This window comes from Herpetosiphon sp. (genome assembly GCF_003512625.1).
GTDB classification, from domain to species: Bacteria; Chloroflexota; Chloroflexia; order Chloroflexales; family Herpetosiphonaceae; genus Herpetosiphon; species Herpetosiphon aurantiacus.
Map to the genome: position 1 here is coordinate 1 of NZ_DOPT01000038.1, position 57,671 is coordinate 57,671.

The 57,671-nt window shown below is 48.5% G+C and carries 46 protein-coding genes (1 of these 46 running past the window's edge); 29 read left to right on the forward strand and 17 right to left on the reverse strand.

The features are described from left to right. Window positions 1–2,844: non-ribosomal peptide synthetase (locus DEF47_RS08880; protein WP_287045093.1), on the forward strand; the 2,844-nt coding region annotated here is incomplete at its 5' end. Window positions 2,845–2,903: 59 nt separating this feature from the next. Here DEF47_RS08880 and DEF47_RS08885 read toward each other — a convergent pair. The 9 genes from DEF47_RS08885 to DEF47_RS08925 form a co-directional block, all read right to left on the reverse strand. Then, window positions 2,904–4,562: an HAL/PAL/TAL family ammonia-lyase gene (locus DEF47_RS08885; RefSeq protein WP_012189431.1), complete on the reverse strand. Its 1,659-nt coding sequence runs from the start codon at window positions 4,560–4,562 to the stop codon at window positions 2,904–2,906. Window positions 4,563–4,646: 84 nt separating this feature from the next. Beyond that, a complete protein-coding gene (locus DEF47_RS08890) occupies window positions 4,647–6,134 on the reverse strand; it encodes a class I adenylate-forming enzyme family protein (protein WP_012189432.1) in 1,488 nt (495 codons plus the stop codon). A gap of 15 nt (window positions 6,135–6,149) precedes the next feature. Beyond that, entirely contained in the window at window positions 6,150–6,902 is a 753-nt protein-coding gene (locus tag DEF47_RS08895) for a thioesterase II family protein (RefSeq protein ID WP_012189433.1), read from the reverse strand. Between the two features lie 31 nt (window positions 6,903–6,933). Beyond that, complete coding sequence (locus tag DEF47_RS08900) at window positions 6,934–8,145, reverse strand: glycosyltransferase (RefSeq protein ID WP_012189434.1); 1,212 nt, start codon at window positions 8,143–8,145, stop codon at window positions 6,934–6,936. A 32-nt stretch (window positions 8,146–8,177) separates the two neighbouring features. Next, a complete protein-coding gene (locus tag DEF47_RS08905; RefSeq protein WP_012189435.1) occupies window positions 8,178–9,386 on the reverse strand; it encodes an aminotransferase-like domain-containing protein in 1,209 nt (402 codons plus the stop codon). Then, window positions 9,386–10,486 carry a 4-hydroxyphenylpyruvate dioxygenase gene (hppD, locus tag DEF47_RS08910; RefSeq protein WP_012189436.1) on the reverse strand — a complete coding sequence of 367 codons (1,101 nt, stop codon included), beginning with the start codon at window positions 10,484–10,486 and terminating at the stop codon, window positions 9,386–9,388. Before hppD ends, DEF47_RS08905 begins: the two co-directional genes overlap by 1 nt. 195 nt (window positions 10,487–10,681) lie before the next feature. Continuing rightward, on the reverse strand, window positions 10,682–11,923 hold the full coding sequence (locus DEF47_RS08915; RefSeq protein WP_012189437.1) for an ABC transporter permease: 1,242 nt from the start codon (window positions 11,921–11,923) through the stop codon (window positions 10,682–10,684). Window positions 11,924–11,927: 4 nt separating this feature from the next. Next, window positions 11,928–13,172: an ABC transporter permease gene (locus tag DEF47_RS08920; protein ID WP_012189438.1), complete on the reverse strand. Its 1,245-nt coding sequence runs from the start codon at window positions 13,170–13,172 to the stop codon at window positions 11,928–11,930. A gap of 50 nt (window positions 13,173–13,222) precedes the next feature. Beyond that, entirely contained in the window at window positions 13,223–14,176 is a 954-nt protein-coding gene (locus tag DEF47_RS08925) for an ABC transporter ATP-binding protein (protein WP_502697250.1), read from the reverse strand. 555 nt (window positions 14,177–14,731) lie between these two features. On the opposite strand from DEF47_RS08925, the gene DEF47_RS08930 reads away from it, so the two are divergent. Continuing rightward, a complete protein-coding gene (locus DEF47_RS08930) occupies window positions 14,732–15,130 on the forward strand; it encodes a hypothetical protein (protein ID WP_012189440.1) in 399 nt (132 codons plus the stop codon). Between the two features lie 37 nt (window positions 15,131–15,167). Here DEF47_RS08930 and DEF47_RS08935 read toward each other — a convergent pair whose 3' ends face one another. Together DEF47_RS08935 and DEF47_RS08940 are read right to left on the reverse strand one after the other, a co-directional pair. After that, complete coding sequence (locus DEF47_RS08935; RefSeq protein WP_012189441.1) at window positions 15,168–15,563, reverse strand: SET domain-containing protein; 396 nt, start codon at window positions 15,561–15,563, stop codon at window positions 15,168–15,170. A 48-nt stretch (window positions 15,564–15,611) separates the two neighbouring features. Further along, complete coding sequence (locus DEF47_RS08940; protein WP_012189442.1) at window positions 15,612–16,646, reverse strand: STAS domain-containing protein; 1,035 nt, start codon at window positions 16,644–16,646, stop codon at window positions 15,612–15,614. Window positions 16,647–16,900: 254 nt separating this feature from the next. Here DEF47_RS08940 and DEF47_RS08945 point away from each other — a divergent pair, with 254 nt between their 5' ends. The 8 genes from DEF47_RS08945 (at window position 16,901) to DEF47_RS08980 (ending at window position 28,516) form a co-directional block, all read left to right on the forward strand. Beyond that, window positions 16,901–19,504 carry a winged helix-turn-helix domain-containing protein gene (locus DEF47_RS08945; protein WP_012189443.1) on the forward strand — a complete coding sequence of 868 codons (2,604 nt, stop codon included), beginning with the start codon at window positions 16,901–16,903 and terminating at the stop codon, window positions 19,502–19,504. A 128-nt stretch (window positions 19,505–19,632) separates the two neighbouring features. Then, window positions 19,633–20,598 carry a DUF4386 domain-containing protein gene (locus DEF47_RS08950; RefSeq protein WP_012189444.1) on the forward strand — a complete coding sequence of 322 codons (966 nt, stop codon included), beginning with the start codon at window positions 19,633–19,635 and terminating at the stop codon, window positions 20,596–20,598. Between the two features lie 758 nt (window positions 20,599–21,356). After that, window positions 21,357–23,429 (forward strand): peptide ABC transporter substrate-binding protein, encoded by a 2,073-nt coding sequence (locus DEF47_RS08955; protein ID WP_012189445.1) that lies wholly within the window; start codon window positions 21,357–21,359, stop codon window positions 23,427–23,429. A 150-nt stretch (window positions 23,430–23,579) separates the two neighbouring features. Further along, on the forward strand, window positions 23,580–24,566 hold the full coding sequence (locus tag DEF47_RS08960) for an ABC transporter permease (RefSeq protein ID WP_012189446.1): 987 nt from the start codon (window positions 23,580–23,582) through the stop codon (window positions 24,564–24,566). Window positions 24,567–24,608: 42 nt separating this feature from the next. Next, entirely contained in the window at window positions 24,609–25,502 is an 894-nt protein-coding gene (locus DEF47_RS08965) for an ABC transporter permease (protein ID WP_012189447.1), read from the forward strand. Then, on the forward strand, window positions 25,502–26,545 hold the full coding sequence (locus DEF47_RS08970; RefSeq protein WP_012189448.1) for an ABC transporter ATP-binding protein: 1,044 nt from the start codon (window positions 25,502–25,504) through the stop codon (window positions 26,543–26,545). The genes DEF47_RS08965 and DEF47_RS08970 overlap by 1 nt, the downstream gene beginning before the upstream one ends. Further along, window positions 26,520–27,374, forward strand: a complete 855-nt coding sequence (locus DEF47_RS08975; protein WP_012189449.1) for an ATP-binding cassette domain-containing protein — start codon at window positions 26,520–26,522, stop codon at window positions 27,372–27,374. Before DEF47_RS08970 ends, DEF47_RS08975 begins: the two co-directional genes overlap by 26 nt. Window positions 27,375–27,436: 62 nt before the next feature. Next, the gene (locus DEF47_RS08980; protein ID WP_012189450.1) at window positions 27,437–28,516 is read left to right on the forward strand and encodes a glycoside hydrolase family 5 protein; all 1,080 of its coding nucleotides are present in this window, start codon (window positions 27,437–27,439) and stop codon (window positions 28,514–28,516) included. Window positions 28,517–28,560: 44 nt separating this feature from the next. Here the strand turns inward: DEF47_RS08980 and DEF47_RS08985 are convergent, their stop codons facing one another. Then, window positions 28,561–30,630, reverse strand: coding sequence for a substrate-binding domain-containing protein (locus tag DEF47_RS08985; protein WP_012189451.1), 2,070 nt, complete (start codon window positions 30,628–30,630; stop codon window positions 28,561–28,563). A 355-nt stretch (window positions 30,631–30,985) separates the two neighbouring features. On the opposite strand from DEF47_RS08985, the gene prfB reads away from it, so the two are divergent. From prfB to DEF47_RS09015, 6 genes are all read left to right on the forward strand, one after another. Further along, a protein-coding gene (gene prfB, locus DEF47_RS08990) for a peptide chain release factor 2 (protein ID WP_287045094.1) occupies window positions 30,986–32,099 on the forward strand; the annotation gives its coding sequence in 2 pieces (ribosomal slippage) (window positions 30,986–31,060 and window positions 31,062–32,099; 1,113 coding nt in all). Window positions 32,100–32,109: 10 nt separating this feature from the next. Then, the gene (locus DEF47_RS08995; RefSeq protein WP_012189453.1) at window positions 32,110–33,423 is read left to right on the forward strand and encodes a peptidase MA family metallohydrolase; all 1,314 of its coding nucleotides are present in this window, start codon (window positions 32,110–32,112) and stop codon (window positions 33,421–33,423) included. 118 nt (window positions 33,424–33,541) lie between these two features. Next, entirely contained in the window at window positions 33,542–34,084 is a 543-nt protein-coding gene (locus DEF47_RS09000; protein WP_012189454.1) for a carboxymuconolactone decarboxylase family protein, read from the forward strand. A gap of 25 nt (window positions 34,085–34,109) precedes the next feature. Beyond that, entirely contained in the window at window positions 34,110–35,015 is a 906-nt protein-coding gene (locus DEF47_RS09005; RefSeq protein ID WP_012189455.1) for an NAD(P)-dependent oxidoreductase, read from the forward strand. Window positions 35,016–35,060: 45 nt separating this feature from the next. Next, complete coding sequence (locus DEF47_RS09010; protein WP_012189456.1) at window positions 35,061–36,524, forward strand: sensor histidine kinase; 1,464 nt, start codon at window positions 35,061–35,063, stop codon at window positions 36,522–36,524. A gap of 133 nt (window positions 36,525–36,657) precedes the next feature. Further along, window positions 36,658–37,017 carry a response regulator gene (locus DEF47_RS09015; RefSeq protein WP_012189457.1) on the forward strand — a complete coding sequence of 120 codons (360 nt, stop codon included), beginning with the start codon at window positions 36,658–36,660 and terminating at the stop codon, window positions 37,015–37,017. Here DEF47_RS09015 and DEF47_RS09020 read toward each other — a convergent pair. Next, entirely contained in the window at window positions 37,014–37,508 is a 495-nt protein-coding gene (locus DEF47_RS09020; RefSeq protein WP_012189458.1) for a hypothetical protein, read from the reverse strand. The two genes, DEF47_RS09015 and DEF47_RS09020, sit on opposite strands and share 4 nt — an antisense overlap. A gap of 294 nt (window positions 37,509–37,802) precedes the next feature. On the opposite strand from DEF47_RS09020, the gene DEF47_RS09025 reads away from it, so the two are divergent. The 12 genes from DEF47_RS09025 (at window position 37,803) to DEF47_RS09080 (ending at window position 53,157) form a co-directional block, all read left to right on the forward strand. Further along, the gene (locus tag DEF47_RS09025; RefSeq protein ID WP_012189459.1) at window positions 37,803–38,372 is read left to right on the forward strand and encodes a rhodanese-like domain-containing protein; all 570 of its coding nucleotides are present in this window, start codon (window positions 37,803–37,805) and stop codon (window positions 38,370–38,372) included. 350 nt (window positions 38,373–38,722) lie between these two features. After that, the gene (locus DEF47_RS09030) at window positions 38,723–39,235 is read left to right on the forward strand and encodes an RNA polymerase sigma factor (protein ID WP_012189460.1); all 513 of its coding nucleotides are present in this window, start codon (window positions 38,723–38,725) and stop codon (window positions 39,233–39,235) included. After that, window positions 39,232–40,245, forward strand: coding sequence for an anti-sigma factor family protein (locus DEF47_RS09035; protein ID WP_012189461.1), 1,014 nt, complete (start codon window positions 39,232–39,234; stop codon window positions 40,243–40,245). The genes DEF47_RS09030 and DEF47_RS09035 overlap by 4 nt, the downstream gene beginning before the upstream one ends. Before the next feature lie 21 nt (window positions 40,246–40,266). Continuing rightward, the gene (locus DEF47_RS09040) at window positions 40,267–40,770 is read left to right on the forward strand and encodes a hypothetical protein (RefSeq protein ID WP_041304354.1); all 504 of its coding nucleotides are present in this window, start codon (window positions 40,267–40,269) and stop codon (window positions 40,768–40,770) included. Window positions 40,771–41,137: 367 nt separating this feature from the next. Further along, the gene (locus tag DEF47_RS09045) at window positions 41,138–42,721 is read left to right on the forward strand and encodes a Cas10/Cmr2 second palm domain-containing protein (RefSeq protein ID WP_012189463.1); all 1,584 of its coding nucleotides are present in this window, start codon (window positions 41,138–41,140) and stop codon (window positions 42,719–42,721) included. Beyond that, window positions 42,718–43,404 carry an RAMP superfamily CRISPR-associated protein gene (locus DEF47_RS09050; protein ID WP_012189464.1) on the forward strand — a complete coding sequence of 229 codons (687 nt, stop codon included), beginning with the start codon at window positions 42,718–42,720 and terminating at the stop codon, window positions 43,402–43,404. Before DEF47_RS09045 ends, DEF47_RS09050 begins: the two co-directional genes overlap by 4 nt. Next, a complete protein-coding gene (locus tag DEF47_RS09055) occupies window positions 43,401–44,981 on the forward strand; it encodes an RAMP superfamily CRISPR-associated protein (protein WP_012189465.1) in 1,581 nt (526 codons plus the stop codon). Before DEF47_RS09050 ends, DEF47_RS09055 begins: the two co-directional genes overlap by 4 nt. Then, window positions 44,978–46,519, forward strand: a complete 1,542-nt coding sequence (locus DEF47_RS09060) for an RAMP superfamily CRISPR-associated protein (RefSeq protein ID WP_012189466.1) — start codon at window positions 44,978–44,980, stop codon at window positions 46,517–46,519. The genes DEF47_RS09055 and DEF47_RS09060 overlap by 4 nt, the downstream gene beginning before the upstream one ends. Then, window positions 46,516–47,166 carry a type III-D CRISPR-associated protein Csx19 gene (csx19, locus tag DEF47_RS09065; RefSeq protein ID WP_012189467.1) on the forward strand — a complete coding sequence of 217 codons (651 nt, stop codon included), beginning with the start codon at window positions 46,516–46,518 and terminating at the stop codon, window positions 47,164–47,166. The genes DEF47_RS09060 and csx19 overlap by 4 nt, the downstream gene beginning before the upstream one ends. Next, a complete protein-coding gene (locus tag DEF47_RS09070) occupies window positions 47,163–49,322 on the forward strand; it encodes a TIGR03986 family type III CRISPR-associated RAMP protein (RefSeq protein ID WP_012189468.1) in 2,160 nt (719 codons plus the stop codon). The genes csx19 and DEF47_RS09070 overlap by 4 nt, the downstream gene beginning before the upstream one ends. 514 nt (window positions 49,323–49,836) lie before the next feature. Then, complete coding sequence (locus tag DEF47_RS09075; protein ID WP_012189469.1) at window positions 49,837–51,624, forward strand: reverse transcriptase/maturase family protein; 1,788 nt, start codon at window positions 49,837–49,839, stop codon at window positions 51,622–51,624. A gap of 279 nt (window positions 51,625–51,903) precedes the next feature. Then, window positions 51,904–53,157 (forward strand): TM1812 family CRISPR-associated protein, encoded by a 1,254-nt coding sequence (locus tag DEF47_RS09080; RefSeq protein ID WP_012189470.1) that lies wholly within the window; start codon window positions 51,904–51,906, stop codon window positions 53,155–53,157. A gap of 271 nt (window positions 53,158–53,428) precedes the next feature. Here the strand turns inward: DEF47_RS09080 and tpiA are convergent, their stop codons facing one another. From tpiA to DEF47_RS09100, 4 genes are read right to left on the reverse strand one after another with little or no spacing between them, the layout of a single operon-like run. Continuing rightward, window positions 53,429–54,181 carry a triose-phosphate isomerase gene (gene tpiA, locus DEF47_RS09085; protein WP_012189471.1) on the reverse strand — a complete coding sequence of 251 codons (753 nt, stop codon included), beginning with the start codon at window positions 54,179–54,181 and terminating at the stop codon, window positions 53,429–53,431. Window positions 54,182–54,199: 18 nt separating this feature from the next. Further along, a complete protein-coding gene (locus DEF47_RS09090) occupies window positions 54,200–54,844 on the reverse strand; it encodes a zinc metalloprotease (protein ID WP_012189472.1) in 645 nt (214 codons plus the stop codon). 5 nt (window positions 54,845–54,849) lie between these two features. Next, window positions 54,850–55,524, reverse strand: coding sequence for a protein-L-isoaspartate(D-aspartate) O-methyltransferase (locus DEF47_RS09095; protein WP_012189473.1), 675 nt, complete (start codon window positions 55,522–55,524; stop codon window positions 54,850–54,852). Then, window positions 55,521–56,324, reverse strand: a complete 804-nt coding sequence (locus DEF47_RS09100; RefSeq protein ID WP_012189474.1) for a TlyA family RNA methyltransferase — start codon at window positions 56,322–56,324, stop codon at window positions 55,521–55,523. The genes DEF47_RS09095 and DEF47_RS09100 overlap by 4 nt, the downstream gene beginning before the upstream one ends. A 413-nt stretch (window positions 56,325–56,737) precedes the next feature. Here DEF47_RS09100 and DEF47_RS09105 point away from each other — a divergent pair, with 413 nt between their 5' ends. Beyond that, window positions 56,738–57,671 carry the 5' end (the start) of a PKD domain-containing protein gene (locus DEF47_RS09105; protein WP_012189475.1) on the forward strand. 7,313 nt of this gene lie beyond the right edge of the window, so only the first 934 of its 8,247 coding nucleotides appear in the window; its start codon is at window positions 56,738–56,740; its stop codon lies beyond the right edge, outside the window.

Below are 57,671 nucleotides of genomic sequence, written 5' to 3' on the forward strand. Positions count from 1 at the left end.
GGTGCGATTCAGCTGGAACCCATACGCCTCGCCGGAACGATTGCCAAGTTTGATCTCTCGTTGGGCTTGGTGGAGACACCCCAAGGCTTGGTGGGGGGCTTTGAGTATAGTACGGCATTATTTGCGCCAGCGACGATGGAACGCTGGGCAAGCCATTGGCAGACCTTCCTCACGGCCCTTGCGGCGCAACCAACGTTGGCAATAGGGTATCTCCCATTGTTGACACCCATTGAGCGCACCGCAATTGTGCGCCGCCAAGCTCCAACACTGGCGGTGACTGGCCCTACAACTTTGGCTGAAGCCCTCACGCAACAAGCAGCTGCGACTCCGCAGGGGCTGGCGTTGTATGAAGACGGTATCGCCTGGTCATATGCCGAACTGGCCGCTGCCACAAATCGGTTAGCGTGGCACTTGCAGGATATGGGGATTGGCCCCGATATGGTGGTAGGGGTGTATCTTGACCGTTCGCCGCGCTTGATTGTAGCCCTTTTAGCAATCATCAAGGCTGGAGCCGCTTACTTACCCCTTGATCCGAATCATCCGCTGGAGCGCTTGATCTGGATGTTAGCGGATAGCCAAGCCAAACTGGTACTGACCGAACAGCTGCATGCAATTCAGCTTGCCGATCAGCCATGTCCAGTGCTCGATATTGAAACAGCGTGGTCTATAATCGAGGCCACACAGCCTGACAGTGCTCCTCCATTGCAGATTGTGGCTGAAAATTTGGCATATGTGATTTATACCTCGGGTTCGACGGGTGTTCCCAAAGGCGTGGCAATTCCTCATCAGACCGTATTGGCCTTGCTGGCCTCGATGCGCCACCAATTGCAACTTGGGCTTGGTGATAGAATTCTAGCCTTGAGCACGATGGCCTTTGATATTTCGGTGGTGGATGTCTTTTTGCCGCTGACAAGTGGGGCTACTATTGCCTTAATCTCTAGTGAGGTGGCTCGTGATCCTGTCTTGTTACGTAGAGTGTTAGAGGGTCAGGCGATTAACGTGTTACAGGCAACTCCTGCGACATGGCGTTTGCTGATTTCTGCGGGCTGGCAGGGCAACCCGACGCTGACGGCGATCGCTGGTGGTGAGGCGCTGAGTGTCGATTTAGCAGCAGCGATTCGTGCCCGTAGTAAGCAGTTGTGGAATATGTATGGGCCAACCGAAACGACGGTGTATGCAACCCGGGCCTTGATCGAGAATGATGATATTAGCCTTGGTTGGGGCTTAGATAATGTGCGGTTATATGTGCTCGATCAGGCTGGGCAAGTTGTGCCGTTGGGGGTTGCAGGCGAGTTATATATTGGGGGATCGGGGATTGCTCGTGGCTATCTTGAGCGACCGAGCCTGACAGCGGAGCGCTTTGTGCCTGACCCATTAAGTGGCGAAGCGGGCGCACGCCTCTATCGAACGGGAGATTTGGTGCGGCAACGGGCCGATGGACGGTTTGACTATGACGGTCGGATTGACCACCAAGTCAAGGTGCGTGGATTCCGGATTGAGCTAGGGGAAATCGAGCAGCGATTGATGGCATTGGCTGAAGTAAACGACGCGGTGGTGGTGGTGCGCGAGGATCAGCCAGGTGATCAACGCTTGGTAGCCTACGTGGTTGCTGCCCCGAACGCGCTGACCCTCAGTACGGTGCGCCAACGTTTGGCACAGCACCTGCCAGAATATATGCTGCCGAATCTGCTCATGGTGCTCGATGCCTTCCCGCTTTCGCCCAATGGCAAGGTTGATCGGCGGCGCTTACCTGTGCCGAGTTATCAGCACGAAGCGACACTCGCAGGACTGCCGCGCAATGCCTTGGAATTGCAGTTGGTCAATCTGTGGGAAAACGTTTTAGCGCTCCAACCGATTAGCATTAACCAAAACTTTTTTGAATTAGGTGGCCATTCGATGCTGGCTGTGCGTTTGATGGCAGAAATTCGGCGCGAACTTGGCTATCAAAGCCCACTCGCTGCCTTGTTTCAATATCCGACAGTTGCCGATTTAGCGCACTTTTTAGCTGAACATAATGGTGATTTGGCCTATTCGCCGCTGGTAACGCTCAAAGCTAGTGGCACGAAAGCCCCAATCTTCTTGGTGCATCCAATTGGTGGTAATGTCGGTTGTTATTTCAATTTGGTGCGCGAACTCGATGCTGAGCATCCCTGTTATGGCTTGCAAGCGGCGGGCTTAGATGCTCAAACCATTCCGGTCGCCGATATTCCAACCATTGCTAGCAACTATATTGCTGCAATTCAGGCGGTTCAGCCGCAGGGACCATATATTCTGGGTGGTTGGTCGTTTGGTGGCTTAGTTGCTTACGAAATGGCCCAGCAACTACAAGCGCAGCACCAAGACATTGCCCAAGTATTGCTGCTTGATAGTTATTTGATTGAGGCTGAGTATGTGCAGGCCGAGCCACATCCAAGCCAAATGCTAACTCAGTTTATCCGCGATATTATGGGGCTTGCTTTGGCAACCTTTGAACAAAACCTTGAGTCATCGGTTGAACAATCAATCGACGTGCAATTACAACAACTCCAACAACAACTTGCTGACCGTGGCCTCAGACTTGAGTTTGAGCAATTACAGGCGATGTTTAATGTCTTCAAAACCAATACCCAAGCGATGTATCGCTATCAGGTTCAGCCTTCAAATGCTAAGGTGATGTTGTTCCAATCGACCAATAGTCAATCAATTGAACAACGCTTTGGCGATTCAACTTCCGGTTGGAGCCGCTATACAGATGATCAATTGACCGTTTATAAATTGACTGGCGATCATTTTAGTATGATCCATGCTCCCTATGTTCATGAGCTGGCAGCCTATATCAATCAAGCATTGCACCAGCTCGATTAGCGATTAAATAATAATCCCCACATAGTTCATGGTTAATCAACTATGTGGGGATTGATTGTTTAACGGAACAAAATAATTGAGCGCAAGCCGCTCAGCGTTTGTTCAACGGCACTCACCAATGAGCCATCGTTGGCAATATCATGAGCTAAGGCACTAATATGCGCTTCGAGCACTTGTTCATCATCATTCCAGATATAAGGGCGTTCAGGCGAGGGCGGATGCTTGACGATTGAACGAACGGCGTGATAGATCTTTGCGGTAAGCGGCGAGAGCAATTCAGCAGCGTTGTAATGGCCTGCTAATTTGTGGGTACGCAAATCCACCGCTTGCACCCCAAACATCAGCGTAATCGCAATATATTGCTGAAGCGTTTGGATTGTTTGGCGGGCTAAGTTGGCCGAACCAAAGCCTTGGCTATTGATATTCTGGTTAAATTGCTCAGCATGAGTTGGAAAACGATCGGCCAACGAATTGCCCAAAAAGGTCAAGATTGGCATGATCGAGTTGGCGGTGAGCTGTAGCCCTTTCAACCCCATATTAACCTTACGCTGGATATTGCCAACCAACGAAGCTGGCAAACCATTATTGAACTGCGGTGAAACTAACAGCGCAATCTGCACATCCAGATGTTTGGCCATCAGCCCCATATAATAGCGCAGCTGATCCATCCCCACGCCAATATACTGACCCAAGAAATTGCCACCATGATAACTCGCGGCGCTAGCAGTGTCGATCAAAGGATTATCGTTGGCTGAGTTAATTTCGACCCGCAGATGATGCGAAATAAAGGCCATTCCATCGATGATTGGCCCCAAAAATTGCGGTAAACAGCGTAACGAATAGCGATCTTGAATCAAATCACCATCGCGATAATCGTGGCTACCATCAAGTTCATTGCGCGAAAGCTGCGAGCCTTGTAGCAATTCGAGCATATGGTCAGCGGCCCAAACTTGGCCAGTATGCGGTTTGTGGCGATGAATAAACGGGTGAAACGATTGATTCGTGCCTTGTAAGCCTTGAATCATTAAGGCGTGGGCTTCCAAGGCTAAGGCCAAGAGAATTCGCGCATCGTGAACGCAATTGGCGGCGATTCCGGTCATCACCGAAGTACCATTCATCATCGCCAAGCCTTCTTTGGGTTGCAAACGGAGGCGTGGCAGCCCTAAACGTTCAAGTGCACTGATACAATCAAGGGTCTCGCCGTTAAAATCAACCATAAAAGCTTGATCTGTGCCCAACAAAGCTCCAGTGATGCTAATTAATGGCACAAGATCACCGCTTGCCCCAATTGAGCCAAACTCACGCACATGTGGTGTAACATTGGCATTCAGAAACGTCACCATGCGTTGAATGATTTCCAGTCGAATACCCGATGCACCTCGCATATGCGAATTAGCTCGCAACAGCATCGCAGCGCGAACATCGGTAAATGGCAAGAGCTTGCCGGCCCCCGTTTTATGATACCAAATGGCATTATTTTGCAACTCGGCAGCTTCTTCAGGCGAGATAATTACGTTGGCCATGCCCCCAAAGCCAGTTGTTACCCCATAAACCGGCTGATGCTCCTTCACTGCCTGATTGATATAAGCACACGACGCTTCGATCTGGGCTAAAATCGCTGGATCGGTGGTTAGTTCAACCCGATCTTGATGCCGCGCAACCCGTACAACGTCATCAATGCCCAAGCCTTCGCCAGTTAAAATAAGGGTGGTGCTCACAAGTTTCTCCAGTGCATAAGATCAATGGATCGCGATGGTGATGTTAAGCCGAACCAATGCATAAACCCTACGCCGCATTCTTGGTTATGAATTACGTAATAGGCGCTTGAGGACTTTCCCTGTGGCATTTTTGGGAATCGACTCGACAAATTCGATGCTGCTGGGAATTTTAAAGCTCGCAATCTGTTTACGACAGAGCGCAAAAATCTCGCGTTCGCTTAACTGATGGCCAGATTTAATCACAACTTTGGCCATCACTCGCTCGCCAGTTACTTCATCGGCAATGCCATAGACGGCAACCTCGGCCACTGCCGGAAGCTGGTAGATCACTTGCTCAACTTCAGCCGGATACACCTTAATCCCCGCAACGTTGATCATATCCTTGAGCCGATCAACGATGTAGAAATAGCCTTCAGCATCGTACTTGCCAAGATCGCCAGTATGAAACCAACCATTGCGGATGGCCTGTTCGGTTGCGGTTGGGTTGTTCCAGTAGCCCAACATCACGTTTGGCCCGCGCACGATAATTTCCCCAACCTGCTCAGCTGCTAAATTTGCGCCAGTATCAACATCAACAATCCGCATTTCAACCGTATCAATTGGCATGCCGATTGAGCCAAATTTATAGCGAAAGCGATGGTTGTACGCCGCAAATGGTGAGGTTTCAGTCAGACCATAGCCTTCATGGATAAAACTCTTGAAGGTTGCATGCCAACGCCGAGCTATTTCAACCGGCATAATTGCTGCGCCTGAGAAGAAATAGCGAATTGAGCTGAGGGCAGCAGGCTCGGCTTTATTCAACAGTAAAACGTAAATCGTTGGTACACCAAAAAACATCGTCACCTGGTCGCGAGCAATTGATTGGATAATCTGCTCGTAATTAAAGCTGCGATGCAAAACCAAGGTCGCACAAGCGTTAATCGCACTATTAAGAATCGCATTTTGGCCAAAGCAGTGAAACAGCGGCACACACAGCAGCAGCCGATCCTCAGGCCGCATATCACAATAGAGATTTTTGGCATGCATATTTGAAATAACATTGCTATGCGATAAGGTCACGCCCTTGGGAAAGCCTGTGGTTCCCGAAGAATAGACAATTGCTGCTGGATCGTCACGCTCCATGGTTTGGGCCTGATATTCTGGGTTTGCATGCTCGATCAGATAGGCTAATGAGTTTGGTGTAGCTTCAGGACTCGCCACTAGTAGCTGGCGTAAATGGCTCAGTTGATCAGTCTGAACTTGGCCTGCTAGTTCAGGCGTTACCACAATTGCGGTTGCTTGGCTATCGTTCAAGATGAAGCTGACTTCAGCGCTTTGCAATTGGGTATTCAACGAAACCGCAATCGCCCCCAACTTGATGATGCCCAAATAGGCAAAGATAAACTGCGGAATATTGGGTAGCAATAGCGCCACTCGCTCGCCTTTGGTGATGCCCAGTTGGGCCAAACCATTGGCAACACGATTAGCAATCTGATTCAGTTCAGCATAGCTATACGTCGTTTGTTCAAAAATCAAGGCAGGTTTATCGGGGAAGCACAGGCATGCTCGTTCGAGATGCTGAGCAATGTTCATAAAGCCTCCAGGCAGTTAAAGCCGCACGAGAATTTGGTTGAGTTCGTGGCTTAAGGTTTTGAAAAACGCCGCTTGGGCTGTTTGTAAAAAGAAATGGCCGCCTGGAAACATGTGCATCTGAAACTCCGCTGTGGTGTGTTCCCGCCATGCGGCAATATCGTGGCGTTTGACCATTGGGTCTTGAAACCCACCAAAGGCCGAAATTGCCACATTCAGCGGTTGGGCTGGTTGAAATTGGTAGGTATCACAGATGGTGAAATCGGCGCGTAAAATTGGCAGCATGAGTTGCATTAATTCGTGTTGCTCAAGTACTTCCTTGGGTGTGCCATCAATTGTCCGCACTTTTTGCAGCAAATCAGGGTCGGAAAGTTGATGCGTTGTGGTATCGGCGGCAGCAAGGTGCGGAGCACGATGCCCAGAAACAAAGAGCTGTTGAGGCTGGCTTTGATAATGGGTCGCTAGCCAACGGGTTAGCTCAAAACTGAGCAACGCACCCATGCTATGGCCAAAAAATAGATACGGTTGAGCTAAATACGGCTGCATGGCCTCGGCGAGGGCCGCGATCAGTGGCTGACTTGCCACAAACAATGGCTCGCTGAAACGCATTCCTCGGCCTGGCAGTTCAACTGGCACGAGTTCAATGCTTGCGGGAAGATAGTTGGCCCATGATCGATAGGTCGCAGCAGTGCCACCTGCAAAAGGCAAACAAAAGAGACGAATTGCTGGCTGAGTTTGACGTTTTACCGAGATAAACCATGGGCTTGACATGGGTAATTATGCTCCTTGTTGATTGATCACGTTAGTGTGCACGTTGGGGTTGTTTTTCCGCCGCAAGCTTGGTTAACAGCGCAACCGCAGACTCAAGCTCGGGCAAAGCTCGAATTTCGGCCTGCAATTGTTGGGCGTTTTGGCGATAACTTGGATTATGTAGTAACTCGTGTACCGCTGTGCGAACCGCTGTTGGCGATAACTCAGGAATTGAATCGTCAAAAAACTGGTCGAATTGCTTAGGCCGTTTGATAATCCTGCCGATGCCAAGCTCTAGGCCGCGCAACGCACAGACTGGCTCATCAGCAGAGATCGGCAACATCAGCAAGGGCAGGCCACACTTAAATGCCGACATCATGGTGTGAAACGAGGTATGAGTGATAAACAGATCACAATATGGAAAAAGTAAATCTTGGGGAATAAATTGCTCTATGTGAATATGGGCTGGTTGTGGGCCAAACTGCGCTGGATCTTGGTTGCGACCAATGGTCAAAATAAGATTAATCGGCTCATCACGCAGGGCCGCTAAAATCGTTGGAAAGATATCGGCGGTACGATTAAAGACCGTGCCCATCGAGGCATACACCGTTGGCCGATCGCCTAACTGTGTGACCCAAGTCGGCAGTTGGTTGGCTGACTGTTTGATCATGGTTTGAGGCTGAATCGCATGCATTGTTGGAATGATTTGCTCTTGGCAGCGCAACGGACCACTGGCTAGATAGGCATAATGGTATAGCCGATCTAAGGCTGGGTAGGGTGCTAAGCCGTGGCTGCTGCGCAAAAATGCCAATTGATCGCCAATTAATGGCTCAAGCGTGGCAATTGGTAAAAAGAAACTAATGCTTAGCGTCGCATGGGGTATGCCCAAACACTCAGCTGCAATGTAACCGCCGAACTCAAAATCGTTGCGCACAATCAAATCAGGCTGCCACTCGTGACAAATTGCTAGCAAATCGGGAACCATGTATTGAGCCGCCAGATCGGCGAAGAGATCGCTAATAAACCAAGCGCTCAACTCTTCCAGCGACATTGTGCTTGTTTCGGGAAAATAGTGTTCAAGCTGCGATTGCAGCCAATCGAGGCCTGCCGCAAAGCAGCGAAACCCATGGGCTTCGATGGTTGGGCCAAATGCCGCAGCTGAAGCAAAAGCGAGGCTATGCCCAGCCTGTTGCAAGGCATGCGCCAACGGCAACATTGGGTTGAGATGACCAACCCCAGGATTGGTGGTGAATAGAACTCGCACAACGATCCTTTCGGGTTAGATTTGGGACATCCTCAGGCTTTGAGGGTTTGCATGATTGTGGCTAAACGCTCAATTCCCGCATTAATCTGGTCAATATCGGCATTCGAAAAATTCAGGCGAATTCCATTGGTACTCATCGATTTGCCCGCCACACCAAACACACTGCCTGGGATAAACGCCACCTTCGCTTGGTTGATCGCTCGGTCTAGGAGTTTAAAGGGATCAACTGTTGTAGGCAGTTCAACCCAAATAAACATGCCATGGCTAGGCTGATACCAACGGGTTTGGGACGGAAAATGCTGCTCCAACGCGCTAAACATTGTATCGCGGCGAGTTGTATATATTTGACATAATTGGTCGATATGCGTAGTTAATTGATGGGTTTGGGTATAGGCTGCGACTAAACGTTGGCTCAGCGTGGCTGTACCAATATCGCTCGCCTCTTTGACGATCGACAAGCGTTCGATTAACCACTCGGGTACGACTAACCAACCAACCCGCAACGATGGGGCTAGAATTTTCGAAAATGAGCCAATATATAAAACCCAGTCGTCACTTAAGGCTCGCATTGGGGCAATCGTATCAGCCTGATAGCTTAAAAAGCCATAAGCATCATCTTCAATAATGGGAATTTGATACTGTTGGGCTAGTTCAACGAGCTGCTGGCGTTGGGCGAGGCTCATGCTCACGCCAAGCGGGTTGTGTCCATCGCTGATCGCATAGATTAAGCTTGGGCGTTGGCCTGCAGCTAAATGAGCTTCGACTGCTGCTACATCCATACCAGTTTCAGGGTTGGTTGGCACGGTTAGCAACTTAGCTTGAAATGGATCAAGCACTTGCTGAAAGCCCGTATAAATACAATCTTCCAACAAAACGCTGCCGCCATCGGCCAAAAGCAAGCGTACCAACAGGTTCATGCCCTGTTGCGCACCATTGGTCAGAAAGATTTGCTCGGGCCGACAGCGTACCCCTCGTTGCGCCATCAATGAAACAATTGCCGTTTTGAGGGTGGTACTTGGCGGGCCATATTGCAACGCCAAAGGTTCGGCTTCGAGTAACGTGCTGGCCAATTGGCTAAATTGGTGGCGAGGAAACAGCTCTGGGGCGGGTAGCCCCAGAGCAAACGAAATAACCTCAGGATTGGCAGTTGCCGAAAGCATATCTTGCAGCGCCGAGGGTGTGATGGTCTTAGCCCAAGCAGCGAGTTCAAATTGGCTAGGAGTTGTTGCAATCGCAGCCATTAGAGATTTCCCCGCAAAGCTTGCTCGCGTTCGACGGCGGCAAAGAGTGCTTTGATGTTGCCACTGCCGAAGCCAATGGCATTTTTGCGCTGAATAATTTCAAAGAACATCGTTGGTCGGCTTTGCAGCGGCTTGGTGAAAATTTGCAGCAAATAGCCCGAGCTATCGCGATCTACCAAAATATGCAAATCGCGCAGCATCGCAATATCTTCATCAATTAAGCCAACCCGCTCTTGGAGATTTTCATAGTAGGTTGCGGGCGTGCGCACAAACTCGATTCCGTTGGCCCGCAGCGTCTGGATCGAGTGAATAATATCATCAGTGAGGATGGCCAAGTGCTGGGCTCCGGCTCCATGATGAAAGGTCAAGAATTCTTCAACTTGCGAACGCCGTTTGCCTTGAATCGGCTCTTGCATAGGGAATTTAATCGTGCCAGCGTGGTTCTGGACGACCCGCGAGTTCATGCCACTATATTCGGTAACAATATTTTCTTCGTGCGATTGATGGAAACCAAGCACATTGATGTAGAAATCGACCCATTCGGCCAAGCGACCTGGCTCTAGGCTAATCGCAACGTGATCGACGACTGAGAAGCCGCCATCAATTACGTGAGCCGGATTTTCGATTGGCTGAAATTGGGGGAAAGCATTATCAGCAAGATCGACTCGCTGGATCAATGAGTGGGTTGTATCACCATAGGTGCCAATGGTGGCCTTGATGATGCTTCCTTGGGGGCTTTCGATTGTCACTGGTTCTAAGATTGGGCGGGCACCACGTTTAACGGCGGCCTCGAAGGCGCTATGCACATTGGCAACCGTAAAGGCAATATCCTTAATACTATCGCCATGCAATTTTACGTGGTCGGCGATTGGGCTTTCAGGGTCGAGTGCTTCGGTGATGATCAGGCGAATCGCACCTTGTTGCAGCAAAATCGAGGCGCGATCGCGTACGCCTGTTTCGAGTCCAGCGTAGGCAATTGGTTTGAAGCCAAAGGCGGTGCGTAAAAAGTGGGCAGTCTGACGAGCATTTCCAACATAGAATTCAACGTAATCGAAATCGTCGAGTTGCGGCGTGGTGTCTAGTGATGTTGGGCTAGTCATAAGGTCATCTCCCTAGAAACGATGAAATGAGTGCCATAATTGGAAATGTGCCGATCGATCATCCGAACTATGCCAGCGCTTAGGATAGCGATAATCTGCCAAACCACCAACCTGATTGATTGAAGGGTTTCAGCAATACTTTGCTGAAACCCTTATCGAACGTTCATTTGGTGATCAATGCGCGTAGATTAAGCGTTATTCATAGCGAAAGCGCCAAATACCAATAATGAAAAACCCGACGGTAAAAGCCATCAGCACGCCAATTTCGAAGAGCACCGCTTCAAGGCCTAAACCGCGAGTGATGATATCGTTGAAGCCATCCATAGCCCATGCGCTTGGTAAAGCATGGCCAAGTTGTTGCATCCATTCAGGCACGATTTCGATTGGCCACCATGCTCCCCCTAGGGCGGCTAGCGCCATAACCACGATCGTGCTGACTGAGTTGAGTTGGGCATCAGTTTGCACAAGGGCTGCCAACATGATGCTCAGGCTGGTTGCATTCAGGGCAAATACTGGAATGAACACCAGCATAGCGATTGGTGAATTGCCCCAATCAACATTGAAAAGAAACGCGCCTGCTAACACCAAAATGCCAATTTGGATCAAACAGCCAATGTAGATGCCAAGCAATTTGCCAAAGAGAATGGTGCTTTTGCGCATTGGCATAACCATCAGGCGTTGCAAGGTTCCAATTGTGCGTTCTTGAATCAGTGATGAGCCACCGCCAATTGTGAAGAAGAAGGCAAACATAACCAACAACCCTGGTGAGGTTTGATTGAGGCCCCGTGGTACACCATCATCCGATTGTTGAAAGCTTGCTTGCTCGGCTTCAACCACCACCGGCGGATTGGTTTCCCAAGCGGTCAATGCTCGCTCAACCGCATCATCACGATAGGTTTGTTGGGCGGTTGTTGGATTATCGCTTGTTGCAAAAAGCCCCAATTCATCAGCAACATCGGCTGAAACATCGGCAGCATTTAGCGAATGGCTCAATTGACCGAGCGCAGTATCAACTGATTGTTCAAGATACTGTGATTCAACGCTGGCGACAAAACTAGCATAATCGAGGGTAACTGCTTGATCGCTGGCAAATTTCGTGCTGAAATCAGCTGGGATGATCAATGCGCCGATTACCCCAGTATCGGCGCTGGCAACTGCGGCGTTGGCGGCAGCGCGATCAACGAGCTGAACCTCTAAGCGTGGTGTGCTTTGCAAATACTCGACCAACTGGGTTGCAAGACTGCCTGTATCTTCGTTGGCAATAACCATGCGCCACTTGGTGTTAGGGTCGGGCAACTCATCAGCACCGCCGCCAATTGCTTGACCAATGATAAATGTCAGCAGCAGCGGAATAACGATCATCTGAAAGAGAAAACTGCGATTTCGCGTGATCGTTTGGAGATAGGCTAGGGCAATGGTTAGGGCTTTGGTAATCATTGTTCTACCTCGCAAAACGGCGGGGTAACCGCCAAGCCGCTAGGGTAAAGCATACCAGGGCGATCCCAAGCAATACACCAGCTTCTAAAAACACATCTTGAATGCCAAGTCCCCGTACCGTCAGATCGCTAAATCCATCGAGTCCCCAACGATTCACCGTTAGTTTACTGAGAATTTGCAACCACTGCGGAAAATTTTCGATCATAAAGAAGTTGCCGCCCAAAAAGCCAAACAACAACGTGATCATCGAACCCAGCAGATTTGCTTGGGGCAAATCGCGTGAGAAGGCCGTGATAACACTGCCGAGGCCTGTTGCTGCTGCCACAAATGCCACCAACATCAGGGCCAATCCGGCGATTGAATCACCCCAATCGAGGCCGAAGATCAACGATGAGGAAACCACCAAACAGACAAATTGAGCGCTGCCGGTTAAGAAAGTTCCCAGTAATTTACCGATCAAAATTTGGCCGATTCCGGTTGGCGTGCTTTTGAGGCGACTCATCGTCCCATTGATTTGCTCGACCAAGAGCGAGCGTGTGCCATCAAACATGGTGAACATCAGGAAGAAAATCGCCATGCTTGGGGCAAAAAAGGCAATTGGGTCGAGATTAGCCGAGGTGCTTGAGATAACCCGGGCTTGGACTTGAGCGCTTGGTTGAGCTGCTGTCAAGCTTGGCAGGCTTTGGTTTAGGGCTGGCTCCAAGTTGGCCAAGGCGGGGTTATTGCCACCAAGTTGCTCGACAATTTGGGCAACCGTAATTTCGCTAGCGATGGCGGTGTTGCTGAAAACATTGGCAATTTCAGTTACCACGCTGCGGACAATCGTGGGTGTGATGCGGGCCGCTGGGTCGGTGTAGACCATAATTTTGGCAGGCTGTTGGCCGGCATCGTTAGTTTGGGTTGTTTCGAGACTGGCACTGAAATCACTAGGAATCAGTACCACCGCCCGAACTTCGCCAGTTTCCACCAGATCTTTGGCCGCTTCCGCATCGGTCATAATGGTTGGTTCGAGCAAATCGGCCAACTCACCAGCATTCAATGCTTCGATAAAGCGTTGACCTAACACCCCTTGATCTTGGTTGACCACAATCAACGGAATATCGCTGATGGTTGGGGTGGCACTTTGATTGCCAAAGGCTGCGCCCATAATTCCCGAGATGACCAACGGTGCAAGAATCATCAAGAGCAATGCGTTAATATCGCGAAATCGAATGAGTGTATCTTTCCAGGCAATAGTTAGTGCTTTCAAGAATCTATCCTTATTGAACGCCACTGCACAAGGCTATCCGCGCAAGTTGGCTAATCGCGAAGTGCCCGACCGGTAAGATGCAAGAACACCGATTCGAGGTTTGGAGCCTTGATAGTGAGGCTTTTGATCGGCGTTCCGGTTTCGGTCATTTGGCTAATCAGCTGTGGAAGGATGGCATTCGTGTTGCGGGTTTGCACAGTAATCAAGTTTTCTTCGGGTGAGGAAGTCACTTGATCAACATCATTAATCACCTTTAATGCGCTCAGGGTTGCGTCAAGATTTGCAGCAGTTGGGTCAATTTCAAATTGAACGAGATCGTGCTGCCCAACCAATTGGGTTAATTGTTCTTGGCTGCCAACCGCGATCAATTCGCCATGATCGATGATCCCGATTTTATGGCTTAGCTCCTGGGCTTCTTCCATATAGTGGGTTGTGTAGAGCACGCTAATTCCATGGGTATTGAGTTGTTTGATCGAATCGAGGATGCGGCGGCGACTTTGCGGGTCGATCCCAACTGTTGGTTCATCAAAATAGACCACTTTCGGATCATGCAACAAGCCAACGGCAATGTTGATCCGGCGTTTCATGCCTCCAGAGAAGGTCTCGACCTTATCATTGGCACGATCAGCGAGATCAGCGATGGTTAAAACTTTGCTAATCCGATCCTGTAGGTGTTTGCCGCTGAGGCCATACATTTTGCCCCAAAACAGCAGGTTTTCTTGCGCGGTCATGGTGGGATAAAGGGCAATATCTTGGGGAACGACACCGATAACTTGTTTAACTTGTTTCGGCTCTTTGGTAACCGAATGTCCATCGATGAGGATGGTGCCGCTCGTTGGTTGAAGCAAGCAGCTTAGCATTGAAATAGTGGTTGTTTTGCCTGCTCCATTTGGCCCAAGGAGGCTGAAAATTTCGCCTTTTTGGATTTCAAATGAAACATCCTTGACCGCCATAGGCCCATTGGGCGCGTTATACTGTTTGCCTAAGTGTTCTACCTGAACAATCGGTGACATGGATGCTCCTATAGGCTATGTCCTTCGTCTGGTTGCGAACGCAGGATTGCTTATGCCAGCATGGTGTCGTAGGCACATGCTTGCGATATAACACTAAACATAGTGTGGGCTAGATTCTACAGGATTAGGGTTGAGTTTCTGGCAATCCAGGGATCTTGGATTGATTGGTTCCACACACTGGTTCATCGATTATTGGTAGGGTTTTGGTATTGAGCGTATAATAAAGGATAACTTTTAATTTTACAACTGCAACATTGTCTAGTCCATCAAAGCAACGTATCCATCGGCTGATCTGCTTCTAAAACGATAGCAAGCACAGGATCAAGGGTAGGCACAACACCATTCAAAATGCTTTGTGCCTGTGGGCGATGGCTGGTATACTCAGCATATGACCTCAGGTTTGGTTTCAGCATCACCCCAAATACCAAATCACACCAAATACCAACCCGAGGTCGTAGTATGAACCCGCGTTATCCGAACTTGTCTTAAAAAGCGCAGAGCTGGGGCGAGGAACGATAGGTGATGGGTTGAGCTGTGTGAGGTAGCATGCGCTGGATTATGCACAACATGAAGTGGATTATGCTGGTTTCTGGATTATTGACCTGCTCAATGATCATGGCGCTAATTAATCCACAATCGGCTTTGCAATCGAATTTTGGCGAGACCATGAATGGGCCGTTAGTCGAAGTGGTGGTGCGCAATTGGGGCGCATTGATTACGCTGATCGGGATTTTACTGCTGTATGGGGCTTGGAATGTGGCTCAGCGTCCCTTGATTTTGCTGATTGCGGGCAGTAGCAAATTGGTGTTTATCAGTTTGGTCTTGGCCCAAGGTTCGCGTTATCTTGGCCAACAAGCAGGCATCGCTATCGCCATCGATAGTGTGATGGTGATTCTCTTTGGGATCTATTTGGTAGGTATGCGGCGTGGTTTAGCGGGAAGTTAAATGAGAGCTGCCTGAGTAGCGCAGGCAGCTTGTTACATTAATCAACCCGTACAAAACTCGTGACATCAAGCCCGTGCTGGCGGGTAATTTGATCGAATACAAAATAATCGCAGGTCAATTCCTCGCCTGCTTGGATATCGCGTAAGGTGCGGGTGTACGCTCCGGCATCATCGCAATTGGGCGTTGGCGAATGATTGAAATAGCGGGCATTATCGCCGCACAAGACATAATATCCCTCGTCATCAACATAGATATAGGCGGTGAAGGCACTGCGGTAGGGTTCGGGGAACGCCGCAACCTCGTCGGCGGTCATGCGCCAATCGACCGCCGCAGTAAACTCCCAAATAATGGTGTTGGCCGGAATAAAATTGGCTGCAAACACACCGATGCCATGAATGGTGCTTGGGGCAAGGTAGCTAGCAACGAGCAGCATAGATGTTCCTTTATGAGCTGAGCCGAATTGATTTGATCATAGCAGATTTTAGGCATGGCGAACGAGGCCATACACCACACTTTGTAAATCTTTTTCGCTGCCAATCGAGCGCAAATCAAGCCCAATGCTCACGAGCATTTCGGCCACATCAGGCCGCACGCCAATTAAGGTGGTTTTGGCTCCCAACAAGCGAGCAGCGTTGCTAACTTTGAGCAAACTGTGGCCAGCATCGCGATCTAAAGTTGGTACACCAGTAACATCAAGAATTAAATGGCGGGTGCGTTGACTTTTGAGGTTGGTTAGAATTTGTTCTACCAATGTGCCCAAGCGTTCAGCATCCAAATCGCCAATTAATGGCACAACCAAACTATGCTGGGTTATTGGCAAAATTGGTACACTCAGGCTGCGTATGGTGGTTTGTTGCTCGGCTAGTTGTTGAGCCAATACTGCTTGGCTGTCGGCTTGGGCTTGCACTTCTTGTAGGGCTTTTTGCAGGGCGGCGGTGCGCTGTTCAACCTGCTGTTCGAGCGATTGTTGGCTAGCGCGTAAGGCTTGGTTCGAGCGTTCGCTGGCTTGCAGACTATTGGTTAGTTGACGATGAATTTGCCAGAGCAGGCCCATCACCACCAAAATCGAGACCGAGTTGAGTGAAACGCGAATTGGCATCTCGGCCCATGGAAATTGATCGATCCGCAGCCGATTGGCGATGCTGATAATACTAACAACCCATGCAAGTCCACAAATGCCGAGCAGTCGTCGGCTATCGACAAACGGCAGCACCAGCACAATCGAAATAATTGTAACCGTAGCGATCGAGAGCAAGGTGAAAAAGCGAAATGATCCAACAATCACCAAACATAGTGCGGCCATGTTCATCAAAACTACCGCCGATTGATTATGCTGGCGCAGGATGAGCCAATAAGCCGTGCCTAACAACCCACTGGTAACTGCAAAGCTGCCGACGGCGATCCAATCGCCCAACACCATATACAAAAACATCGAAATCAATGAACCGCCGAGTAGCCAGTAAACCGTGGTTTTCAGGCGTTTGGTGACCAGCGCTTGCTCTGTGGGTTGCGACATTGCGCACCTACCTTTGCCGTTGGAAGGGGAGAATCGGCTTAAGCATACCTAGTTTTATACTTGAGTGCAAGCTCGTTTATCGGCGAATGGTTGTTCACTACAGCATACCCTTGAGGGGGATTCAGGGTGAATGCGGCATGTTCACCTACACTTTGCACGCTATGCTCAACGACGGCTTAGTGCAATGGGGCATTGATAGTTAAGCCCTTTAAGCTTATTGACGCTAGCAACTTACGGCTTTTATAATACAACCTATGCCGATTGAAATTCTAGCGACCAAACTAGCGATTCCTAGCTTGCGCATGCAGGGTGTACCACGCTTACGGCTCAGCGCTAAACTTGAGCGTGGCTTGAACCAACGCCTTAGTTTGGTGGTAGCACCCGCTGGTTTTGGCAAAACCACCTTGCTGAGTACATGGTTTGAGCAAACCACCCATGCCAAAGCCTGGTTAACCCTCGATCCACGAGATAATGATCCCTTGCGTTTTTTGGGTTATCTGGTGGCTGCGCTGCAAACCGTCGAGCCAGCGATTGGCCAAAGTGTCCAGCAAGCGCTCCAAGCAGCCCAACCAGCCGCCAGCGAAAACCTGTTAATTAGCCTAATTAACGAGCTACACCAGATTCGCCAACCAATCATTTTGGTGCTCGATGATTACCATGTGATCGAGCACCAGGCGGTTGACGATATGCTCAACTTTTTGCTCGAACACCAGCCAACTAAGCTACACCTTGTGCTAGCTACGCGCGAAGATCCCCAATTACCGTTGGCTCGCCTGCGTGCTCGTGGTCAATTGAATGAAATTCGAGTAGCCGATTTGCGCTTTAGTTTGGCTGAAAGTGGCGAGTTTTTGCGCAACGTGATGGGTTTGCAACTGCCAGATCAGGCAATCGCCAAACTCGAAGCTCGTACCGAAGGTTGGATTGCAGGCTTGCAACTGGCAGCACTCTCACTACAAGGCCAGCCCGATCCTAGCAGTTTTATCGAAACCTTCAGCGGCCAACATCAATTTATCTTAGATTATTTGCTCGCAGAGGTTTTGCAACACCAATCAGCCGAAATTCAAACCTTTTTGGTGCAAACCTCAATGCTCGAGCGTATGTGTGGGCCGTTATGCGATGCCGTGTTAAACCAAACCACCAGCCAAGCCCTGCTCGAACAAATCGATCAGGCTAATTTATTTGTTGTGGCGCTCGATCAACAGCGCTATTGGTATCGTTATCATCAGCTATTTGGTGATTTATTGCGCCAACGCTTGACCCAACAAGCCAATCCGCAACAGCTTGCAGGCTTGCATCAACGGGCGAGTGCATGGTATCAACAGCAGGGATTATTGCTCGAAGCGTTTCAGCATGCCACCGCTGCCCACGATTATCAACAGGCCGAGCGATTAATGGAGCAAATGCCGCTGCATTCGAACGGCAATGTCTCGGCGATGCTGAATTGGCTAGCTGGATTGCCCACTAGTGTGCTTGATCAACAACCATCGTTGTGGGTACGATTTGCAGCAATTTTATTGGTGCTCGGCCAAACCAGCGGAGTTGAACTAAAATTGCAAGCTGCCGAGCGCGGATTACAATCCCTACCAGTAAATCTGCGCAACCGTGATTTACTGGGCCAAATCGCCGCTGCCCGGGCAACCCTAGCCCTCACTCAATATCAGATTGAAACGATTATCCAGCAAGCTCAGCGAGCATTCGAATATTTACATCCACAGAATTTGCCATTTCGCGCGACTGCCAATTGGGCTTTGGCCTATGCCTATCAAGTACGCGGCGAGCGCCAAAACACCAATATAGCGCTGACTGCTGCGATCAACTTCAGCCAACAATCAAACGATACCTTCACCCTGATTTTGGCTTCGATTGGTATGGGTCAGCTTCAGGAGAGCAATCTTGAGCTACATCGGGCCGCCGCAACCTATCGTCATGTTTTGCAATTGGCGGGTGAGCAACCACAGCAAATTATCTCCGAAGCACATTTGGGTTTAGCACGAATTCATTATCAATGGAATGATTTGGCCACGACTGAACAGCATGCCCAGCAAAGCCTGCACCTAGCTAGGCAATACGAGCAAGGTATTGATCGTTTTATTGTGGGTGAATTGATGTTGGCCCAACTTAAATTAGCTCGTAACGATCACGTGGGTGCTCAGCGACTGCTCGATCAAACTGAACAATTGGCACGCCAGCAACATTTTAGTGCCCGTTTTGGCGAGATCGGCTATTGGCGAATTCAACTGCTGTTGCGCCAAGCCAAATTCGCTGCCGCCACCCAACTAGCCACCGAGCATCAACTATTAATCTGCCAAGCCCAAATCGCCTTAGCCCAAGCCAAATCAGCCACAGCAATCGCGTTGCTAGAGCCATTGCAGCAACTAGCCCAAAACTGGCCTGATCAACGCTTGCAAATCGAGTTACTGTTGGCCTTGGCCTATGCTGCCCAGCAACAGCCTGAACCTGCTCTGGTAGCACTCAAACAGGCGATAGCGCTGGCTGAACCACATCAATTAATCCGTAGTTTGCTTGATCATGGGTCAGCAATCCAGCAACTTTTACAATTGGCAAGTGATCATGGTTTCAATTCGCCGTTAATCAAGCATGCATTAATTGAATTTGCTAAGCGCCAGCCCTCAGTTCAGCCACAAACCCACACCCTTGAGCGTTTGAGCGAGCGCGAACTCGAAGTCTTGCAGCAAATTGCCACCGGCCTGACTGACCGCGAAATTGGCGAACGCTTGTATCTCTCCATGTATACCGTCAAAGTGCATGCCCGCAACATTTATGCCAAACTCGAAGTTAGCAATCGCACCCAAGCGGTTGCCCGCGCCCGGACGCTAGGCCTGCTTCCCCATAACTAAATTTCAAACTACGCAGAATTGAAAATGCTGCCTACCTCGCTGAATAACTCGTTTGAGGTATGACAGGCTGCCCGCCAAATTATATGCTGCTGGCAGTTATGGCACGACCCAATCAAGCGAGCGAATAAATGGCAAATCAAAGCAACAGCTATCAAATTCAGATCAAAGGTCAACTTGACCAGCGCTGGGCTGAATGGTTCGAGGGCTTAGCCATCAGCCAAACCGCTCAAGGCGATACGCTGCTCATAGGTGAAATTGTTGATCAAGCAGCGTTATATCGGATCTTGCGCAAAATTCGCGATTTAGGCTTGCCATTGATTGCCGTCGTGCCACTGAACCAATCGATCCTGCCTACAGAAGGAGCACATGCTATGCAAAACCAGCGTCGTAACGCCATCCTGATTGGAATTTACTTTATTTTGGCCGCCGTAACCTCGATTGTTGGCTTGATTATGTACGGGCCATTGCTCAACCAAAGCGATTATTTAGTTGCTGGTGCGGCCAATGGCAACCAAATTGTGTTTGCTGCTTTGATGGAATTAGGCTTAGTTGTTACCGCCGTTGGGACAGCCGTAACCATGTTTCCGATCTTACGCCAATATAGCGAGCGCATGGCCTTGGCTCACTTGTGTTTTCGCTTCTTAGAGGCGGTTGTAATCACAATCGGCATCGTGAGCATGTTGGCATTATTGACGCTAAGCCGTGAATTTAGTAGCGCCACCGCTCCTGATGAGCAAAGCTATCGCGTGGTCGGCACTGCATTAATTGCCATCCACGATTGGACGTTCATCATCGGCCCGAATTTTATGCTTGGCCTCAACACAATTATGTATAGCTATATTTTCTATCGCACTCGCCTGATTCCACGTCCAATCGCGATTATTGGGCTGATTGGCTCAAACACGGTGTTTTTGGCGGCCTTGTTGGAGCTATTTGGGGTGATCGAACAACTTTCGACCTGGGGTGCAATTCTGGCAATTCCGGTTGCGCTGACCGAAATGAGCTTGGCAATCTGGTTGATTATCAAAGGGTTCAACGCCAACCCAACGATCAAGCAATCTAGTTCGAGCCAATTTGTGCTCAGCAACCACTAAAATACAAGCATCCGATAAGTTTTCTTGTTGTTACAGTTTTGGATGCGCTGCATAACCAATAGAATTTACATAACGACCTCGGATTGGTATTGGTTTGGTTTCAGAACCACCTAGTATCCCAATCCGAGGTCGTTATATTGAGCATACTAGCCCTTGCCACTGGACTAACACCTAGTCTGATTGTCGCCTAGGGCAATCGCAGTTTCGATAAGGAATTTGGTCGCGCTACGCAGCCGTAGCTGGAGACGGTTCTAACGGTGCCCAATTGGAAGATTGATCTAAAACTAAAGAATCGGCTTCAAATATTTTTTCTAAAACTTTTAGTAAAAAACATACTTGACATTTAGAGAGATTCTCCTATAATAAGCACAAATTTCAATAATTCTTCAGTGAATTTCAAGTTTGCGGGACATTTAGCGACTATGGCAGTGCTAAATCGGCGTTTATCGGAGTGAGAGACCGGTCTATCGCTAGCAATAGAACTGCAATAGCCTCCAGGGAACTTATTTTCTTTACTAAAAAAAGTAATTAATCTCCCAAATGTCCGGCATGTAACACCCAGCATGCACCGGCTTGCTTCGACAACGGCATCAGAAGCAACTATCTAGCTAGCTTCTCGGTTGGGCAGGCTTGTGAGGATGATCAAGCTTGATTGTCTCTAGCTAAGGAGGCTCATCGACGATCAAATCGTAACCCAAACGCTTGACATTGTAGTACGTCGTTTTGGATTCAATTTGCTCAAAGAAGAGGAAATTCCCATGGTAAAGAAGCCAAAAACCCTGTGGAGCTTGATTGCGCTCCTGATTCTCGTCTTGCCACTCTTAGCAGCCTGTGGCGATGCCGCCTCAACTGCAACCACCGCGACCGACTCAACCCAACCAACTACTGCTAGCGATTCTTCAGCAACAACTACCGCTCCAACCGCCGGCACTGATTCCCAGCCGACAACTGGCAGTACAGATGTTAAAGATGTGACGGTAACCTTACCATTCCAACAAGGTGGCATTACCAGTCTTGACCATGCCTACTGGTCAGCTCAATTGTTTGTCTCACAAGGCGTTGTGTTCGAAGGCTTATATGGCTACGATCAACAATTGAACATCGTGCCAAAAATTGCCGAAAGCGCTACTCCTTCAGCCGACAACCTCGTTTGGACGATCAAACTGCGTAAAGACAAAAAATGGTCGAATGGCGACCCCGTTACCGCTAAAGATTTCTATGCTGCTTGGGTTCGAGCAGCTGGCCCAGAATTAAAAGATGCTCCAATGTGGGCAGGCATGATGGGCTATGTCAAAAATGGTTATGCCTTCAAGGCTGGCGCAGTTGGTGTCGATGAAGTCGGCTTCAAATTGATCGACGATTACACGATCGAAGTGACCTTGAGCCAACCAAACGCTGCATTTATCAACTTCTTGCCAGTTATGAACGCCATGCCAATCAATGCCAAGAGCTTGGAAGCCAACCCTAGCGATTGGTTTGACCCCAAGAATGCGGTCTATAACGGCCCATACATTGTTGAATCGTGGGTCAGCGGCGGCGATATTGTGCTCAAGCGCAACCCCAATTATGTTGGCGAAGGCACTGGCAACGTTGGCACGATCGTGTTGCGGCCTTACGCCGATGCTAATGCTCGCTTGCAAGCCTTTGAAAACCAAGAAATTCAATTCACCTTCCTTGAAGATGCTAGCCAATTGGCCTACGCTCAAGGCAACCCCGACATCAAAGACAACATCAAGAGCGAAGAAAACCCAATCGTTTGGAAGGGTATTCAATACAATCGTTCATTGAATGCTGGCCCATTGCAAGATGTGCGGGTGCGCCAAGCCTTCGCGTTGTCAATCGACAAAAAAGCTATCACCGACCAAATTTTGAAGGGCTTGGCAGTCCCAACCGATACCTTCAACAGCGACGTACGGGTCAAGGATAAAGTTAAGAGCTTAAGCTATGATGTCGCTAAAGCCAAGCAATTGCTGGCCGAAGCTGGCTATCCCGATGGTGCTGGCTTCCCTGAATTGACCTTCTACGCGCCACCATCAAACGACCCACAAATGCCTTGGATTGAAGCCGTCGCCAAGATGTGGCAAGATAATTTGGGCGTGAAGGTTGTGATTCAAAACAACGAAGGTCCAGTTTACTCAAACATCCAATGGTCGAACTATAACAAAGATATTCAACCAGGCTTTGCGACCCTTGGCGGCCCAATGAACTGGTTCCAACCACTCGACTTGACCTTGGCTACCAACCATATTTGGTACTTCATGGACTTCAAAGAAGGTGGGATGGCTAAGTTCGCTGAATACCAAACCCAAATCGATGCTGTCAGCAGCACCGAAGCCGTTGGCGATTGGGCTGATTTGACCGCTCGTGCTGAAGCTGCTTGGACTAAGCGCCAAGCTATCAGTAAAATTGAAGAGCCAGAAATGGCTAAAATTTCAGCTAAAGCTCCTGAAGCTCCCAGCTTCAAAGATCAATGGGATGCAATCAACGAACGCTTTACTGCTGCTAAAGATGATGCTGAAAAGCTGACTGCCTACAAAGATGGCTTGTTGTTGGTCTTGAAGGAAGAACAAGACGCAACGTGGTATGATTATCGTACCGAAGAAAACAAACAAGCCCAACGCTTGATGATCAAACTGGCTGGCCAAACGCTCGATGACGCTTGGCAAACCTTGCCCGAAATTCAACAATTGGCAATCGACTCAGCTTGGATGATCCCCATCTACTACGACAAGTTGTACTACGCAACCGATCCACGACTCTCAGGCATTGTGATCAACAAACTCTCGTGGGGCGGGATCTTCCAATATCAATATTTACAGTGGACTGAATAAGTTTGGCCAGACTGGCGGGTGTTGATCAACGCCCGCCAGTTGCCCCACTGCACGCATTCTGACTGACATACGGCTGCACGCTTTGATCGCCGGCTCTGCCATGATGGAATGCACTGTTGATACTTGTCATTTAGTAATGGTAGGGTCGTTATGCGCGTCAATTTTATCTTCTTCTTAATCAAACGCTTGGCGATGATGGCAGTTTCGCTGGTGGTGATTATTGCAATCTCCTATACGCTGCTCGCCAAAGCCCCAGGCAATTTTATGGATGTCCAGCGAGCGGTGGCCGCAATGACCACGCTGGCCAATAGCAACAGCGAGACCTTCAAAATTCAAAAGGCGCTCTTTGATGAACGCTATGGCCTCGATAAACCACTCTATATGCAAATTTGGACTTACACCAAAAATGCTGTTACCTTCGATTTTGGCCCCTCGTTTCAAAGCCCAAGTATTTTGATTCAAGATATGGTGCGCGAACGCTTGCCGCGCACGTTGTTGATCGTCTTCCTCGGGATTGGCCTCGCATTAATTGTGGGGATTCCGCTCGGGGTAATTGCTGGTTTTCGCCGCAATACTTGGATTGACTATATCGTGACCGGCTTTTCGATGATCGGCCAAGTCGTGCCCGTGTATGTTTTGGCAATTGTGCTGATTCTGATTTTTGCGGGGCAAGTTTGGAATGTGCTACCAAATGGTGGTTGGGCCACACCCGTGCCAACCTTCAAGCAATTGATTTTGCCAGTGCTAACCTTGGCACTTGGGCCAATTGCTGGGATTGCCCGCTTTACCCGCAACCAAGTTGCTGAAACCATGAGTCAAGAATTTATTCGTACTGCTCGCTCAAAAGGTATCTCCGAGCGCTTGGTGATTATGCGCCATGCCCTTCGTAACTCCTTGATTCCTGTGGTAACAACCACTGCGCCGCAAATTGCCTATGCGTTGGTTGGCTCGGTGTGGATTGAAAATATTTTTCGGATTCCAGGGATTGGCCAATTGTTTGCCACCGCGCTGGGTGCACGCGATTACCCCTTGGTAATCACCAGCACGGTTATTTTGGCCCTTGGGGTTATGTTGGCCAATTTATTAGCCGACATCCTGTATAGCATCCTTGATCCGCGGATTAAGCTCGAAGCCTAATTTGGTTGTTCCACGCTCTAGTCTCAAAGGAGAGCTTGTATCATGGCAGTTAATCAGCTTTCACAACCCACAGCCCAAGAGGAGCTTCCGGTAGCGGAATCGCTGCTCAAGGTGTTTTGGCGGCGCTATCGCCGCAATGCTATGGCTTTGGTTGGCTTAGTTTTAGTCATTATCTTTGTCATCCTAGCCATTTTTGCCCCTTGGATTGCCCCATACCACTATAACGATCAGAATCTGGCTGCAACGTGGCAAAAGCCTTCCAGTACCTATTGGTTTGGAACTGATGATGTTGGCCGTGATCAATTGAGCCGGATTATTTATGCGGTGCGCACTGCGGCAATTGTTGGCTTGGGCACATCGATTCTATCCTTAATAATCGGGGCGGCGATTGGCTCGGTCTCAGGTATGCGCGGTGGCTTAACCGACACCTTTTTGATGCGCTTAGTTGAGATTTTCAATTCGTTTCCTTCGACCTTGTTGGCGATTATTTTGGCGACGACGCTCGGCCAAAAAGTAACCACGATTGTGATTGCGTTGGCGATTACTAACTGGGCGGGCTATGCTCGGTTGATTCGTGGCCAAGTGCTTTCGTTGAAAAATCAGGAATATGTGCAGGCCGCCCGCACGCTGGGGGCGAGCGAATGGCACATCATTACCAAATATGTGTTGCCCAACATTCTTGGCCCAATCGCGGTGGCGCTGAGCTTTGGGATTCCCTATGCCATGGTTGCCGAGGCTGGGCTTTCGGTAATTGGGGTTGGGATTCGACCACCAGAGCCATCGTGGGGCAACTTGATTAACTTGGGGATTAGCAAAATGCGCGGCTTCCCGCACTTAGCCGTTTGGCCAACCCTTTTGTTTAGCATCACGCTATTAGCCTTTACGTGGTTTGGCGATGGCTTGCAAGAAATCTTCAACACGAAAGGGGAACGCTAATGGGTGCGCCATTATTGGAAGTCAAGGATCTCAAAGTCGAGTTCAAGCGGCCTGGTGGCGTGGTGCATGCAGTCAACGGGGTTAATTTTACGCTTGAAGCTGGCCAAAGCCTCGGAATTGTCGGTGAATCTGGCTCGGGCAAGTCGGTGACGATGCTTTCGTTGCTTGGTTTGATTGGTCGGACTGGCCGCGTGGTTGGTGGTTCGGCGATGTTCAACGGGGTTGATTTGGTCAAAATGGCTCCGCGTGAGCTGCAAGATGTGCGCGGTCGCGATATTGCGGTAATCTTTCAAGACCCAATGACCAGCCTCAACCCAATTATGAAAATTGGGGCGCAGATCACCGAAAGTATGCGCATGCGCAAAATTTACTCGGCAGCCGAAGCCAAAGAACGGGCAATTGAGTTGCTCGATCGGGTTGGGATTCCCCAGCCTGCCAAGCGGCTCAACGATTATCCCTATCAATTTTCTGGTGGCATGCGCCAACGGGTGATGATTGCGCTGGCCTTAGCACTCAAGCCCAAATTGCTGATTGCCGATGAGCCAACCACCGCACTTGACGTAACGGTGCAGGCTCAGGTGCTTGATTTGCTCGAATCGTTGCAGGACGAAACGGGTATGGCCATGATTATTATTACCCACGATTTGGGCGTGGCCACCAACTACTGCGATAATTTGGCGGTGATGTATGCTGGCGAAATTGTCGAAATGACGACTGTTGATCGCTTGGTTGAGCACACATCGCATCCCTATGCTTTGGGTTTGCTCAACAGCACCATGGAGATTGGCCACGGCAAAACCGCCATCCAGCCAATTCCTGGTAACCCGCCAAGTGCCTTAAAAGTGCATAAAGCTTGCCCATTTGCGCCGCGCTGCCGCTTCAAAAGCAGCGTTTGCCAAGAACGCAAGCCCGAATTAACTACGGTCGAACCCAATCACCTGGTGGCTTGTTTCCACGCCGATGCTGTGGTCAAGGCTGCTCAACAAGGTGATGATGCAGCAGCGGAGGTAATGCTCAATGTCGCCCAACCAATCCACGCCTAATTCAGGCCAGCCCTTGCTCAAAGTCGAGGGCGTTTCCAAATATTTCATGCGCGATAAAAGCCGCTTTGCCGCTGTCGAAGATGTTTCGGTTACCCTCAATGCTGGCGAAACCTTGGGGATCGTCGGTGAATCGGGGTCGGGCAAATCGACACTTTCGCGCTGTATCATTCGCTTGTACGACCCCGAAAAAGGCCGAATTTTCTTCGATGGCATTGATTTTACTGGGTTGTCCAACAAAGCTTTACGGCTCAAACGCCGCGATATCCAGATGATTTTCCAAGATCCGCTGGCGAGCCTCAACCCCATGATGACCGTGCATAGTGCGATTGAAGATCCAATGTTGATTCACAATGTTGGCACGGCCCGCGAACGCACCAAGCGCGTCCATGAATTATTAGAGTTGGTTGGGCTTGATGTTGGTGCTGCCAATGCTTTTCCATTTGAATTTTCGGGCGGTCAGCAACAACGGATTGGCATTGCCCGCGCCTTGGCCTTGAATCCCAAATTGTTGATTTGCGATGAAGCCGTGAGTGCGCTTGATGTGTCGATTCAGGCGCAGATTTTGCGTTTGCTGCAAGATTTGCAAAAACAATTGGGCCTAGCCTATTTGTTTATTTCGCATAATTTGGCGGTTGTCGAGCATATGAGCGACCAAATTGCCGTCATGTACCATGGCAAAGTCGTCGAATATGATACGGTTGAGGAAATTTTCCGTGCTCCCAAGCAGGAATATACCCGTAATTTGATCGATAGTGTGCCGAAAATTCCCCGTTCCGATAGCTTGCGTTTCAAACGCCCGCGCCTGAACGAAGACGCAGCAGGAGCCTAATTGATTAATTGAACAAACACGAAGCCTTAGTTGCTTCGTGTTTTTGTGTGTGAGGAATGATCATGACAACGTTGTCGAACCCAAAAACGGCGATTAGCGATACACGGTTTGCCAAGCTAGCCCGTGGCATTAATTTAAGCCATTGGTTTGCCCAAGATTATACCAACCAATATAGTTTGGAGCATTTGCGCACGTACAACACCGAGGCCGATATTGCGCTGCTAGCCAAGCTTGGTTGTAGCCATTTGCGCTTTACGCTCAACCCAGTTGTGCTGCTGAATGAGAGCAATCCAACCGAGTTGAATCCTAGCTATTTGGCCGAAGTTGATCGGGTGATCGATTTGATGTTGGCCCATGATTTGGCGGTCATTGTCGATTTACACCCCGAAGACGATTTTAAGCAGCGTTTGTTTAGCTCGCCCAGCTTGGTCAAAATCTTTGCTAGTTTCTGGCAACGTTTGGCTGCTCACTTGGCTCAGCGTGATCCAGAAATGCTCTTTTTAGAGGTCTTGAACGAACCAGTCGTGACCGATGCTCAGCAATGGGCTTTTGTCCAAGCCGAATTATTGGCGGCGATGCGGGCTGGCGCACCCAACCATACCTTGATTGCAACTGGCCATAAATGGTCGAGCATTACCGAGTTGTTAGAGCTTGAGCCATTGGCTGATCCGAATATTATCTACAATTTCCACTGTTATGATCCGCATACTTTTACGCATCAGGCGGCAACCTGGGGCGCACCCTACTGGCCGTATCTCGAATATTTGCCCTATCCATCGAGTCCCGAAGCCTTAGCCCCGATTGTGGCGACGATTGATGACGACGTTGCGCGTGATGCTGCAATTAACTATGGCAACGAACGCTGGAACATTGATACGCTACGTGAGTGGATTGGCCAAGCGGCGGCATGGGCTGAGCAGCATCAAGTGCGTTTGACCTGCAACGAATTTGGGGTCTATCGCTTCAAAAGCAAGCCTGAAGATCGGGCGGCGTGGTTGCATGATCTGCGCAGCGTGCTTGAAGAATTTAATATTGGCTGGACGATGTGGGATTATGCAGGTGGATTTAGCGTGGTCAATCAACTGAGTGGTCAGCGTGAAATTGATGCGCTGACGGTCGAAGCCCTCGGTTTACAGCAATAATTTAATCAAGCCGTAGCACAATCAACATGCTACGGCTTGATCATTTAAACCATTGCCATTTGTTGAATCGCAGTGCGCAAATTGGGGTAGGTAACCAGGGTATTGAGGTTAATCCCCAAACTGACGATGCTTTGGGCGATATCGGGGCGCACCCCAACCAAGGCTACCTTTGCTCCCAGCAACATCGCCGCCCGAGCAATTTGCATGAGTGAGCTAGCAACGTGAGTATCGACCATCGAAACCCCGGTAATATCGAGCAGCACCCGACTAGCCTGTTGTTCGTTGATACCATTCAGCACGGTTTCAGTGATTTGCTGAGCACGCTCGGTGTTGATGCTGCCAATTAAAGGAATTAACAATACACCTGGTAATAGAGGAATTAATGGGCAACCAAGCTCTAAAATTGTTTTGGATAACGCATGTTCACGATCAACTGCTCCGCGCAAAACCTCGCGTTCAGCGTCAAGCGTTGACTCAAGCGCTTCATGTTCGAGCGAACTGCCCAAAATCGAAGCCCAAATATACAAACTATTAATATCAGCGATTGTTTTTTGGACATCAGCATGGCCAAAAGCCAAAATACCCCAATCGTGGCTGGCAGTGACGATCGGCACACAGGCAACATAGCCGCTGCTATTCAATTGGCGAGCTTGCTCGAGAAATTCGGCTGGCGGAAACTCGCTGCCGTGACAATGGCTGCCTGCTTTGATGGTTGACGAGCCATCTTTGCTATAAATGCTGGCAAGCCGTAAAAAACCTGGTTTCTGCTCATCCCATAGCGCTAGACAAGCGATCGAAACCGGCAAGCGCTGCATCCACGCTAATTTGCCAGTTTGTTGTTTTTGATTTGAAACGAGGAGCATGCTCAGCTCATGATTGGCAGCGAGCAACCGATCAAGCCCAGTAATTTCGTTCCGTTGTAGCTCAAGCACGGTATGCAGCAAGCTTGTATGGGCGGTGGCCAAGAAGCCATTAATCTGATCGGCAGGCAGATCGATTTGAGCTAATTGTTGATTAGCGGCAGTAGCAAACACCTGATACAGCACCGAAAGCGTATCCGATTTGGAGCTAACCGTGATAATTGCATACCATGCCGCCAAATAATCGACCTCAACGTTTTGGGCCTCAACCTTAGCCTGAAGTGCCTGAATCAGGCTGCGAATCCCTTGGTTGCTCTCGTTGAGACTGAGATTGGGATCGATTGGCACAGGATAATAGATCACTTGCTGCATACGTTGGGCTAATTGATCGGCCCAATGTTGCTGTTTGGGCGCAACTGTACTGGTCTTAATTCCGGTATAAACATCTTTACAGCCACACGATTGCCGCCAAATGGGGATGGTTGGCACATAGATTGGGGCGTTTGAAACCGGTTTACCTGCGATCAGCTCAATAACAGTATCGGCGGCGATGCTGCCAAGCAATTGGGGTTGTTGACGCACGGTGGTTAATGGTGGGTTGGCATGTTGGGCAATAGTGGCATCATCAAAGCCCACAACTGCCATATCGTGTGGCACTCGATAACCCTTAGTTTCCAAGGCCATCATTACCCCAACTGCTTGTTGATCGTTGGCGGCGACCACGGCACTAAAATTTAACCCATTGGCAATCAGCGGGTAGAAGGCATGTTCGGTGCGACCCTCGGTATAATCGCCAACATCGACCACCCAAGCCGGGTTAGGCGTGATGCTATGTTCGTTGAGCACATCGCAATATACCGTGTAGCGATCGCGCATATCGCTATTATTAAAATTGCCAACGAAGGCGATTTTGCTATGACCATGCTCGATCAGGTGTTCGACCATCGCCCGGGCACTTTGGTTGTTATCGGGCATGACCAGCGGAAAGCGCTCGCCAGCATTGGGGGCACTAATGACGACGGCTGGCATGTTGGTCGCTAATTCATTTAACCCAGTCGGATCGATAATCACAATCCAAGCTTTGATATGCTGTTTGGCCAGTTGGTTGTTGATCAGATGTTGGGGAGCACCTTGCACCGCAATCAAATCGTATTGATGCTTGCGTAAGCTTTGCAAAATGCCTTCCATAACGCCTGTCATAAATTCGCCGGCGAGTGATGGTGCAATGAAACCAATTGCCTGCCTGCTAGCCATATGCAAACTCCTCGAAAAACAACAGCAACCTAGCCGAAACTAGCTATCTAGCTGAGTATGGCACTAATTATTGGCCCTGACAAGGGGATTCTCTGGCAAAATCTGGGCTAATTGTCTGTATTTGTACTATGCCTGTTCTTGTTTGGCGTGGCAATGGGTATTCAGTCGCCAAGCTTGTAGGTTTAATGGTGTATTTGCTGGGGCGCTTTCATGCGCTTACTCCCTAGCTTTACAAGGAGCAGTCCCACAGGTTGATCAACGAAACCCTTCGCAAAATTAACGCTTTCGAGTATCATGAGATCGAGTGCTAAACCCACTCGATCTTGTGTTTAACTACCTAGAGGAACTACCGTTCATGACAGAGTTTATTGATCTTCGGGCGGCCCTAAACTCGTTGCAAGCGCGATTCGATGCGCTAAGGGGGCGGCTTTGACTGGGCTGCCAAACAAGCCGAATTGCATGACTTAGAACATCAGGCTGCCGAACCAAGCTTGTGGGATAATCCACAACAGGCCCAAAGTATTTTGCAACGACTCGCTCGCATGCAAGAAGAATTGAAAATGTGGGATAGTTTAGCCGTCGATTTGGCAACCCTGCGCGATCTGTTGCAACTTTCGGCTGATGATGCTGATTCGCTCAGCCAAATTGAGCGTGAGGTCAACGGCTTGACCAAATCGGTCGATCAGCTTGAATTGAGCATTTTGCTGGGCGAAAAATACGATAGCACCAATGCTTTTATCTCGATTCAATCGGGCGCTGGCGGAGTCGAATCACAGGATTGGGCGCAGATGTTGTTGCGTATGTATAGCCGTTGGGGCGAAAGCCAGGGTTTTCGTACCACGATTGTCGATATGATGGACGGCGAAGAGGCAGGCATTAAAAGTGCTACCTTAGAATTGCGCGGCCCCTATGCTTATGGCTATGCCAAGGCCGAGGCTGGCATTCATCGTTTAGTTCGGCTTTCGCCTTTCGATGCCAACCATCGTCGCCATACCTCGTTTGCCCGGGTTGAGGTGTTGCCCGAAGTCGATGATGCCGCCGAAGTCAAAATTAATCCTGAAGATCTGCGGGTTGATGTCTATCGGGCTGGTGGCCATGGTGGGCAAGGTGTTAATACAACTGACTCAGCGGTGCGTTTGGTTTATCGTGGTGGCACGCCCGATGAAATTATCGTAACCTGTCAAAATGAACGTTCGCAATTGCAAAATAAAGAAACCGCGATGAATGTGTTGCGGGCGCGTTTGTTGGAACGTGAGCTAGCCCGCCAAGTTGCTGAACGTGCCAAACTCAAGGGCGAACATCGCGATGCCGCTTGGGGCAATCAAATTCGTTCGTATGTGCTTGACGATCGGCGAGTTAAAGATCATCGGACCAACGTCGAAACATCGAATACCCAAGCAGTGCTCGATGGCGAGATTGATTTATTTATCGATGCCTTCTTGCGCTGGAGAACCGAAGGCACAGAGTAGTGAGGTTTATATGCGACGAGTAGTGTTGTGGATGCTAGCATGTTTGTTTGTGCTGGGGTTTCAGGCTACGGCTCAGGCGGCTGAGCCAGCCAAAATCTCGCGTAACCAAGCAACAAGCAGCTTTGGCGAAAATGTGGTTTTTGAGCTTGAAGCTGAATCAAGTTCGCCAATTCGCGAAGTGACGTTTTTATATGCCTTGGGTGTGCAGCCAGGCGATGTGCCAGCTTACACCGAGGCCGAGGCCAAATGGCAACCTGGTAGCTCGATTGAGGCCAGTTTTACCCGCGATACCAGCATTGAATTTTTGCCAGTTGGCGTGACGGTGCGCTATAAATGGCAGCTGGTTGCCGAAGATGGCACGATTACTGAAACACCTGAGCAATCAGTCCAATATCAAGATACCCGTTTCAATTGGCAAGAAAAAAGCTCACGTGGGATCACTGTGCGCTGGTATGATGGCGATGAGCAATGGGGACAAGATTTGCTCGATAGCGCACTTGGTGGGCTTGATCGGCTTGAGCAGCGGATTGGCGGTTCGGTCGAAGATCCCATGACGATCTCGATTTATAGCAATACCCGCGATATGCGCGGCGCTTTGCCACCCAACTCAGCCGATTGGATTGGCGGTCAAGCACGGCCTGACCTTGGCTTGATTATTGGGTCGATTGATGCTGGCGATGACGCTGAATTAGGTCGTTTAGTGCCGCATGAATTAAGCCATTTGGTGCTGCATCAAGCAACCAACAATAATTATGGTGGTATGCCAGTTTGGTTCGATGAAGGTTTGGCGGTTGCCAACCAAGATTCGCCCGACGCTGGCTTTAAGCAAATGGTTGAGCGGGCTGCCGAAAATGGCGAGTTGATTCCGTTACGTGCTTTGGCCTCGAATTTTCCTTCCGACCCTGAAAAAGCCCTGCTTTCGTATGCCCAAAGCGAAAGTGTGGTGCGTTACATCGAATCAACTTATGGCATCGAGGCGATTACCAAACTCGTCGCTCAATTTAAAAGTGGCGTAACCGATGATGTGGCGGTGCAAACTGTCTTGAATCGTAGCCTTGATACCTTGGATAGCGAATGGCGCAGCACCTTGCCTGAAGCGCAAGGCTCTGGCCCAGCCCAAATCTTGCCCGACGATACCGCTCCAGCTGATCGATTTAGCGAACAACCACGATCCTCAGCTCCTAGCAACCCAAGCGCACCCAATAGTCCAGCGGCAACCCCATCAGTGCCCTTGTGGATTTGGCTAGCAGGGATTGGGGGCTTGCTCTTGATCGTTTTTGGTACGATTTGGATTATTCGCAGCAGTCGCCAACCACGCTACTAAAGCTGGATTTGGCTGATTCTAACGCAGCAACCCGCCTGTATGATTGTGCTTGCAATCGGGCGGGTTTGTTTATAATTTGGTGAGTTGTCCTTATTCAAACTAGTGGAGGTTCATTGCAATGCCCCGATTAAAACCACTTGCGCCTAACGAAGTTGATCCTGAATCGCTGAAAGTATTCGAGGGCTTTTTTGCCAAGCGCGGCAATGTGCCAAATATGTTTCGCACGTTTGCTCGCCGCCCTGAAATGATGATCGCCGCCAGCAATTTAATGAGTGCTGTATTGAGCACTGGTACGCTCGATTTACGCCTAAAAGAGATGGTGGTGGTACGCACATCGCAATTAAACGAATGCTCCTATTGTTTAACCTCGCACTCGACGATTTTGCGCAACCTTGGGCTTTTGCAAGAAAATATTGATGCCTTGCAATCGCCCGATGATCCACGTTGGACTGAGCGCGAACGGGTGGCTTTGCGCTATGCCGAACAAGTAACCTTGAATGCCAAAGGCATCAGCGATGAACTATGGTCGAGTTTGCGTGAGCATTTTGATGAAGGCGAAATTGTGGAATTAACCGCCACGACCAGCCTTTTTTCGATGTTTAATCGCTTCAACGATGCCTTGGATATGGCGATTACTGAGCCAGGTTGGCCGGAAGCATAATTGGCTTGGGTATTGAGGAATAATCATGCAAAAACCACGAATTGGCCTGATTGGCTTGGGCGCGATGGGTGCTCCGATGGCGTCGAATTTGCTCCAAGCAGGCTATCAATTGACGGTTGGCGTGCATCAACGGCGCGAAGCTGCTGAACAGTTGGCTTTGCAAGGGGCAATCATCGCCGAAAGCTACCAAGCGTTGGGCGAAAACAGCGATATTGTGATTACGATGGTGCCTGATGCGCCCCAAGTTGAGGCCGCATTGCTTGGCACGAATGGTGCTGCATATGGCATGGCGGCGGGCAGCATCTGTATTGATATGAGCACAATTGCCCCCACCGCCAGTCGGGCGATTGCTGCCAAACTTGCCGAACGCCAAATTGCCATGCTCGATGCGCCAGTTAGTGGTGGCCCAGCCCGTGCTAAAACTGGCGAGTTGGCGATTATGGTGGGCGGCGAACCAAGCACATTCGAGCGCTGCCAAGCAGTTTTGGAGGTACTGGGCGGTGCGGTCAGCTACATTGGCGCTAGTGGTTCTGGCTCAGTCGTTAAGCTTTGCAATAATCTGGCGATCAGCATTATTGCCATGGCCAATATCGAAGCCTTAGCCTTTGGTGTTGCCAACGGGGTTGAAGCTGAAACGATTCGCAATGTGTTGTTGAATGCCACCGCCTCAAACTATTTATTAGAGCGTTGGCTGCCTGAAACCGTGTTTAGCGGCGATTACAACAAAGGCTTTGCGGCTGAATTATTGGCCAAAGATTTAAACGCCGTGCTTGATACCGCCCGCGCCAGTGGTGTGCCATTGTGGGCTGGTGGCCTTGCCCAACAAATGTGGATCGCCCAAAAAGCGCTTGACCCACGCTCGGATTACACCGCTCTAGCCCAGCGCTACGAAGCAATTATCGGACGCACGATCAAACCAAACTCGGAATAAGCCAAACCTGCCTTGCAACTAAACGATATGTGGAAGGAACCCTGAATGAATATAACCAGTCGCGAATGGGCTATGATTGAAGACTTTTCGCGCCGGATCACAACCGAAGCGCCACAATCGTTGGTTGCCTTGGCTCAATCACTGAGTGCGGCATTTCAAGTTGACGTAACGATTTGGAGCCGCACTGCTTCTGGTGAATATCATTGTGTTACGCCAAGCGCAGGCCAGCCCGAAGGCCTGATGATGAGCGCTGAGCAGGCATTAAACGTCGAAAAAGCTACCTTGATTTTTGTTTATGAAGCGTTTTACGCCGCCAAATTTAATCCTGCGCACAATTTCAGCCCAGCTCAAGTAATGATTATTCAGGCCTTGCTGGAAGGCTGGATCGGGCGTTTGCGCACCAGCTATGTCGAGCCGCATGAGCACGAAAACCTTGGTGATCTGCATCAATCGTTGTTGCAAAGCATTATCGATGTGTTGCCAGAAGGTGTCGTTGTCGGTTTAGCGCCTGATGGTCAGTTGATTTTGGCCAATCGTCAGGCCGAGCAATTGTGGCAACACCCACTGCATTCGGTGCCAGTTGAGGGTTATAGCCATTTTGGCCTGTATAAACCTGATGGCACGCGCTTGCCGGCTGGCGATTCGGGGATTGCCCGCGTGCTGCGCACTGGGGAGCCATTTCTCAAACATGATTTAATTTTGCGTCGCCCCGATGGCAGTGAAATTCCAATTTTGGCTAATACCTCGCCGATTCACGATAATCGCGGTAATTTGATCGGCGCGGTCGCCGTCTTTCAAGATATCACTGGCTGGAAATTGCAAGAAAGTGATCGCGATAATGCCATTGCTACTATCGTGCATGATTTAAAAAATCCCCTGACGACGATTCGTGGCAGTGCCGATTTGCTGTTGCGGCGGGCTAAAACTGAAAATCGCAGCGAACGCGAGTTAAATCGCTTGCAATCAATTATCGCTCAATCCGATCGTATGCGTGATTATCTGTCGTTATTGGTTGATGTTGCGCGAATCAACGCTGGCGAAACCTTAATCAGCCCATGCTTATTGGATTTTGGTGAGTTGGTCGGCCAATTAATTGCCACGATCAATGGCGGTTTAGCTAATCCCCGCATCAACGTGGAGCTTCTAGCTAGGCCGTTGGTGCGGGTTGACCCAATTTGGATGGAGCGAGTGATTTGGAATTTGCTCGATAATGCCCTGAAATATAGCGCCGATGATACCAATATCGATGTACGCTTAGAGCTTGAGCACGACCAAGTGCTGCTGAGCATTCGCGATGCGGGCCTTGGTATCGATCCCCAAGATCTTGAGCGAATTTTCGAGCGCTTTACGCGTGGGCGGCATACGCAACGGGTTGGTGGCACTGGTCTTGGTTTGTATACTGTTCGGGCTGTTGTGCGAGCGCATGGCGGCAGTATTGTTGTTGAATCGGAAGGCCTAGGCCGTGGTAGTTGTCTTACCGTAAGCCTTCCCGTTGAATCAAACGAATAACATTCACGACCTATTGGCCTGGATCTTGCTACGTGGTCTGGTTTATGCATTTTAAAGTGTTCCGAGGAGCAAACGCTAATGATCCGCGATCATTGGCGTTGCAATGTCCCACGGCGATAAAAGGAGTCTTTGTGTGGTTGCTGGAAAACATATATTAATCGTTGATGATGAAGATTCAATCGCAGACATGATCGCCGATGCGCTGCGAGATGAAGGTTATACGGTCGATGTGGCTTATGATGGGCGACGTGGCCTCGAATTGGCCCAGCGCATTAAGCCAGCCTTAGTGTTGACCGATGTGATGATGCCGTTTATGGACGGGATCAAAATGGCCGAATTGGTACAGCGCGAATTTGGCGCAACCTCGCCGCCATTTGTGTTTATGAGCGCCGTTGATTGCCGTGACCAGACCCAGCTGTATGGGCAATTTTTGTTTAAACCCTTTACTTTGGATATTCTGTTTGACACAATTGAAACGATTATGCAGAACTAAAGGCACACGCCCCACCATTGTTGGTTGCCATCGTGCCAGGCTTTGGCAGTGGCAAAAATCTGGGCGCGGGCATCGGTAATTGGTTGATCACGATAGGGGTTCCAGGTTCCAGCCCAGGTGCTTGGCTGATATTGAAATAAGCCAGTTAGCCCGCCTGGGCCTTGAATCGTGGGATTACCGCTGGATTCGCAGATCATTACATTCCACATAACCTCGCTGCTTTCGCTATAGGGATGGGTTTGGCGGGCTTCTTCAATCCAAGCCCGATATTGACTTTGCCAATCGTCGGCGCTGATGCTTGGCGTGCTAGCCACCGCTTGAGTGGGATTGATTGCACCGCTGGCAGGAGCTGCACTTGGGCTGATTGCCACGGGCGTTGCCGTTGGATTGCTCAGAATCAGCCCCAAGGTTGGTTGTGTCGTCGCAACTTGATCGGGCTGACCACAACCGACTAGCAAGCAAAATAATAAATAGACCACAAATGTACGCATCAAATGCCTCAATTAACCAAGTTTTTAGAAATTACCCGCCACTATAGCAAAAAAGATACCAACAAGCAATCAATCAGGCTATTAACTTGATGCTCTGCATGCGGTAGTGATCAAATCGATTGCATTGCTTTTAGATAATCAATGCTAGGTTGGATTATAATCAACCTACTGCTTTGTCCCACAAGCATCAACCATGTAACCTTTGACAAGCAACCAGCATCTCTAAACTACGGAAGCGCAGCTTTGCGATGAGAGTGTCTACAGCTTTAGTTTAGTGATTATGGAGTTTTGTTCATGGAATTACCTTTGATGGTTAATGTTCAACAGTTAAAGCAACAACTGCAAGCGGGGAATGATTTGGTGTTGCTGGATGTGCGGACTGCTGCTGAATTTGAAAGTGTGCATATCGATGGCAGCCTAAATGTTGTGCTTGATCAAATTGAGCAGCAGCGCCAACAACTGAGCGAAAGCCTCAAGCATCCGGTGGTGTTGGTCTGCCGCAGTGGCAATCGCGCTCGTCAAGCAGCAGCCTTATTACAACACGTCAATTTGCCAAATTTACATATTTTAGAGGGTGGAATTCAGGCGTGGCAAGCGGCCAACGAGCCAGTTAAGCAAGGCCGCCAACGTTGGGCCTTGGATCGCCAAGTGCGTGGCTTGGCCGGTAGTATTGTGTTGGCGAGTATGCTTGGGAGCCTGTTGTGGCCACCATTGCGCTGGGTTGCAGCGTTTATGGGTGCTGGCTTGACCTATTCGGCGCTGACCGATAGTTGTGCCATGGGCATGCTGCTTAGCAAATTGCCTTACAATCGCCAAACAACCTGTCAACCTAGCTTTACGCCAATCCAAAACGAAGTTGCCTAACTTAGGATCAGCTATCGAAATCGTACAGATAGATAATTAGGATACCCAAACGGCATGGAATTCGCGGATAGCCGGAGTGGCAGCGCAGAATTTCATGCCGTTTAATAGTCTTCAATCAATTTGATCTTTTATTTTTTCGTTTGTCATTGCGTCCAATTGTGATTATTGGGATATGCCAAAACTCTGATAAGGCCGCAAATCACCTCTTGGTAAACCTCTAAATGTTAATTTTTCAGACTCAGCCCTCGATTCAAATACTCAATAAATATTGATTTGGGCCTTCATGAAATGATTGGGCTACCTTCTTCGTCTTTAAAGGCAGTTTTTCGATCTGAATGTAAGGATCATCTATGGTAGTTGACGCAGCGCCGCTGGCCGAGGCTGCCCTAAGGGAATGCTTAGCCGAGTGGTTTGAGAACTATCACCTCGCGCTATTTCGGTATCTTGTGCGATTGATTGGGGATGAGGAACAAGCAGCAGATATCGTGCAAGATACGTTTGCCCGGGCGCTTGTTGCCTTGCGTACTCAGACACTTCCGCTATACCCCTACGCATGGCTCTGTCGGATTGGCGGCAATTTGGTGATTGATATGCTGCGGCGCAAGCGTCGCTGGCGTTGGCTACCCTTTCAGACAAGTACACCATCCCATGATCAAGCAATTGCAACTGCTCATGATGTGCGTGATTGTCTTGTGCGCCTAAACCGACGTGAAGCCGAACTGCTCATCTTAGCCCACTGTGTTGGCCTTAGCCCGAGCGAAATTGCGGCAATGCTGGATGAAAATGTCTCAACGGTGCGTGTACGCCTGCATCGTGCCCGTCATCACTTCCGCGATCTGTATACCAAGGAGGAAGGCTCGTGAACTGCGGTGATATTCGGCTTCAGCTAGCACAACATACAGCGTTGACACCAGCAGATGCTGTGGCAATTGAGGCGCATTTAACGACCTGTGATGCATGTCGGTTGCTGGTGGCCGATCTCGAAACTCAGACAGAACAGTGGTTTGAGTTGCTTGGTAAGACTACTGCGTACCCGCCAGTAGCGCTACGCGTCGCCACCCGCTCGCGTCTTATTGGCCTTACCAACAACGCGCCGCGATTTGGGCAATCACGTCGCCTGCTCGCCTTGGGTTTTGCCGCGCTGATTCTAATCGGATGCGTGTGGTTTGCTAGTATTCGGTGGTTTCTACCAGCGACTGAACGTGGATTAGAGCAAGCATATAACGGTACGAGCTTGGCTACAGTAACTCAGTTTATAGCCGAAAAGCCAGCTACACCCACCCTGACCCCAGCTTCGCAACACCCTGAGCGTCTGAGTACGACAAACCCCACCAAGGTCGCGCATCCCTTGGAAACAGCGATAACCATCTCGCCGATTATCGCCAATCCGCTACCAACCCAGGTTCGTCCAATCGTCCCTCCAACTCAAGCTTTGCCAGCACAAACCATGATCCCGATTGTGACACAGGAGCCATTGCCCACGACGATGCCGCAGCCAACCGAGGAGCCTTCAACCGCCGTTTTGCCAACGACGATTCCCATAGTACCAAGTCAGGAGCTTTCAACCGCAATTCCACCGACTACGGCTCCCGTTCTGCCAACGACGGTTCCGCAAGCGCCGCAATTGCCAACGGCGATTGGCACACCCAACCCACCAACGGCGATTGGCACACCCAACCTGCCAACGGCAATTGGTACACCCAACCCGCCAACGGCGATTGGCACTCCCGTGATGCCAACGGCAATTGGTACACCCAACCCACCTGCTAGCCCAACCGCCACGAGCAAGGTGGTTCCATCGCCGTTATCAACGACTCAATTGCTCAGTCCTACGCCAACCTCGGACGATCAGCGTACTAACCGGAATCATTAATATATATACACAGGAGTTTGTATGTTGCTGAAACGATTTCTAAAACCGATCGACGGATTGAGCCGCTATTGGTTGGCGATTAGCTTAATCCTAACGATTGGCTTGCCAACCACCAATACAGCGGCTTTTACCCAGCCAATTATTGCCTTTGAGCAGGGAAATTGCCCGCCAGGCGAGACCGAAGTGATCATATGGCCGACCCTACAGACCATTTCTTCCACTACGCCCCATGCAGGCGATCCAATCGTAATTCAAGGATCTGGCGGTTTTATTCAATGTAGTGGTGGGTTGTATAACGAATCTGCTCGTTCATTTGTGGTGACACTTGATGCTCAGCCAATTGGGCAGCTTGGCTGCTATGCTAATTATTGCCAGACAACCCTCACTATTCCGCTTACAACCAGTTCGGGTGTCCACCTGATAGCCACTGAGGGAGGTTCGCAAATGTCGATTATCGTCCAACCACAGCGTGCGACGCAGGGTATTCAGTTTCTCCCTATGCTTATTCAGGGAGCTATCGAATAGTTGGATTGCTATTCTAGGTAAGTCCATGCCCCTTGCCCGCTATAGTGGGCGAGGGGCATTTCACTGTGCGTGATGGGCTGTATTTCCTCGCCTTGCGGGCGGGATTTTATAGAGTCAAATAGGGCTATTCGTTGAAGTCTATGCGCCAGCGGAACGATTTGTTGTGTTTTGTTTACCTCCAACTTTGAGCTAGTATAACCCCTCAATTCATGCAATATGATAACCTCCATAATTCCTAACATCTATTGACTACTTAAAGGTTATTTTAGTCTTTTAATAACTAGGTTTTGTTGATAGTTTTTGATATAATCTGGTTACTCATTTACTCCATTACCCTCTTTTGGAGTGTTACGGAGGATTCCCCCATATGACTCCAGTTTTAGTGTTGATCGAAACCAGTGGAATTCAACAGTACATCTTTGGCAGTAACCGCCTACGTGAACAAATTGGCGCATCACATCTCGTTGATCAAGTGACTGATACTTGGTTACAAGAATATGGTTTCTCGGAAGCTGAGCCTCTATTACCACCAAAAGAACTTCCCGCTGCCCAAATTCTTTGGAGTGGTGGCGGTAATACGCGGCTATTATTTGCTAACAGTGAATTAGCGGTTCAATTTACCCGCACATGGAGCGAAAAACTATTGCGTGAAGCTCCCGATTTGCGCTGTTTGGTGGTACATCAAGCCTGGAATGAGAATTTAAATGAAACTCATCGGCAGGCGCTCGCACAGATGCGCCTTAAGAAGCAGACAACCCCAACCCAAACACCCAGTCTTGGCCTTGCAGTGAATGCCTTTTGCCAATCAACCGGTATGCCCGCAACAGGTTTTAATCGAGCTACCGATAAAGAAGCACCAGAGTTGTATCCAGTTTCGCATGCGGTTGCTGCAAAATTGGTTTCACTTAAAGATGCAAACGACAGGTTGGATGAAACATTACTTAGTGCTGAGCAAGCTAAAAAATATGTATTTCCCTACGATTTCGATAACCTTGGGCGGAGTGAACATGAACATAGCTATATCGCCGTGGTGCATATTGATGGCAATGGTATGGGCAAGCGCTTTGCAGCAATTCAGCAAAAATATCGGGATGATGACCAAGGGTATTTAGAAAAAGTACGCAAATTATCTGAGCTAGTGAGATGCGCAAGCAAAAAAGCTTTACAGGAATGTGTAAGGCTTGTTATAAAACAAATTATTGATACGAAAGAGCTTAAAGCAAGCATTCTGTCTGATAAAAAGCCTCCTAAAAAAGCTTTTCGATTTCCGTCGTTAGAAAATGAGTCTGAACAGTTTTTCTATTTAAACGATACACGACAAGGAGATCAAACATTTCTGCCGTTTCGGCCAATTATTTATGGTGGCGATGATGTGACCTTTGTGTGTGATGGACGGCTGGGAATTGCCCTCGCGATTAAGTTTCTCCAAGCGTTTAACCAAGCAAGTGCTCCCGAAAACTTGCATGGGTGTGCTGGGATCGCAATTGTTAAGGCCCACTACCCTTTTGCGCGAGCCTACGATTTAGCCGAACAGTTGTGTAGCTCGGCTAAGCAGAAAATTGGCGACCATAAGGCCTCAGCAATCGATTGGCAAATTGCCATGACTGGAATTACTGGATCATTGGGAGAGATTCGTGAGCGTGAATATCAAACAACTTCTGGTGCATCACTGAGTCTACGTCCAGTTTCAATTACTGAGAATGCGCCATCAGATATGGTTGATTGGAATTCGGTAGCAGAAATTATTGATAACCTCCGATCGAGCGAATGGACTGATAAGAAAAATAAAATAATGCAACTGCGCGAAGTTCTACGCCAAGGCTCAGATAAAGTCGCTGAATTTGAAAAATTATACAAGATTGATATTAATCGAGGATGGATTGATAACGTATGTATGTACTTTGATCCAATTGAATTACTTGATTTTTATTATCCGTTGGAGGCCCGATGAGCAGCTACACAATCAAAATTACACTATTGAGCGATACAACTTTTGGGACTGGTGATGGCATTGTTGGTTTAATTGATCAAGAAGTTGAATATGATCAGTATGGATTTCCATTCTTGCGCGGACGCACGCTCAAAGGTTTGCTTTGTGATGAATGCGATACCTTTATTGCTGGAATTGAATCTAATTCTAATCCTGAATTTGATGAAATTCGACGAATGCGTGACCAATTATTTGGAGTTGGTGGGAGTGTAGCTAGAAAAGAATCACGCTTGCATTTTAGTGATGCGATTTTACCATTAGCGATTCAGAATACGCTTAAAAGCTATGAATTACCAACCCATGAAATACTCAATGCATTAACCGTTATTCGTCGCCAAACTGCGATTGAGAATGCTACAGGAGTGGCAAAGCCACATAGTTTACGGTCGCAACGGGCAGTTATTCATGGATTAACCTTTGAATCTATAATTGATTGCAAACAAGATTTAGAACCAGCAGCCAAAGAATTATTAGATCTCAGTTGTCGTTTGTTACGGCGTTTGGGCACACAGCGCAATCGTGGCCGTGGCCGAGTTAAATGCTGCTTGATCGATCATTCCTCAGCGAACCAGCATGATAGAGATGAACATAATAAGCCAAATAATTTTTCTACATTGAAGCAATTACTGGGAGTTGAAGCATGATTTCATTGAAATATACCATTACAACCGAGCAACCACTTTTAATTACTTCGTTACAAGGTGATCCCAATAGTAGCGTGTCGTTTGATTATATTCCTGGCAGCGCAATTCGTGGCGCATTAATTGGGCTGTATCAACAAAAAAAACAAAGCACTGCTGACTTACTTGATGATCCTACGGCTAAACGTTTATTTTTTAGCCCTCAAACCCGCTTTTTAAATGGCTATTGCGCGATTGACGAAGCACGCTGTTTGCCGTTGCCAAAATCATTGCGCAGCAAGAAACGAGCTGAGCTAAGTCAAGGTTTATGGGATAGTAGTACAAAGCAGTATCTCGATAGCGATTTACACGATAAATCTGAGCATCGATCGTTTAAGTGGCGTTTTGGTTGCTTGGATTCAGCCCAAGCACTGCATCTTGCTGATTCTGTTAAAACGGTCTTGAATATTCATACGGCGCGAGATCGCCAAAAGGGCCGGGCAACTTCGGGTAGCGGCGCAGTTTTTCGCTACGAGGCAATTGCTCCAGGCCAAGGCTTTATTGGCTATATTTTGTGTGAATTGGATACAGATGCTGCTGAAATTCAAAGCCTGCTTAAGCAATCGCAATCGTTCCTCTGGCTCGGCGGTTCGCGCAGTGCAGGCTATGGCAAAGTGCGGATTGAGTTTGAAGCAGTTTCAGATTGGGCGGAATACACTCCAACTAAAATTGATAGCTCTCTGAATACGATTACCTTGCTGAGCGATATGCTAATTCGCGATCAGCAAGGGCAATATACAACTGATTTGGCTGGCAAGTTAGGTCTCAAGCCAGTTCCGGAATATTCCAATATTGCTAGCACCATTATCGGTGGCTTTAATCGCAAGTGGGGCTTGCCGTTGCCTCAAGTGCCAGCAATTGCTATGGGCAGCGTTTTTGTAGTTAAAGGTGACCTCAGTCAACATTATCAAACGTGGCTTGAACAGGGGATTGGTGAGCGGCGCAATGAAGGTTTTGGGCGGATTGCGATTAATTGGCGGCCACAAACTGATAATCAAGGCAAATTTACTCCTTTAGTAATCAAATCCAAGCCAAAATCTGCTGATTCAGCGCAGCCAACAACCCAACCAGCCTCAATACCTTCAGAACCCATCGATAATCCGCAACTCAACCTGATCAAAGAACGGATTATTCGCCAGCGGTTAGACCAGCGTTTAGTCACATTAGCCCAAACGTATTCCATTGATGCTGGGACGATTACCAGCACGCAACTAGCACGTTTATGGCTGACTGCACGCAATAATATTGGCAAAAGGGGCTTAACGGGATTAAATGATTTGGTTGGAAGTCTGCCTACAAATGCTCAAAATCAATTTGAACGCGCGAGAATTAACCAACAGTCGTTGTTGGATTGGCTCAAAGATCTTGCTAATAAAACGAAGCCAATTGACTGGGATGAACATTTGAATTTACCAAAACCGCTGGAAATTCCTTCAGAATTACGTGATGAATACACCTTGCGCTTAGTGATGTCGGTCGCCAAACAAGCCCGCAAACAGCTTAATGCCAACAAGCCAGCAGATGGAGCGCCACAACAATGAGTATTAATGCAACTCGTATCATTCGTAAACGGATTATTTTCAAGGCCGAGCTAGTGCTTACAAGTGCGGCGGTCTTCAGTAATGGTGATAGCGACCCAATTATTGATATGATGATTCTGCGCGATAGTTGTGAGCCGCAAAAGGCGCTTTTGCCAGGTAGTAGTTTGGCTGGGGCTTTACGCAGTTATTTAAAAGATATAACCAAAGATGACACAGCGATTGATAAATTATTTGGCTGTATCGGTGATGAAGAGGTTGGTGAATATTTTGGGCAAAGTCGGCTCTTGATTAGTGATGCAGTCAGTCGTGAGCCGATTCAGGCTGAATTACGCGATGGGGTGCGGATTGACCATGCCACCAGAACTGCTGCTGATCAGGCAAAATATGATTTAGAGGTGTTGCCAGCCGGAACGTGCTTTAGCTTAGAGCTTGAATTTATTGTACTGGAAGAAGTACCAACTATCAATCTGTTGCCATTAGTAGTTCAAGCTTTGCATGGCCTTCAGACGGGCCAAATTAGCCTTGGCATGAAGAAAAATCGTGGATTGGGGCAATGTAGCGTTAAAGGTTGGGATATTTATGAAATAGATATGACCAAGCCTACTGAAATTTTTGGCTGGCTTGAGCGTGATGATAAGAACCCTATTCCTACCGCTGCGCAACATTCTAATCTCTATGACTATTTTGGGTTCCAACCTGCCGATGCCAGCCGCTATCCGGTAACGCTTACAGCAAATTTTACCTTTGCTGATGATGCGATGTTAATTCGTTCGGCTCTCCAAACCAATAATCTAGAAGATCTGATCAATAATCCGGATGATCAGACTGTATCCAAGAAGATTCCCGATCCTGTGCATTTGCAAACACGGGTTGATGGCACGTTGCAGCCCGTTATTCCTGGTACAAGTTGGGCTGGGGTTTTGCGCCATCGGGCTTTACGCATTTTGAATACTTTGAAAGTGGCAACTGCCGAGCAGCAACTTGATGAGTTATTTGGCTTTGTTATAGAGCAGCAAGCTAAAGCACAGGCCAGCCGAATCATGATCAAAGATAGCATTATTCAGCACCCTGCGACTGAACCATTAGTGCAAAACCGCATTGCAATTGATCGCTTTACGGGTGGTGCGTTTGATGGGGCGCTGTTCAGCGAAATGCCGGTGTGGAAAACCGACCAAACTTGCGTCACGCTTGAAATTTCGATCAAACCACCCCGACCAAAAAAAGAAGCCCAACAAGATCAGCAAAAACCAGAAGATACGCCACAGCCTGATCCTAAGCCAACGCCTAAATTTAATCAGGCTGAAGTTGGCTTGTTGCTGTTATTGCTCAAGGATTTGTGGACTGGCGATTTGGCGATTGGCGGAACCAGTAGCATCGGGCGCGGGCGACTTCAAGGGCTTGAGGCCACGTTAACCGTCGATGGTGCTGAATTTTGCTTCAAGCAAGCCACTGATGGTATCGGTTCATTGCATATAACAGGAACTGGCAAGCGAGATCAATTACAAATGTATGTTGAAGCGATCGGAGCGTCCTCATGAAATCACTAAGCGAGATTATTCAGCACTTCATTCCTGATCAAGCTAGCACAATTCAGGGTTTGACATTTAAGTGGTTGCTAGCATTTGCGATCGATGGAGTTATTTGGGGCAAATTTGATGCTGATCGGCTGATTATGTATGAAAAATCCGATCTTCAAGGCTATAACGAGGCGATTCAAGCCAGTTATACCCCATTTCGCTCAGAAACCTTGCAGCAAATGTTGATTTTTGGTGAGCAAGCCCAACTTTCAATCTGGCGCGACGATGATCAATGGGGTAGCCACATTATTCGCGATAGTGCGAATATTATTGATGAAACGCAAATATTATGGGGAACCCATGCCGAGGCCGTTGGTGATTGGACATTTTTGACTGATGGCAACCAAGGCATGCACCACTTAATCCCCTTGGATTTGGCGACTTGTAATGCCCAAAAAAGCAACGGTGTTGCTTATCAAATCGAGCAAAAACCTAATGGGCAACGCCAATTTAAAGCCAAACTTCAGTTTGAGCGAACAGAAGCCGATTGGCGACCAGCCCAGTTGGTGTTGCACCATTCAATCGAATTCGATGAACATGGAATCGCCACAATTCGCGCTAGCCGCTATGTTGATTTGCGTTGGCAAACTCAAGGAGCTGAAGTATGAAAAAGCACATTCGTAAGATAGAAAATGATAACCGTATTGCAATTGCGCCTTACAATTTTGTGCCCCTACCGGATCGGGTTATCACGCTTGATCCTGATAAAGATAAGATCGATCACGCTAGGTATGCTAATAATAGAAATACTGGGCAAATTGACTGTAAACTGACAACGGAAACGGATCTCTATATTCGCAGCGGATTAACTGCCAGCGAATTTGCAGCGTCGCAACAAAATGCCCAACCCGTAGATCCTCCCCAACGTGCTAGTTTAGAAGAATTAATCGCAGTATTACAAACCAACCCGAAAAATAAACCCCAATTTTTCTCCACTACCAATAGCAATCAACCTGTAATTCCGGCTAGCTCGTTGCGCGGCATGATTCGTTCCTTGGTCGAGATTGCTAGTTTTAGCAAAGTTGGCTGGGTGAGTGATAATCCTCAATTCTTTTTTCGAGCAGTAGCCGACAATAAGAGATCTATAGGGATCTATTATAAAAATAAAATTAAAAATGTTCAGGCAGGGTATGTTTGTAAAATTGGAGATAAATGGGTAATATTCAAAGCGAAAGTTATTAATGGGAAAAATTTTTGTTGGTATAAACCTTGGAATTCCTTGAACGACGATATTATCAGAGAAATTGGCATATCTATGTTTAATGATAATGATTTTTCTATAGGTTATAAGCCAATATATTTTGATAATCCGAATTTTGATGAACACAGAAAATTTATAACAGATAGAATATCAGTAAGAAATAATTTGAATAATAAAGGATTTATAACTAATAGTGGTAATATGTTAGAAACAGGTGAGGAAGGAAATAGTAATAGGAAGAATTATTGTATTATTTTTGAGAAATCTCAAGAGCATAAATACACAATCAATGATCAAGCAATCTATGACTACTGTAATAATCTGACTGAATTTCAAAAATTATTAGGCGAAAAAGGATGTCTGATAAATGGTCGTCCTATTTTCTTCATTGAGCCTACTCAAGAAAAAGGGGAAGTTATTTATTTTGGGCATAGTCCTAATTTTCGTTTGGCTTATCGTAGGGATGATCTCGATAAAGCAGTATCAGCCTTGGATTGTCTCCCTTCTGAAATCAGTAGTAACTTAAATATACCTGATCTGGCCGAATCAATCTTTGGTTATGTGCGTCAAACCAAAACAAATGATCAGAATCGGGCTGCCGTTAACAATAGCTTGTCTCAAGAGGGAGAAAAAAAGCAAGCCTTAGCCGGGCGGGTATTTTTTAGTAATGCCCATCTCTCGCCTGAACAAGGTGATGTATTAAAAGAAACACACATTCCGCAGATTTTGGCTAGCCCGAAACCAACAACCTTCCAGCATTATTTGGTTCAAATAGATCCTGCGCAAGATCAATTAGCGCATTATTCAACCAAAGGTGCTGTAATTCGTGGGCGTAAACTGTATTGGCATCAACAACCTTCAAATGCTTATACGACCGATATTAAACAGGTTGAAAAAGCTCAAACCCAATACACTTGCATTACTCCTGTAAACCCAGGCACAACTTTTGAATTCACCATTCGCTTTGAAAATTTGAGCGATGTTGAATTAGGGGCGTTGTTATGGGTGCTGGATCTCGCTTCATGTGCAGGAAAATATCGCTTTAAACTGGGTATGGGCAAGCCTTTAGGCCTTGGTTCAGTGGCGATTAATTATGAGTTGCAATTGACTGACCGCAAACAGCGCTATCAGCGCTTGTTTGCTCGTGATGGCAATTGGGAGACGGGTTTTGAACCATCAAGCCAAGCGACCCAAACCAAGGCGATTGATGCCTTTTGTAAGTTTATTGATGATAACCTTGGTATGGATATTGAGGAGACCGAACAAATTCAACAACTTAGATCATTGTTAGCCTACCGTAACGGCGAAGGAATTTTATTTGCAGGGTTTTCGAGTGGTGAAGACTCAGCCTTACGTTATATGGAGATTGAACGGAATACCAAGATGTCGTTTTTGCCAAGTCAAGAGGATAAAAAAAATAAGGAAGCAATGATCAATGAATATGATGATCGTAGAGTTTTGCCAAAACCTTCGCAAGTTGCACCGCCACCTCCCCGAGAATTACCACGACCACCAATCGCAGATGATCCAATAAAGGTTACGGTGCGCCGTGTCACACGATGACAGATCACCCGTTCAACGGGTAGGGATTGGCTCGAATATCCTTGGTTCACCAGCCTTACCTAGCGTGGAAACACAAAGGGGACAGCAGCATGGCTGGAAAGCGGCTAAAGGGCAGAGGCGTTGCGCCCCGACGTGCCGCAAGAACCGCACTCTATGGTTAATGCTGAATTGCATCAAGTCTAGTCTCATCCATATGCCGTAGCCATGCCTGGAAAAACGCCTGGTAATCACCAGTGTCGCTCATCTGATCTCATTTGCCGTACCAATGAAATCAACAGCCGATGAGCGTGGAGCCTCCAACGGGGAGGTTAAGAGACGAACGGACAACCTACGGGGTGCTAGTACGTCTGTCATCGATTGGAACACGGGATCGCCTACGGGTCGCGAGGCCTATGGCGACGGAACTCCCATAGTAGTCGTGGGCGTAACGACCCATTGCGGCGTATAGGAAAGCTATACACAGGGCGAAGGGGAGTAGGTGATTTTTGACTGTTCTGGTAGAAAGGAGCGCGAGATGCGCACAGCCGACACTATTTTGGCAGTCATTCGTGATCGTGGGCAACGAGGATTGCCCTTAGCGCGTGTCTATCGCATATTGTTCAATGAGGATCTCTATTTGCGTGCCTATGGGCGGCTAGCAACCAAACAAGGCGCACTCACCAAAGGAAGTACAGACGAAACTATTGATGGAATGTCAATGGCGAAAATTCATCGTATCATCGCCGATCTTCGCCGCGAGACCTATCGCTGGACTCCAGTACGACGGGTCTACATCCCAAAAGCAACGGGAAAAACCCGACCTTTAGGGGTTCCTACATGGTCAGATAAGTTGGTTCAGGAAGTCTTACGCTCCATTCTCGACGCGTATTACGACCCCCAAATGAGCGACCATTCACATGGTTTTCGTCCGAACCGTGGATGCCATACGGCTCTTAAAGCCATTCAGCGTTGCTGGACGGGCACACGGTGGTTTATTGAGGGTGATATTGCACAATATTTTGACACGATCAATCACACGACACTCCTCACAATATTGGCGAAACGCATCCACGATGGCCGTTTTCTTCGGTTGATCCAGACACTCTTGCAGGCAGGATATCTTCACGATTGGGTGTATCATCCGACGCTGAGTGGAACACCACAAGGCGGGGTAATCTCCCCACTCTTGGCAAACATTTACCTGCATGAATTTGACCAGTTTGTCGAACATACGCTGATACCTGCCTATACCAAAGGGCAGAGACGGAAAGTCAATCCGGCCTATGCACAGATGGAACAACGAATCAGCAAATTACGTCGTCAACGGGAGTACGCAAGCGTTACCCCGCTCCTGAAGGAGCTTCGCACCCTGCCCTCCCGTGATGTGCATGATCCTGATTACCGACGGTTACGCTATGTGCGGTATGCCGATGACTTTCTCCTTGGGTTTGCGGGAACAAAAGTGGAAGCAGAGGCGATCAAACAGCAGATTAATGTATGGCTGTATGATCATCTCCAATTAAAACTGTCCACTCAGAAAACGCTGATCACGCACGCAAGTAGTGATCCAGCCCATTTTCTTGGCTATGACATCGTGACGCAACAGGCAAATAGCAAACAGACGGGAAACCGACGCATTGTGAATGGCCGGATCGCGTTACGCGTAGCCCGCGCAACGATTACTGCGAAATGCAACCGCTATATGAAAAACGGGAAGGCTACCCACCGACCCGAACTGCTGAGCGAAACCGACTTTACTATTATTGCAACGTATCAGCAGGAATATCGTGGCATTGTGCAATATTACATGCTTGCCCACAATGTATCGCATTTGCACCGCCTGCATTGGGTTATGAAGCAATCCTTGCTCAAAACACTGGCTGCCAAACACAAAACAACTAGTGCCGTGATGCGAAGGAAATATCTGGCAACACAGCAGTTGCCTGACGGGCGCAGAATGCTCTGCATTCGCGTATTCGTCGAGCAACCAGCACGACCGCCACTCATAGCTCAATTTGGTGGGATTTCTTTGCGCCGCAATCCAATGGCAATCCTCAATGAACGTCCACCCCAACTATGGAATGTGGGAACCGAAATTATCCAACGCTTGAAAGCGCAAGAATGCGAGCTATGTGGAAGCCATGAAGATGTGGAAGTCCACCATATCCGCAGGCTTGCCAACCTAAAGCGATCGGGACGAACGGAAAAACCACAATGGATGCAACGCATGATTACGCGGCAACGAAAAACGCTCGTAGTCTGTTCTCAATGTCACCACCGCATCCATGCTGGAAAAACACTACCACAGCAAATCACGAAATAAATCACTGGAGAGCCGGGTGCGGTGAAAGTCGCATGCCCGGTTCGGAGGGGGGCGGATGGAAAAGGACGCAAAGCGTACCTCGCCAGCCGCCTACCCTACGTTATTGAGATCATTGGTACGAAGGTTATTGTTCAAAGTCCAGTATACCCCAATATAAGAATAGAAGTTGATAATATTGACGGAAAATCAATGAAGCCAGGTTTTCCTGCCAAAGTAATTATTACTGAACATGCTGATAATAATCTTGTTAAGGCCAAATGGGCTAAGTAAAGGAGCTTAATGATGTCCGTAAAGTTGATTACTTTCTTGGGTAATGTAAGAAAAACTGAGCAAAACCCCAAAGGCTATCAGTTGACCAAATATCAATTTCATGATGTTGAAGAACCTTATGAAACATGTTTTGTCGCTGATGCAATTGCAAGGAAATTTGCTGTTGATGAGGTTCGTGTATTTGTAACGAAGGAAGCAATGGCAAACCATCTCGAAGATCTGCAACAAGCATTGCAAGATACAAATATTCCTGTTTATCCAGTAAAGATCGAGACACCTGATGATAGCGATCGCTATATTTGGGATATTTTTAACAAAATTACCGATGAAGAAATTATTAAAAAACATGATTCGATTGTATTTGATGTGACACTTAGCTTTCGCTCTATCCCAATTCTGGCATTTCTTTCCAATATATATCTTCAAAAAATTCGGGAAACTGAATTAAAGGCAATTGTCTATGGAGAATTTATACCTGGAACATCACCAACATATATGCGAGATTTATCAGTCTTTGCTAGAATTTTGGATTGGACAACCGCCGTCAGTACGTTTCAACAAACGGGCCGAGTGGAAAACTTAGCTGCACTTGCCAAGAATCTCGGTGGTGAGCCAGTTGAGCAATTTGCCAAGCAACTTGAAGCTTTCTCGCAAGAGTTGCTAGCGGCACGGCCAGTTGGCACTACTTGGGCCGCCTCGAAATTGCCAGCCTTGCTTGAACAGGTCAAAAACGATTCAAGACCTGAATCAACACCACTTGGTTTGTTGCTTGATAGTATTGCCGAAACCTATCAGCAATTTGATCTGAACAGAGGGCCATTAGCGACACTTGATGCTACATATGAAGAAGCTAAGGTTAAGGATATTCAATTTCTTAAAATTCAGCTTGACATGATTAAATGGTATATCAAAAAAGGCTTGCCCATTCAAGCAACAACTTTAGCTCGAGAATGGCTTGTCTCACTTGCAGATTATTACCAAGATACAGCAGTTAATAGTTTTTCGTATAAAGAGCGTGATAAACTTAGCCGTTACATTAACAATTTTATACCCCCTAGTAATACTCCAAAGATACCTGATATTCAGCCAAGTAGTCGTTTAAAGCAACATGCTCAAGGTATTGCAGATGTATGGGATTCAATTCGTAATATAAGGAATGATATTGCTCATTGTGGTTATGATCGACCCAAGGCCAAAGAAGCAGCTAAGTTACAGGCACATTTGGATTCACTTGAAGAAATGCTAGATCAACTATTACCTTAACAGGCATAATTTCAAACGGAGAAGTGTGAGGAGTTGGTTTGCCCTCATCTTGATAATCTGTGCCAATCTGTGGCTAAAACTGGGGGTTGGGGAATTTAACGCAGAGGCGCAGAGGGTCTTAGGGGCTAGGGTTCAGGTACGTGGCACAGCAGAATAATTGGTGAAATTCGTGGAATTCGTGGCTAAAATCAAGCCTTCGTGTGCTTCGTGTTCTTCGTGGATCGAAAAAGGGATCAGGAACTAACCCCTGATCCCTAGCCCCTGACCCCTACTATTTAAACCGCACAATCCGAATGAAATCGGCAGCTTTGAGCGAGGCTCCGCCAACCAAGGCTCCGTCGATATCCGGCTGAGCCATCAATTCATCGACGTTATCAGGCTTGACCGAGCCACCATACTGGATAATCACCGCATCAGCGGTTGCTTGATCGCTGAGCGCGGCCAATTCGGCGCGAATCCGGGCGTGCATGGCTTGGGCATCGGCTGGAGTGGCTGTATCGCCAGTGCCAATCGCCCAAACTGGTTCGTAGGCAATCACGACCCCGCGCAATTGCTCGGCACTTAATCCAGCCAAACTGCCGCGTAACTGCCCAACAACGACGCTCTCTGCTTGGCCACTATCGCGTTCGGCTTTGACTTCGCCAACACACACGATTGGCTTGAGGCCGTTGGCTAAGGCGGCATGGGCTTTGCGATTGATCAACGCATCAGTTTCGCCAAAATACTGGCGGCGTTCGCTATGGCCTAAAATCACATAGCTACAGCCCAATTCCTTGAGCATTTGGGGCGCAATTTCGCCAGTATAAGCTCCCTTGGCTTCGTAGTGCATATTTTGCGCACCCAAGGCCACGGCAGTGCCATCGAGTAATGGTGCTAAACTGCCCAACAAGGTGAATGGTGGGCAAACCAACACATCACGATCGGTTAGATCGGTCAAATCGGCGCTGAGTGCTTCGACTAAGGCCACACCCTCACTGACCCCGTAGTGCATTTTCCAATTACCAGCCAACAATGGTCGGCGCATACATCCTCCAAAAAAGCTTTAGAAGCCAAAAACAAATAAGTTTGTGGCAATCGGCAGGTATTGTACAACAAACAACAGCCCGCCAACTGAGGCCATGGCAATAAATGCCCGCATGTCCCAGTCCATAATTTTAGCGCCATCCAATGGCCCATAAGGGATCATATTAAAAATCCCCAGTAGTGAATTGACCACATAGCTGTAGACGGAAATCTTAAACAGAAATTGGATGTTGAGAGTATTAGCGATTGGAATGAGCAGCAACGAAAGCAGCGCGATGACCATATTGCTGGCTGGCCCAGCCGCTGCCACCAACCCAAGCTGTTTTTTGGTCAAATAACCACGATGATGCACAGCCCCAGGTGCGGCAAAGATAAATCCAGTTAATGCCAGCAGCACCGAAATCACCAACATGGCATCGTTGGCAAAAAAATGCGCTTCGCTGCCAAAGCGCCGCGCAACGACGCGATGGGCCAATTCGTGGATGACGATGCCAAGGCCAGCGGCAATCCCCATAATAATCACGGCATCACGCAATGGCATAATATTTCGATATACCAAGGCAAAAGCCAGGGTTGTGCCCAGCCAAGCCTTGGCAAATTCAAAAAGTTCGTTGCGGGGTTTGTTATCTGAGCGAAATGGATAGCCAGCCTGTGGATTAAACATTGAGCCTACTCTCCTTCCGCTGTGGTTTCTGGTGCGTGCTCCCAGCCACCAGCGCCAATCAGCGGCACAAAGCGAACATTGCTAATCGTGGTTTTTTGCCAATTTTGGCCCTGCCGTTGTAGCCGAATCAATTGTTGATCCTGCGCATCGCCAATCGGGGCAACCAAGCGCCCGCCATCGTGCAACTGGCTGAGCAGCGTTTGGGCTAGTTGGGGCGTAGCCGCCGGAATGCTGATGGCATGATAAGGCGCTGCTGTTGGATAGCCCAATGAGCCATCGCCCCAGACTACCTCAATATTGACATAACCAAGATTTCTAAGCCGAACTTGGGTTTGTTGAGCTAGTGCTTGATGACGCTCAATCGTCACGACCTTGCGTACCAATTCGGCGAATACTGCGGCAGCATAGCCTGAACCAGCGCCAATTTCAAGTAGTTGTTCATGAGGATTTAGCAACAATTCCTGGGCCATCAACGCCACAATATATGGCTGCGAGATGGTCTGGCCCAAGGTTAATGGCAGTGCTTGGTCGCTATAGGCTTGGGCTTGCAAGGCTTCTGGCACGAACAAATGGCGTGGCACATTGGCCATTGCCGCCAAAATCCGCTGATCATGAATGCCTCGTGGGCGAAGTTGTTCGTCAACCATGCGCTGACGTTGCTGTTGCCAAACGTCGCTCATAAACCTAGCCCAATTAACGCTTGCGGCAGCGCAATTGTTGCAACCGCGTTGCGTTGAAAATAGCCCAAAAATTCGATATTACCCTCGGCTCCGGTAATTGGTGAGCGGGTCAATCCGGTTAAGCCTAAGCCCAAATTGTTGGCTTGCTGCGCGACTCGTTCGATCACCTGACGATGCACCGCCGAGTCGCGCACGATTCCGCCTTTGCCAACATGCTCTGGGCCAGCCTCGAATTGCGGCTTGATCAAGCAGACGATCCAAGCATCGGCTGTCAGCAACCGCAACATGGCTGGTAGTACCAAGCCCAGCGAGATAAACGAAACATCGACCACCCCGCAGGTGGCGAGTGGCGCTGGTTGTTGTTCGGCATGCGGCAGGTGCTCCAAATAGCGAATATTGGTGCGTTCAAGCACGGTCACCCGTGGATCTTGGCGAATTTTCCAATCAAGTTGGCCGTAGCCAACATCAATTGCATAGACATGGGCGGCATCACGTTGTAACAACACATCGCTAAACCCCCCAGTACAAGCGCCAACATCAAGCGCTACGCAGCCCTGAGGATTAATATTAAAACTATCGAGGGCATGGGCAAGCTTGAGACCACCCCGCCCAACATAGGGCAAACTCGACTTTAGCGTGATTTGAGCCGCAGGATCAATCATCGTGCCAGCTTTGGTTTCGGCTTGGCTATTGACGATCACCTCACCAGCCATAATTAACGCTTGAGCCTTGGCACGGGTCGGCGCAAGTTGTAATTCAACTAATAACACATCCAAACGGTGTTTTTTTACCTTGGTCATTACGCAGTCCTTTGTGTAAACTGGCTTTCATTTTAACTGAAACGCTGTAATTCAAAAAGGCTATAGAGCAAAGCTATCGACTATCAGGGATTTATTGGCTGTTTTGAATCCTAGGGCCACTAGCCTAACTTGGTGATTGATGGCGGTAACCCAGAGAGTAGAGCGATCTACACTGCTTAATAACTAGCTATGCCTCATTAGTCCACGCTTCATTATAGTGCTGTTCCATTGCAAGGGGGATAAATCGTTCGACAGGACGAATAGCCTATAGGCAGGCCTAGGGCTTGGGCTTATCGTGTAGCTTGCTTCCACTACTATTTGGTTGTTTCTTCAGCGCCAGCTTCAAGGCTTGCTGGGTAGTTTAGTGCGCCTTTTTTAGCGAGTGTACTTGGCGATTGTATAAAGGGGTTGCTATGATTCGCGAAACTAGTAAGCTTGCCCGAGTCGTGAGCATGTGTTTGATTCTGCTGCTAGCCTTACAAATGCTCGTTTATCCGCATGCAACGTCTGCTGCTCCCAGCAATCAAGCAACTTCCAACCAATCACCAATAACGAGCTTAATTCGCGACCGTAATGAGCAACTTGATCCCTATTTGCAACGGGTGGCTGCTGCAGATCCCGATTTGTTTCAAGCCGCCGCCTTGTTAGCGGTGCAAGATGTGTTTAATGGCAATTTGCCCGAAATTGCAGGCGATCAGGCGATCGAGGAGCAAATTAGCTACTATCTGAATCGCGCAGCCTTGGGCTTGCCGATGCAGCCAAGCAACCTTGATCCGGCGCAGAGTTCCGCAATGCAGGATGATGCCTATTTGTGGGAGAGCAATCAGGCGGCGATAGGCACAACTTGGCAAATGACCGCCCGCCCCGATGGCGACCCGCGTTTGTTCGCCCAAGAATTTGATGCCTTGGCGGCAGCCCAAATGCCTGCTGTTGCTCCAGATTCAGCGTTTGCCCCCACTGCGCCCGTGGTTGAAGCAGCTCCTCAACCAGCGCTTGACCCAGCTGAAACGGTGGTTATTCCAGCGCTCCCAAGCAGCCCAGTTAAGCTTAAATCCCAAACCTTTATTCCAAGTCGCCCAACGAGCAGCCAATTTTTGGCCAACTTGCCCAGCCAACAAGCTGAGGCCGAATTTAGTGGCTTGCGGATTCAACCCCAAGTAGCCTTGAATAACCCAGTGCAAACGCCACATGCCAAGTTAGTGGTTACCGCAACTGCGCCATTGCAAACCAATTTCGGCTCAATCATTACCTATACTGTGACCGTTAGCAACACTGGTGGTCAAGCAGCTTCCTTGGTCGAGCTGAGCCAGCGGTTGCCAGCCAACAGTATTTTGCAAGGCTCAGTCA

What these genes read in the sequence shown, in the direction of transcription:
- DEF47_RS08890 (WP_012189432.1), bottom strand. Translation starts at nt 6,134, where the DNA reads ATGAACATTGCTCAGCATCTCGAACGAGCATGCCTGTGCTTCCCCGAT.
- DEF47_RS08895 (WP_012189433.1), bottom strand. Translation starts at nt 6,902, where the DNA reads ATGTCAAGCCCATGGTTTATCTCGGTAAAACGTCAAACTCAGCCAGCA.
- DEF47_RS08905 (WP_012189435.1), bottom strand. Translation starts at nt 9,386, where the DNA reads ATGGCTGCGATTGCAACAACTCCTAGCCAATTTGAACTCGCTGCTTGG.
- hppD (WP_012189436.1), bottom strand. Translation starts at nt 10,486, where the DNA reads ATGACTAGCCCAACATCACTAGACACCACGCCGCAACTCGACGATTTC.
- DEF47_RS08915 (WP_012189437.1), bottom strand. Translation starts at nt 11,923, where the DNA reads ATGATTACCAAAGCCCTAACCATTGCCCTAGCCTATCTCCAAACGATC.
- DEF47_RS08930 (WP_012189440.1), top strand. Translation starts at nt 14,732, where the DNA reads ATGCGCTGGATTATGCACAACATGAAGTGGATTATGCTGGTTTCTGGA.
- DEF47_RS08935 (WP_012189441.1), bottom strand. Translation starts at nt 15,563, where the DNA reads ATGCTGCTCGTTGCTAGCTACCTTGCCCCAAGCACCATTCATGGCATC.
- DEF47_RS08940 (WP_012189442.1), bottom strand. Translation starts at nt 16,646, where the DNA reads ATGTCGCAACCCACAGAGCAAGCGCTGGTCACCAAACGCCTGAAAACC.
- DEF47_RS08945 (WP_012189443.1), top strand. Translation starts at nt 16,901, where the DNA reads ATGCCGATTGAAATTCTAGCGACCAAACTAGCGATTCCTAGCTTGCGC.
- DEF47_RS08950 (WP_012189444.1), top strand. Translation starts at nt 19,633, where the DNA reads ATGGCAAATCAAAGCAACAGCTATCAAATTCAGATCAAAGGTCAACTT.
- DEF47_RS08955 (WP_012189445.1), top strand. Translation starts at nt 21,357, where the DNA reads ATGGTAAAGAAGCCAAAAACCCTGTGGAGCTTGATTGCGCTCCTGATT.
- DEF47_RS08960 (WP_012189446.1), top strand. Translation starts at nt 23,580, where the DNA reads ATGCGCGTCAATTTTATCTTCTTCTTAATCAAACGCTTGGCGATGATG.
- DEF47_RS08965 (WP_012189447.1), top strand. Translation starts at nt 24,609, where the DNA reads ATGGCAGTTAATCAGCTTTCACAACCCACAGCCCAAGAGGAGCTTCCG.
- DEF47_RS08970 (WP_012189448.1), top strand. Translation starts at nt 25,502, where the DNA reads ATGGGTGCGCCATTATTGGAAGTCAAGGATCTCAAAGTCGAGTTCAAG.
- DEF47_RS08975 (WP_012189449.1), top strand. Translation starts at nt 26,520, where the DNA reads ATGTCGCCCAACCAATCCACGCCTAATTCAGGCCAGCCCTTGCTCAAA.
- DEF47_RS08980 (WP_012189450.1), top strand. Translation starts at nt 27,437, where the DNA reads ATGACAACGTTGTCGAACCCAAAAACGGCGATTAGCGATACACGGTTT.
- DEF47_RS08985 (WP_012189451.1), bottom strand. Translation starts at nt 30,630, where the DNA reads ATGGCTAGCAGGCAGGCAATTGGTTTCATTGCACCATCACTCGCCGGC.
- DEF47_RS08995 (WP_012189453.1), top strand. Translation starts at nt 32,110, where the DNA reads ATGCGACGAGTAGTGTTGTGGATGCTAGCATGTTTGTTTGTGCTGGGG.
- DEF47_RS09000 (WP_012189454.1), top strand. Translation starts at nt 33,542, where the DNA reads ATGCCCCGATTAAAACCACTTGCGCCTAACGAAGTTGATCCTGAATCG.
- DEF47_RS09005 (WP_012189455.1), top strand. Translation starts at nt 34,110, where the DNA reads ATGCAAAAACCACGAATTGGCCTGATTGGCTTGGGCGCGATGGGTGCT.
- DEF47_RS09010 (WP_012189456.1), top strand. Translation starts at nt 35,061, where the DNA reads ATGAATATAACCAGTCGCGAATGGGCTATGATTGAAGACTTTTCGCGC.
- DEF47_RS09020 (WP_012189458.1), bottom strand. Translation starts at nt 37,508, where the DNA reads ATGCGTACATTTGTGGTCTATTTATTATTTTGCTTGCTAGTCGGTTGT.
- DEF47_RS09025 (WP_012189459.1), top strand. Translation starts at nt 37,803, where the DNA reads ATGGAATTACCTTTGATGGTTAATGTTCAACAGTTAAAGCAACAACTG.
- DEF47_RS09030 (WP_012189460.1), top strand. Translation starts at nt 38,723, where the DNA reads ATGGTAGTTGACGCAGCGCCGCTGGCCGAGGCTGCCCTAAGGGAATGC.
- DEF47_RS09040 (WP_041304354.1), top strand. Translation starts at nt 40,267, where the DNA reads ATGTTGCTGAAACGATTTCTAAAACCGATCGACGGATTGAGCCGCTAT.
- DEF47_RS09045 (WP_012189463.1), top strand. Translation starts at nt 41,138, where the DNA reads ATGACTCCAGTTTTAGTGTTGATCGAAACCAGTGGAATTCAACAGTAC.
- DEF47_RS09050 (WP_012189464.1), top strand. Translation starts at nt 42,718, where the DNA reads ATGAGCAGCTACACAATCAAAATTACACTATTGAGCGATACAACTTTT.
- DEF47_RS09055 (WP_012189465.1), top strand. Translation starts at nt 43,401, where the DNA reads ATGATTTCATTGAAATATACCATTACAACCGAGCAACCACTTTTAATT.
- DEF47_RS09060 (WP_012189466.1), top strand. Translation starts at nt 44,978, where the DNA reads ATGAGTATTAATGCAACTCGTATCATTCGTAAACGGATTATTTTCAAG.
- csx19 (WP_012189467.1), top strand. Translation starts at nt 46,516, where the DNA reads ATGAAATCACTAAGCGAGATTATTCAGCACTTCATTCCTGATCAAGCT.
- DEF47_RS09070 (WP_012189468.1), top strand. Translation starts at nt 47,163, where the DNA reads ATGAAAAAGCACATTCGTAAGATAGAAAATGATAACCGTATTGCAATT.
- DEF47_RS09075 (WP_012189469.1), top strand. Translation starts at nt 49,837, where the DNA reads ATGCGCACAGCCGACACTATTTTGGCAGTCATTCGTGATCGTGGGCAA.
- DEF47_RS09080 (WP_012189470.1), top strand. Translation starts at nt 51,904, where the DNA reads ATGATGTCCGTAAAGTTGATTACTTTCTTGGGTAATGTAAGAAAAACT.
- tpiA (WP_012189471.1), bottom strand. Translation starts at nt 54,181, where the DNA reads ATGCGCCGACCATTGTTGGCTGGTAATTGGAAAATGCACTACGGGGTC.
- DEF47_RS09090 (WP_012189472.1), bottom strand. Translation starts at nt 54,844, where the DNA reads ATGTTTAATCCACAGGCTGGCTATCCATTTCGCTCAGATAACAAACCC.
- DEF47_RS09095 (WP_012189473.1), bottom strand. Translation starts at nt 55,524, where the DNA reads ATGAGCGACGTTTGGCAACAGCAACGTCAGCGCATGGTTGACGAACAA.
- DEF47_RS09100 (WP_012189474.1), bottom strand. Translation starts at nt 56,324, where the DNA reads ATGACCAAGGTAAAAAAACACCGTTTGGATGTGTTATTAGTTGAATTA.